This window comes from Youhaiella tibetensis (assembly GCF_008000755.1).
GTDB classification, from domain to species: Bacteria; Pseudomonadota; Alphaproteobacteria; order Rhizobiales; family Devosiaceae; genus Paradevosia; species Paradevosia tibetensis.
Window position 1 is genome coordinate 2,079,444 of the sequence record NZ_CP041690.1, and the last position, 57,028, is coordinate 2,136,471.

At 65.0% G+C, this 57,028-nt stretch carries 50 protein-coding genes, 1 tRNA gene and 1 pseudogene (2 of these 52 only partly in view); 21 read left to right on the forward strand and 31 right to left on the reverse strand.

What is annotated here, in order from left to right; genetic code table 11:
- The 4 genes in view from FNA67_RS10120 to FNA67_RS10135 are tightly spaced (at most 12 nt apart) and all read right to left on the reverse strand, a layout consistent with a single transcriptional unit that may run on beyond the window.
- Positions 1-1,279, reverse strand: partial view of a beta-galactosidase gene (locus tag FNA67_RS10120; RefSeq protein ID WP_147655948.1) — the 5' portion only. The gene continues 680 nt to the left of window position 1, outside the view; only the first 1,279 of its 1,959 coding nucleotides appear in the window; it begins with the start codon at positions 1,277-1,279; its stop codon lies off the left edge, out of view.
- Positions 1,280-1,291: 12 nt separating this feature from the next.
- On the reverse strand, positions 1,292-2,170 hold the full coding sequence (locus FNA67_RS10125; RefSeq protein ID WP_147655949.1) for an SMP-30/gluconolactonase/LRE family protein: 879 nt from the start codon (positions 2,168-2,170) through the stop codon (positions 1,292-1,294).
- On the reverse strand, positions 2,167-2,781 hold the full coding sequence (locus tag FNA67_RS10130; RefSeq protein WP_147655950.1) for a 2-dehydro-3-deoxy-6-phosphogalactonate aldolase: 615 nt from the start codon (positions 2,779-2,781) through the stop codon (positions 2,167-2,169). Before FNA67_RS10130 ends, FNA67_RS10125 begins: the two co-directional genes overlap by 4 nt.
- Entirely contained in the window at positions 2,778-3,689 is a 912-nt protein-coding gene (locus tag FNA67_RS10135) for a 2-dehydro-3-deoxygalactonokinase (RefSeq protein WP_049705005.1), read from the reverse strand. Before FNA67_RS10135 ends, FNA67_RS10130 begins: the two co-directional genes overlap by 4 nt.
- Positions 3,690-3,903: 214 nt before the next feature.
- Here FNA67_RS10135 and FNA67_RS10140 point away from each other — a divergent pair, with 214 nt between their 5' ends.
- Positions 3,904-5,715, forward strand: a complete 1,812-nt coding sequence (locus FNA67_RS10140; protein ID WP_049705006.1) for an IlvD/Edd family dehydratase — start codon at positions 3,904-3,906, stop codon at positions 5,713-5,715.
- A 68-nt stretch (positions 5,716-5,783) separates the two neighbouring features.
- On the opposite strand, the gene lexA is transcribed toward FNA67_RS10140, so the two are convergent.
- On the reverse strand, positions 5,784-6,503 hold the full coding sequence (gene lexA / locus FNA67_RS10145; protein ID WP_049705007.1) for a transcriptional repressor LexA: 720 nt from the start codon (positions 6,501-6,503) through the stop codon (positions 5,784-5,786).
- Between the two features lie 250 nt (positions 6,504-6,753).
- On the opposite strand from lexA, the gene FNA67_RS10150 reads away from it, so the two are divergent.
- The 4 genes from FNA67_RS10150 to FNA67_RS10165 all read left to right on the forward strand — a co-directional run bounded on the left by FNA67_RS10150 (position 6,754) and on the right by FNA67_RS10165 (position 11,668).
- Complete coding sequence (locus FNA67_RS10150; protein ID WP_147655951.1) at positions 6,754-7,014, forward strand: YtcA family lipoprotein; 261 nt, start codon at positions 6,754-6,756, stop codon at positions 7,012-7,014.
- Positions 7,011-8,075 carry a multidrug transporter subunit MdtN gene (gene mdtN / locus FNA67_RS10155; protein WP_147655952.1) on the forward strand — a complete coding sequence of 355 codons (1,065 nt, stop codon included), beginning with the start codon at positions 7,011-7,013 and terminating at the stop codon, positions 8,073-8,075. Before FNA67_RS10150 ends, mdtN begins: the two co-directional genes overlap by 4 nt.
- Entirely contained in the window at positions 8,053-10,074 is a 2,022-nt protein-coding gene (locus tag FNA67_RS10160; RefSeq protein ID WP_147655953.1) for an FUSC family protein, read from the forward strand. Before mdtN ends, FNA67_RS10160 begins: the two co-directional genes overlap by 23 nt.
- 67 nt (positions 10,075-10,141) lie before the next feature.
- The gene (locus FNA67_RS10165) at positions 10,142-11,668 is read left to right on the forward strand and encodes a TolC family protein (protein WP_170267284.1); all 1,527 of its coding nucleotides are present in this window, start codon (positions 10,142-10,144) and stop codon (positions 11,666-11,668) included.
- 9 nt (positions 11,669-11,677) lie between these two features.
- On the opposite strand, the gene FNA67_RS10170 is transcribed toward FNA67_RS10165, so the two are convergent.
- The 8 genes from FNA67_RS10170 to FNA67_RS10205 all read right to left on the reverse strand — a co-directional run bounded on the left by FNA67_RS10170 (position 11,678) and on the right by FNA67_RS10205 (position 20,346).
- Entirely contained in the window at positions 11,678-12,631 is a 954-nt protein-coding gene (locus FNA67_RS10170; protein WP_147655955.1) for an alpha/beta hydrolase, read from the reverse strand.
- A gap of 53 nt (positions 12,632-12,684) precedes the next feature.
- The gene (locus FNA67_RS10175) at positions 12,685-13,887 is read right to left on the reverse strand and encodes a molybdopterin molybdotransferase MoeA (protein ID WP_147655956.1); all 1,203 of its coding nucleotides are present in this window, start codon (positions 13,885-13,887) and stop codon (positions 12,685-12,687) included.
- The gene (gene moaC / locus FNA67_RS10180; protein ID WP_147655957.1) at positions 13,884-14,360 is read right to left on the reverse strand and encodes a cyclic pyranopterin monophosphate synthase MoaC; all 477 of its coding nucleotides are present in this window, start codon (positions 14,358-14,360) and stop codon (positions 13,884-13,886) included. Before moaC ends, FNA67_RS10175 begins: the two co-directional genes overlap by 4 nt.
- A 1-nt stretch (position 14,361) precedes the next feature.
- The gene (gene trpC / locus FNA67_RS10185; RefSeq protein WP_174851698.1) at positions 14,362-15,168 is read right to left on the reverse strand and encodes an indole-3-glycerol phosphate synthase TrpC; all 807 of its coding nucleotides are present in this window, start codon (positions 15,166-15,168) and stop codon (positions 14,362-14,364) included.
- Positions 15,165-16,208, reverse strand: coding sequence for an anthranilate phosphoribosyltransferase (gene trpD / locus FNA67_RS10190; RefSeq protein ID WP_280176985.1), 1,044 nt, complete (start codon positions 16,206-16,208; stop codon positions 15,165-15,167). The genes trpC and trpD overlap by 4 nt, the downstream gene beginning before the upstream one ends.
- Entirely contained in the window at positions 16,205-16,801 is a 597-nt protein-coding gene (locus FNA67_RS10195) for an anthranilate synthase component II (RefSeq protein ID WP_147655959.1), read from the reverse strand. Before FNA67_RS10195 ends, trpD begins: the two co-directional genes overlap by 4 nt.
- A 154-nt stretch (positions 16,802-16,955) precedes the next feature.
- On the reverse strand, positions 16,956-18,464 hold the full coding sequence (trpE, locus tag FNA67_RS10200) for an anthranilate synthase component I (RefSeq protein WP_147655960.1): 1,509 nt from the start codon (positions 18,462-18,464) through the stop codon (positions 16,956-16,958).
- Between the two features lies 1 nt (position 18,465).
- Entirely contained in the window at positions 18,466-20,346 is a 1,881-nt protein-coding gene (locus FNA67_RS10205) for a peptidylprolyl isomerase (protein ID WP_147655961.1), read from the reverse strand.
- Between the two features lie 147 nt (positions 20,347-20,493).
- On the opposite strand from FNA67_RS10205, the gene tpiA reads away from it, so the two are divergent.
- The 5 genes from tpiA to FNA67_RS10230 all read left to right on the forward strand — a co-directional run bounded on the left by tpiA (position 20,494) and on the right by FNA67_RS10230 (position 25,629).
- Complete coding sequence (gene tpiA / locus FNA67_RS10210; RefSeq protein ID WP_147655962.1) at positions 20,494-21,249, forward strand: triose-phosphate isomerase; 756 nt, start codon at positions 20,494-20,496, stop codon at positions 21,247-21,249.
- 103 nt (positions 21,250-21,352) lie between these two features.
- A complete protein-coding gene (gene secG / locus FNA67_RS10215) occupies positions 21,353-21,949 on the forward strand; it encodes a preprotein translocase subunit SecG (protein ID WP_049705019.1) in 597 nt (198 codons plus the stop codon).
- A 124-nt stretch (positions 21,950-22,073) separates the two neighbouring features.
- Positions 22,074-23,702 (forward strand): CTP synthase, encoded by a 1,629-nt coding sequence (locus FNA67_RS10220; protein ID WP_049705020.1) that lies wholly within the window; start codon positions 22,074-22,076, stop codon positions 23,700-23,702.
- A 14-nt stretch (positions 23,703-23,716) separates the two neighbouring features.
- Complete coding sequence (locus FNA67_RS10225) at positions 23,717-23,896, forward strand: DUF4169 family protein (protein ID WP_147655963.1); 180 nt, start codon at positions 23,717-23,719, stop codon at positions 23,894-23,896.
- A 269-nt stretch (positions 23,897-24,165) separates the two neighbouring features.
- Positions 24,166-25,629: a sensor histidine kinase gene (locus FNA67_RS10230; protein WP_147655964.1), complete on the forward strand. Its 1,464-nt coding sequence runs from the start codon at positions 24,166-24,168 to the stop codon at positions 25,627-25,629.
- A 15-nt stretch (positions 25,630-25,644) separates the two neighbouring features.
- On the opposite strand, the gene recG is transcribed toward FNA67_RS10230, so the two are convergent.
- Positions 25,645-27,753, reverse strand: a complete 2,109-nt coding sequence (gene recG, locus FNA67_RS10235; protein ID WP_244616599.1) for an ATP-dependent DNA helicase RecG — start codon at positions 27,751-27,753, stop codon at positions 25,645-25,647.
- A gap of 190 nt (positions 27,754-27,943) precedes the next feature.
- On the opposite strand from recG, the gene FNA67_RS10240 reads away from it, so the two are divergent.
- The 3 genes from FNA67_RS10240 to FNA67_RS10250 all read left to right on the forward strand — a co-directional run bounded on the left by FNA67_RS10240 (position 27,944) and on the right by FNA67_RS10250 (position 32,617).
- On the forward strand, positions 27,944-28,237 hold the full coding sequence (locus tag FNA67_RS10240) for an FAD assembly factor SdhE (protein WP_147655966.1): 294 nt from the start codon (positions 27,944-27,946) through the stop codon (positions 28,235-28,237).
- Positions 28,234-31,731: a transcription-repair coupling factor gene (mfd, locus tag FNA67_RS10245; protein WP_147655967.1), complete on the forward strand. Its 3,498-nt coding sequence runs from the start codon at positions 28,234-28,236 to the stop codon at positions 31,729-31,731. The genes FNA67_RS10240 and mfd overlap by 4 nt, the downstream gene beginning before the upstream one ends.
- 103 nt (positions 31,732-31,834) lie before the next feature.
- Positions 31,835-32,617, forward strand: a complete 783-nt coding sequence (locus FNA67_RS10250) for an invasion associated locus B family protein (protein ID WP_049705026.1) — start codon at positions 31,835-31,837, stop codon at positions 32,615-32,617.
- A 131-nt stretch (positions 32,618-32,748) separates the two neighbouring features.
- On the opposite strand, the gene FNA67_RS10255 is transcribed toward FNA67_RS10250, so the two are convergent.
- The 3 genes from FNA67_RS10255 to FNA67_RS10265 are packed head-to-tail and all read right to left on the reverse strand — an operon-like array spanning position 32,749 to position 34,845.
- Positions 32,749-33,915 (reverse strand): FAD-dependent monooxygenase, encoded by a 1,167-nt coding sequence (locus tag FNA67_RS10255; protein WP_147655968.1) that lies wholly within the window; start codon positions 33,913-33,915, stop codon positions 32,749-32,751.
- Positions 33,912-34,385, reverse strand: a complete 474-nt coding sequence (locus FNA67_RS10260) for a DUF6691 family protein (protein WP_147655969.1) — start codon at positions 34,383-34,385, stop codon at positions 33,912-33,914. The genes FNA67_RS10255 and FNA67_RS10260 overlap by 4 nt, the downstream gene beginning before the upstream one ends.
- A 1-nt stretch (position 34,386) precedes the next feature.
- Entirely contained in the window at positions 34,387-34,845 is a 459-nt protein-coding gene (locus FNA67_RS10265; RefSeq protein WP_147655970.1) for a YeeE/YedE family protein, read from the reverse strand.
- Positions 34,846-35,048: 203 nt separating this feature from the next.
- Here FNA67_RS10265 and FNA67_RS10270 point away from each other — a divergent pair.
- Together FNA67_RS10270 and FNA67_RS10275 are read left to right on the forward strand one after the other, a co-directional pair.
- Positions 35,049-35,765, forward strand: a pseudogene (locus tag FNA67_RS10270) (TerC family protein); the annotation flags it as partial.
- 229 nt (positions 35,766-35,994) lie between these two features.
- Positions 35,995-36,966 carry a quinone oxidoreductase family protein gene (locus FNA67_RS10275; protein WP_049707961.1) on the forward strand — a complete coding sequence of 324 codons (972 nt, stop codon included), beginning with the start codon at positions 35,995-35,997 and terminating at the stop codon, positions 36,964-36,966.
- Between the two features lie 137 nt (positions 36,967-37,103).
- On the opposite strand, the gene FNA67_RS10280 is transcribed toward FNA67_RS10275, so the two are convergent.
- Both FNA67_RS10280 and FNA67_RS10285 read right to left on the reverse strand, forming a co-directional pair.
- Positions 37,104-38,234, reverse strand: a complete 1,131-nt coding sequence (locus FNA67_RS10280; RefSeq protein WP_147655972.1) for a hypothetical protein — start codon at positions 38,232-38,234, stop codon at positions 37,104-37,106.
- A 76-nt stretch (positions 38,235-38,310) separates the two neighbouring features.
- Positions 38,311-38,400, reverse strand: a tRNA-Ser gene (locus FNA67_RS10285).
- A gap of 111 nt (positions 38,401-38,511) precedes the next feature.
- Between FNA67_RS10285 and FNA67_RS10290 the strand changes: the two genes are divergently transcribed.
- The 6 genes from FNA67_RS10290 (at position 38,512) to FNA67_RS10315 (ending at position 43,182) form a co-directional block, all read left to right on the forward strand.
- A complete protein-coding gene (locus FNA67_RS10290) occupies positions 38,512-39,180 on the forward strand; it encodes a 5-oxoprolinase subunit B family protein (RefSeq protein ID WP_170267285.1) in 669 nt (222 codons plus the stop codon).
- Positions 39,177-40,076, forward strand: a complete 900-nt coding sequence (locus FNA67_RS10295; protein ID WP_147655974.1) for a 5-oxoprolinase subunit C family protein — start codon at positions 39,177-39,179, stop codon at positions 40,074-40,076. The genes FNA67_RS10290 and FNA67_RS10295 overlap by 4 nt, the downstream gene beginning before the upstream one ends.
- Positions 40,073-40,822, forward strand: a complete 750-nt coding sequence (locus FNA67_RS10300; RefSeq protein WP_147655975.1) for a LamB/YcsF family protein — start codon at positions 40,073-40,075, stop codon at positions 40,820-40,822. The genes FNA67_RS10295 and FNA67_RS10300 overlap by 4 nt, the downstream gene beginning before the upstream one ends.
- 66 nt (positions 40,823-40,888) lie before the next feature.
- Complete coding sequence (gene folD / locus FNA67_RS10305; RefSeq protein WP_147655976.1) at positions 40,889-41,791, forward strand: bifunctional methylenetetrahydrofolate dehydrogenase/methenyltetrahydrofolate cyclohydrolase FolD; 903 nt, start codon at positions 40,889-40,891, stop codon at positions 41,789-41,791.
- 164 nt (positions 41,792-41,955) lie between these two features.
- Positions 41,956-42,468 (forward strand): hypothetical protein, encoded by a 513-nt coding sequence (locus FNA67_RS10310; protein WP_147655977.1) that lies wholly within the window; start codon positions 41,956-41,958, stop codon positions 42,466-42,468.
- 90 nt (positions 42,469-42,558) lie between these two features.
- The gene (locus FNA67_RS10315; protein WP_145976724.1) at positions 42,559-43,182 is read left to right on the forward strand and encodes a hypothetical protein; all 624 of its coding nucleotides are present in this window, start codon (positions 42,559-42,561) and stop codon (positions 43,180-43,182) included.
- On the opposite strand, the gene FNA67_RS10320 is transcribed toward FNA67_RS10315, so the two are convergent.
- The 12 genes from FNA67_RS10320 to FNA67_RS10370 all read right to left on the reverse strand — a co-directional run.
- On the reverse strand, positions 43,179-43,538 hold the full coding sequence (locus tag FNA67_RS10320) for a hypothetical protein (protein ID WP_049705036.1): 360 nt from the start codon (positions 43,536-43,538) through the stop codon (positions 43,179-43,181). The genes FNA67_RS10315 and FNA67_RS10320 overlap by 4 nt on opposite strands.
- A gap of 2 nt (positions 43,539-43,540) precedes the next feature.
- Positions 43,541-47,296, reverse strand: coding sequence for a methionine synthase (gene metH / locus FNA67_RS10325; protein WP_147655978.1), 3,756 nt, complete (start codon positions 47,294-47,296; stop codon positions 43,541-43,543).
- Between the two features lie 116 nt (positions 47,297-47,412).
- Complete coding sequence (locus FNA67_RS10330; RefSeq protein ID WP_147655979.1) at positions 47,413-48,039, reverse strand: glutathione S-transferase family protein; 627 nt, start codon at positions 48,037-48,039, stop codon at positions 47,413-47,415.
- Positions 48,040-48,134: 95 nt separating this feature from the next.
- Complete coding sequence (locus tag FNA67_RS10335) at positions 48,135-48,881, reverse strand: ATP-binding cassette domain-containing protein (protein ID WP_147655980.1); 747 nt, start codon at positions 48,879-48,881, stop codon at positions 48,135-48,137.
- A gap of 11 nt (positions 48,882-48,892) precedes the next feature.
- Positions 48,893-50,092: an alanine racemase gene (locus tag FNA67_RS10340; protein WP_147655981.1), complete on the reverse strand. Its 1,200-nt coding sequence runs from the start codon at positions 50,090-50,092 to the stop codon at positions 48,893-48,895.
- A 14-nt stretch (positions 50,093-50,106) separates the two neighbouring features.
- On the reverse strand, positions 50,107-51,108 hold the full coding sequence (locus FNA67_RS10345) for an ABC transporter permease (protein WP_147655982.1): 1,002 nt from the start codon (positions 51,106-51,108) through the stop codon (positions 50,107-50,109).
- 48 nt (positions 51,109-51,156) lie between these two features.
- Positions 51,157-52,218 (reverse strand): substrate-binding domain-containing protein, encoded by a 1,062-nt coding sequence (locus tag FNA67_RS10350; protein WP_147655983.1) that lies wholly within the window; start codon positions 52,216-52,218, stop codon positions 51,157-51,159.
- A 31-nt stretch (positions 52,219-52,249) separates the two neighbouring features.
- Positions 52,250-53,509 carry a M20 family metallopeptidase gene (locus FNA67_RS10355; protein ID WP_147655984.1) on the reverse strand — a complete coding sequence of 420 codons (1,260 nt, stop codon included), beginning with the start codon at positions 53,507-53,509 and terminating at the stop codon, positions 52,250-52,252.
- The gene (locus FNA67_RS10360) at positions 53,506-54,672 is read right to left on the reverse strand and encodes an ROK family transcriptional regulator (protein ID WP_244616600.1); all 1,167 of its coding nucleotides are present in this window, start codon (positions 54,670-54,672) and stop codon (positions 53,506-53,508) included. Before FNA67_RS10360 ends, FNA67_RS10355 begins: the two co-directional genes overlap by 4 nt.
- Positions 54,673-54,879: 207 nt before the next feature.
- On the reverse strand, positions 54,880-55,017 hold the full coding sequence (locus FNA67_RS21925) for a hypothetical protein (RefSeq protein WP_170267286.1): 138 nt from the start codon (positions 55,015-55,017) through the stop codon (positions 54,880-54,882).
- Between the two features lie 81 nt (positions 55,018-55,098).
- Positions 55,099-56,925, reverse strand: a complete 1,827-nt coding sequence (locus tag FNA67_RS10365) for a glycosyltransferase family 2 protein (RefSeq protein ID WP_147655985.1) — start codon at positions 56,923-56,925, stop codon at positions 55,099-55,101.
- Positions 56,897-57,028, reverse strand: partial view of a cellulose biosynthesis cyclic di-GMP-binding regulatory protein BcsB gene (locus FNA67_RS10370; protein ID WP_147655986.1) — the 3' portion only. The gene runs 1,575 nt beyond the window's last position; only the last 132 of its 1,707 coding nucleotides appear in the window; its start codon lies off the right edge, out of view; the stop codon is at positions 56,897-56,899. Before FNA67_RS10370 ends, FNA67_RS10365 begins: the two co-directional genes overlap by 29 nt.

Below are 57,028 nucleotides of genomic sequence, written 5' to 3' on the forward strand. Positions count from 1 at the left end.
AAAAGCCCTTGGCCTGCGGCTGGACTGACCAGGCCCATTCGCTCTCATAGTCGTAGACGATGGCGACACGCGCCTTGCGCGCCTCGCCGCCGATGCCGGTGCTCTTGAGTTCCTGAGCGACCTGCAGCGCTTCGTTGTAGGCCGGCGCCGGTTCGCTGTCGGGCCGGAGCAGGCCGGCATGCATCTGCTCCTGGGCGGAATGATATTGGCGCCAGCGGAAATAGGACACCACCTCAGCCCCATGCGCGAAGGCCTCCCAGGCCCACAGGCGCGCCATGCCGGGCAGGGGGTCGGGATTGTAGCTCGCCCAGTTCACCGGCCCGGGTTGCTGCTCCATGATCCACCAGCGCCCGCGCCCGACGGAGCGATAGATATCGTGCTGGAGCCCCTGGGCATCAGGTTCGCCCTGGCGCAGGAACTGTGCCTTGACCTCAGGGCTCTCGTCGCTGACGTCCAGATGCCCGATCGGGTAGGAGTCCCAACTCGCCACATCGATGGTCTTGGCCAACTCATAGTGGTCGAAATCGGTGAACCGACCCATGAAATTGTGGATCACGGGAAGGTCCGGCCGGGCAGCCTTGAGCAGGTCATACTGGACCTTGTTGAAGGCGGCGACCTGGTCGGAAGAATAGCGCCGGAAGTCGAGCGACGCGTTCGGGTTGGGCTCGGTGACGGTCAGCAGGGGCAGGTCGATCTGGTCGAAGTCGTTGTATTCCATCGACCAGAAGATATTACCCCAGGCTTCGTTCAGCGCCTCGACGGTGCCGTAGCGCTGCCGAAGCCAGGTGCGGAAACCCTGTCGCGCCGCTTCCGAATAGGAAAGCGTGGTGCTGTGGCACCCGTATTCGTTGTCCGTCTGCCAGCCGCCCAGCGCCGGGTGCTGGCCGACATGGTCGATCAGCAGTTGGGTGATGCGCGCGCATTCCTGCCGGTAGCCCTCGTGGGAGAAGCAGTAGTGGCGGCGCGAGCCGAAATTGCGTGGACGTCCGTTCTCGTCGACCGCAACCATATCGGGATGCTTGTCCATCATCCAGCGCGGCGGGGTAGCAGTTGGCGTGCCGACGATGACCTTGAGTCCGTGCCGGCCCAGCACATCCATTGAGCGCACCATCCAGGAAAAATCGAGTTCTCCCGGCCGCGGCTCGAGCTTGGACCAGGCGAACTCGCCGATGCGGACGAAGCCGATGCCGACTTCCGCCATGCGGGCGGCGTCACTCTCCCACCGCTCTTCAGGCCAATGTTCGGGGTAGTAGCAGACGCCGAGGGTGGGAGCGGTCATCGCACAGAGCTTTCAGAGCTTGATCAGGGGTTCAGGCAGGCCGGGAACATCGACGTCGAGCGCAAAGATGCCGCCGGCATGGACATCTGCCGCCAGTTCTTCGGCCGACATATGTTCTCGGGCCGTAGTGATGTAGAGGGTCTTGAGGTCCGGACCGCCAAAGGCGGGGCACGTGACGCGGCTGGTGGGAACCTCGACGATCCGGTCGATCGATCCGTCGGGCGCGTGGCGGACCACGCAATGCCCTTCCCAGCGTGCGTTCCAGAGGTAGCCTTCCGAATCCACGACGGAGCCATCGGGGAAGCCGCGATCGACCTCGGCAAACAGCGACCATTCGCCGATCGGCCCACCGGTCGCCGGATCGATGGAGCGCTTAAGAATGCGCTTTGTCGGCGTATCGGTGAAATAGGCGGTGCGCCCATCGGGGGAGAAGCAGATCGAGTTCGGGATCGTGATGCGATCGAAAAGCAGTTCGACCTGGCCGTCGCGATACTGATAGACCGCGCCCATCTCCGGACCGTCGTCGCCCTTGCGGCTCATCGTCCCGATCCAGAAGCCGCCGGCGGGGTGGACGCGGCTGTCATTGGGACGGTTGCCGACCTTGTCGGCCTCAAGCGAAGCGATGAAGCGCTTGGTGCCAAGATCGAGATCGAGCTCGACAAGGGCTCCCGCCGTTGCGACCGCGAGACGGTTCGCATCAATCATCGCGGCGGCCGTGGCGCGGTCATCGAACGTGAAGCGCTCGAGGATTTCTCCGCTCGCATCGGCGCTCAGAAGCGTGTTGTTGAGGATGTCGAACCAGTAGAGCCGGTCGTTGAACCGGTTCCAGAACGGCCCCTCGCCAAGCTCGCACCGGCAATCGATGAAGAGTTCGGCCTTGTCCTTGCTCATTGCGCCTTGCTCCGGTCATAGGCAGCAACGGCTTCGCGCGCCTTCTCGCCCACTTCGGCGGCGGCGCGGCCGGGTTTGTAGAGGAAGGTGCCCAGGCCGAAGCCGGTGCAACCCACGGCAAAGAACTCGCCGAAATTGTCGGGGTTCGCCCCTCCGACTGCGTAGACAGGCATGGTCGACGGCAGCACCGCCTTGATTGCCTTTATGCCCTTGGCCCCGAGCACTTCGGCCGGGAAGAACTTGAGCCCGGTGGCGCCAGCGCGAATGGCCTTGAAGGCTTCGGTCGGGGTGAAGACGCCGGGATAGGATTTGAGCGTGAGCCGGACGGTTTCCTCGATCACCTTGCGGTTGGCGTCGGGGGAAACGATGAACGTACCTCCGACCTCGGCAACTGCCTGGACATCACGCCGGGAAAGCACGGTGCCGGCCCCGATCATGGCATCATGCTGGAACGCATCGACGGCCAGCTCGATGCTGCGCACGGCGTCGGGCGAATTGAGGGGCACCTCGATCATAGTGATCCCGGCTTCGATCAGCGCCCGGCAGACATCCACGCTCTCGTTGGGCGTGATGCCGCGCAGAATGGCGATGATTTCCCTGCGTTCAGTCATGCTAGAGCCTTTCTGGCAGTCTTTAGTCCGGCAATGGTGGCGTCGGTGGCATCAACGACCCGGCCGGCGATGCCGATCCGGGAAAGTGCCCTGGCATAGAGGGCGCAGAGACCCGTGCTGCCGATAAGCGGCACTTCAGCTCCGGCGATCCAGTCTCGCTGGCCTCCGATTTCCGCTCCGATGAGAAGGCCCGAAAGGAAGCCTGCGCACCAGTCGGGCCCGCGCCCGGAAAGCAGGGAGCCCGCCCGGACCTTGAAGAGCGTCGCTGTGAGGCGCTCGGGGGCATCAAGACCCATCGAAAGACCCGCATCGAAACCCTCGTCGCGCCCGGGACCGTCAAGCTCCCCCTGCAGGGAGTGGCGCAGCACCGAATGCGTCTTTAGTACTTCGAAGAGTTCGCCGGTCATCACGGTCGTGAAACGCTCGACGCGGGTGCCGCTGAGCGTGGCCCATTTCGAATGCGTCCCCGGCATGATGACCAGGCCGGAAAATCCAGGAACGAGCGCCGAGAGTCCGAGCAGCTGGGTTTCTTCCCCGCGCATCACGTCCTCGGCGCCGGGTGCCTTGAGGCAGACTCCGGGAAGGATGCGTGGTTGGAGGGCACTGTCGGACATTTCAGGGCGGACGGCGCTGAAGATCAGGCCAGCCAGGTCGGCCGGAGCGTCGAGGTAAGGAGCCTCGATCCAGCCCTGGCGGGCGCCAGCCATTCCGCAGATCACGACATCGCCGCTGCTCGGATCGACGCCTTCGAGAAGCCCTGCCAGCACGCCCGGATAATCCTCGCGGCCCAGCTTGCCCATGCCCCGGTCCGAACTGCGCGAAAACGTGACGTTGCCGTCACTGGCAATACCCCAGGCCCGCAGGTTGGAGGTTCCCCAATCCACCGCGATCCACTCGGCCACGTCCATACCCAAGTCAATTCCTCCCTGGCGCCGTGCCAGGGTTGCAGGCGCGCGGGCCGTACCTAACCCGATCACTGCGGCGACTTCCAGCCCAGTGTTTGAAACCGTACAAAACTTTCCATTTGCCGGAGTGTTTTCCCGCACACTTTCCCGGACGATGTTCTATAACGAGCCTCGCATTGATATACGTGCCGCAAGGCGCGGGCGGAGGAACTTTACGATGACGGGGAACAACGGCGCGAACGGTGCCGGCAACAAGCTGCGTTCGCGCGCCTGGTTTGACAATCCGGACAACCCGGACATGACCGCGCTCTACCTGGAGCGCTATCTCAATTTCGGCATCTCGCGCGAAGAGCTGCAATCGGGCAAACCCATCATCGGCATTGCCCAGACCGGTTCGGACCTGTCGCCCTGCAACCGCCACCACATCGTTCTGGCCGAGCGCGTGCGCGAGGGCATCCGCGAAGCGGGCGGCATCGCCATCGAATTTCCGGTGCATCCAATCCAGGAAACCGGCAAGCGACCGACCGCAGGGCTCGACCGCAACCTCGCCTATCTCGGCCTCGTCGAAGTGCTCTACGGCTATCCGCTCGATGGCGTCGTGCTGACGATCGGCTGCGACAAGACCACGCCGGCCATGCTCATGGGCGCGGCAACGGTCAACATTCCGGCGATCGCTCTTTCGGTCGGCCCCATGCTCAACGGCTACTTCCGTGGGGAGCGAACGGGCTCGGGCACCATCGTCTGGAAGGCCCGCCAGATGATGGCGAAGGGCGAGATCGACTATAAGCAGTTCATCGACCTGGTGGCTTCGTCGGCGCCCTCGACCGGCTATTGCAACACCATGGGCACCGCGACCACGATGAATTCGCTGGCCGAGGCCTTGGGCATGCAGCTGCCGGGTTCCGCCGCCATCCCCGCACCGTATCGCGACCGCCAGGAAATGGCCTATCGCACCGGCAAGCGCATCGTCGAGATGGTGCACGAAGACCTCAAGCCCTCCGATATCCTGACGCGCGACAACTTCCACAACGCGATCGTGGTCAACTCGGCCATTGGTGGGTCGACCAACGCGCCGATCCACATCAACGCCATCGCGCGTCACATCGGTGTCGAACTCGATATCTCCGATTGGCAGAAGGAAGGCCATCAGGTGCCGCTGCTGGTGAACCTGCAGCCGGCCGGTGAATATCTTGGCGAAGACTACTATCATGCCGGCGGCGTGCCGGCAGTGGTCAACGAGTTGATGGGGCAGGGCCTCATCGCGGAAAACGCACCGACCGTGAACGGCAAGAGCATCGGCGAGAACTGCCGCGACACGCCGATCCAGGATGACAAGGTCATCCGCAAGTTCGACAATCCGCTCAAGGCGGAGGCTGGCTTCCTGGTTCTCGGTGGCAATCTCTTCGACAACGCCATCATGAAGACCAGCGTCATCAGCCAGGAATTCCGCGATCGTTACCTGAACAACCCAGCCAGCCCCAATGCTTTCGAGGGCAGGGCTGTAGTCTTCGACGGTCCGGAGGACTACCACCACCGCATCGACGATCCGGCACTGGCAATCGATGAGTTCACGCTGCTCTTCATGCGCGGCGCCGGCCCCATCGGCTATCCGGGTGCTGCCGAAGTCGTCAACATGCGGCCGCCTGCGTACCTCATCAAGCAGGGCGTGACTTCGCTTCCCTGCATTGGCGACGGGCGCCAGTCAGGTACTTCGGGCTCGCCCTCGATCCTCAACGCTTCTCCGGAAGCGGCTGCGGGCGGCAACCTCGCCATCCTGCGCACCGGGGACCGCGTGCGGATCGATCTCAACACCGGCGCTGCCAATATCCTCATCTCCGACGAGGAAATCGCTCAGCGTCGCCAGGAACTGGCAGCCAATGGCGGCTACCAGTATCCCAAGAACCAGACGCCCTGGCAGGAGATTCAGCGCGGCATCGTCGACCAGCTCGGCAGCGGCGCCGTTCTCCGTCCCGCCGTCAACTACCAGCGCCTGGCCCAGACCGCCGGGCTGCCCCGCGACAACCACTGACGCCGGCACAAAACAGCGCCGCCGCCGGATCTCCCCGGCGGCGGCGTTTCAATTTCGGAGCGGAACGCTCAGTACTTGCGCAGCAGGCCGACCAGCCGACCCTGTACCTTCACTCGGTCGGGGCCGAAGATGCGGGTTTCGTAAGCCGGGTTGGCGGCCTCGAGAGCGACCGAATTACCCTTGCGGCGCAGGCGCTTGAGAGTAGCCTCTTCATCATCGACGAGAGCCACGACGATCTCGCCGGTTCCGGCTGAGTCCTGCTTCTTGATCAGTACGGTGTCGCCGTCGAAGATGCCGGCCTCGATCATGGAATCGCCGCGCACTTCGAGCGCATAGTGCTCACCCGGCCCGAGCATCTCGGGCGGCACGGCAATGGTGTGGCTATGGGTCTGGATGGCCTCGATCGGGGTGCCGGCTGCGATACGTCCCATCACCGGCACTGCAACAGGCCGGCCACTTTCGGCGACCGACACCAGTTCCGTCCGAGGCGGGGGCGCTGAAACCTTGCCAAGGTTGCCCTCGATGACATTGGGCTCGAACCGCGCCTTGCGCCCGCCAAGCGACGGGTTCATCGAATCCGGAAGCTTGATGACTTCGAGCGCTCGCGCCCGGTTGGGCAGGCGGCGAATGAAACCACGCTCCTCAAGCGCCGTGATCAGGCGATGGATACCGGACTTGGACGCCAGGTCGAGCGCATCCTTCATCTCGTCGAACGAGGGCGGGATGCCGGTTTCCTTCATCCGTTCGTGGATGAACATGAGCAGTTCGTGTTGCTTGCGCGTCAGCATCGGCGGCCCCAACAGAATCAGAACAAAGACTGAACTTGTTATATGTGTTCCAGTTATGTTCTGCAACAAAACGGTGAAGAAGCCGTTATCGCACCCCTTCATGTGCCGCCGAAACGCTTGACGGGACCGGGAATTTGGGTCGATCTCTGGCCGGAAGCCGCCCCTGACGGGCGATTTCGAGTGTGCGGAGCGTCAAGTGCAACCAGTATCCGTGAGCCGCGTGTTTGCGGCGCGCCTACCACGACTAGGCATGGCGCTACTTTTCGCGAGCATGCTCGGAGCTTGTAGTTCGGAGCCTTCGGCGCCCTCGATCGCAATATTTGGCTCGTTCTTTCCAGCCTGGATCATCTGCGCGGTTCTTGGTGTGGTCTTCGCCGTCATCGCGCGGCAATTGCTGATCATTCTCGATATCGACGGGTATCTTCCACTGCCATTGCTGGTCTATCTGTGTATGGCGATTGGTGGGGGTACCGGCTTCTGGTTCCTCTGGTTCGGCGGAATTCCGCAATGAACGGCGGGCATGTCATCAAGAGGCTGATTGGCCTCGTCATTGCCGTGGTCAGTTTCGTAGCGGCGGTCGTGGGCATCTATTTCTCGCTCAACGAGATCAACAGCTCGCCGCGAACCGACGTCGCCGAGATCTCGGCACCCACAATCCACGTTTCGCCCACGGTTCCCGGTCGCATCGTTTCGATCGCCGTCCAGAACAATGCGAGCGTCAAAAAGGGCGACGTGCTCTTCCAGATCGATCCGCAGCCCTATCAGCTTCGCCTCGACCAGGCGCAGGCCGAGCTGCGTGCCGCCCAGTCCGAGGTCGAGCAGGGCGGGCGCAATATTGCTACGGCCCAAAGCAACGCCGATGTCGCCGCCAAACAGATCGAACGCGCGCGCTTCAATGCCGAACTCGCCCGGCAGACCCTGGAGCGCCTAGAGCCGCTCCTGCCAAAGGGATACGTGACGGCCCAGCAGGTGGACCAGGCGCGAACCGCCTATAGCGACGCACAGGTCAGTCTTGACCAGGCGCTCCAGCAGTCGCAGGGCGCGACACAGGTCATCGGCACGCTCGATACCCGCAAGGCCCAGGTCGACGTGGCCGAGGCGACGGTGGCCCTTGCGCAGCGCGATCTCGACAACACGACCGTGCGCGCGCCGTTCGACGGGAAGGTGACGGGGCTCGAGATGGCATCCGGCGAGTATGTGATAACGGCCCAGTCCATCTTCACGCTGATCGACACTTCCGGTTGGGAGGCGGTGGCCTTCTTCCGCGAAACCGAACTCGACGCCATCCGTCTCGGCAGCCGGGCCGATGTCTTCGTGATGGCGGACCGATCGCGGCGCATCCAGGGAGAGGTCGAAAGCATCGGTTGGGGTGTGCGGTCGGAGGAATCGGCCAATATCCTCGGGCTGCCGATCGTTTCCAGTTCCCTCAACTGGGTGAAGGTGGCCAAGCGTTTCCCGGTCTACGTCAAGCTCCACGATCCGCCGGCGGACCTGATGCGCATCGGCTCGACCGCCATCGTCATCGTCGGCCAGCCCCCGAGCGAAACCGATGCTGTATCGACCGCCCACTAGACCGAGCTTCGCCAGGATCGTCTGGGACGAACTGCAGCCCTATCCGGGGCGGCTCGACCTTTCGATACGGATGGCGGTGCTTTGCGTGCTGGTTACGGTGGTGGCCATGGCCAACCACGTGCCCGAGGCCGCGCTCTCGTGCTACCTCATCTTTTTCGCATCAAAGGACAACTCGGGGTCAGGCATCCTGATCGGTCTCGGCCTGATCGTGGCGGCTTCCGTCGGCATATTGCTGGGGGTGTTGTTCCTGATGATCTCGGCGGATTCGCCGTTCCTCAGGCTCGCGTTCATTGCGGCCTTCACCTTCGGCGGCATGTACTTCTCCCAGGCCAGCCGGCTTGGGTCGATGGCGGGCACCGTGGGCTTCGTCTTTGCCTTCGTGATGACGCTTTACGACATCATCCCCGTAGCCGAACTCCTCACCCGGGCGCTCACCTGGATGTGGGTAGTCGTCTTCTTCCCGATGTTCTTTCTGGTGTTGCTGAACGTGGTCGCCCCGAGGAGCCCGGCTCGCCTGTTGCGAGCCACCCTCGCAGACCGGCTCGACGCGGCCGCGGCTTTGCTTCGAAACACTCCCAACGCGGTTCCTACCGCCCACGCCCTCCTTGGCGATGGCAACGCAAAGGCCTCCACCTACCAGCGCATGGCGCGGCTGCTGTCGCTGACCAGCAAGGAGGAGAGCTACCGGGAGGGCGAATTGATCGATCTCTCCTACCGCGCCCTGGCCGTGGCTTTGGCGCGAAGCCAGGAAGGCGCGGCCCCCGATCCCGTGCTCGCGGACGAGCTCGGTCGCTACGCGGTCGTTGTACGCGACCGCGAGTTGCTCACGATCGTTCCGCGAGCAGGAGCCGCGACGTCGGGCATGGAGGCGATCGTCGGGCGGCTGGCAGCAACCCTCTGGCAGGGCTACGCGCCGCCGCCCCCCTCCAAGGCGCCCGCGGAGCCGCTGCTGGCGCCGGACGCGTTCCACAACCCGCGCTACACCCAGTTCGCCCTGAAGACCCTGCTGGCGGTGATGATCTGCTACATCACCTATACCGCGCTGGACTGGTTCGAGATCCATACGGCGATGATCACGTGCTTTTATGTGGCGCTCGGGACGACCGGCGAAACCATCCACAAGCTCACCCTGCGCATCCTCGGGTGTCTCATCGGCGCTGCCATGGGCGTGGGAGCGATGATCGTCTTCGTTCCGCACATGACCGATATCGGCCACCTGATGGTGCTGGTCGGCTGTGGCAGCCTGATTGCCGCCTGGATCGCAAACGGGTCCGAACGCATTTCCTACATGGGCTGGCAGGCGGCGCTCGCATTCTTTCTCTGCACGCTGGGCGGGTTTGGACCGAGCGTCGATTTCGGCGTCGCCACGAACCGCATCATCGGCATTCTCTTCGGCAACGTGGTGGTGAGCCTGGTGTTCTCAACCATCTGGCCGGTGAGCGTGGGGGGCAACGTGAGAGGCGCCCTTGCCAAGGCCAGCACTGCGTTGACCGGTCTGTTGCGCGGCGAGAAGGATTTAGGCCAGCAGGCCGCCGACTTCCACACAGCGGTCAAGACGGCCGAAAGCGGCACCGAGCTTTTGATGTTCGAGGCCGAGCGGGTCAAGAAGACAGAGATCGCACCGGACGAAGCTGAGGCGTTGCTCAGCGATATCAGTGCATTGTCGGCGCCGGTTTTTCTGCTTTCACGCGATGGAGCTGCTCCGCGCGGTATGCCCAGGTATGTGAAAGCTGCAACGGTTCGGTTCGAAAACGCCGTTGCGCAGTGGTTGGATACCCGGGCTTCGGATATAAAGAACGGGCGTTGGGCATCCGAGCCTCCGATATGGGGCGACGCCCTAAGGGACGTGGAAGTCGCGTTCAACCGCGCCAGGAGGCAGGCGGGAGAACAGGGCAGGCGGCTTCCGGCAGCCGTCCGCGCGCAGATGGTTTCGCGACTGCGTCTCTACCGGCAGATCGACGCCCGGATCGCGCGAATGGCAGATGTAAAGGCGGCGTAACATGGGTCTTGTTGGGCGTGGGGCCCGGCGCGCGGGTTGGGGCAACCTGCTTTCCGGCGGTAGTTTGATGGCTGCGGGTCTTCGTGGAGCCCTTGCGGCGGCGCTGGGGGCGACGCTGCTGGCGGGCTGCACGTCATCGGCTATGAAATTTGCTCCGGCCAGCGCCCAGACCCCATTCCAGACACCCGGTCACCAGACCCAGACTGCTGGCGGCGCGCCCGATTTCGGCCTGGCCCAGGACGCCGCCATGCCGATTGCCATCGCGACGCCGCAACTCGACGCCAAGCACACCTACACGTTGCCCGAACTCATCGACATCGCCCAGTTGAGCAATCCGGTGACTCGCGCGAGCTGGGAACGCGCGCGCCAGGCGGCCATAGCCGTCGGCGTGACAGAGGCGGCCTACCTGCCGGTTCTCTCCGCCAATGTCCTTGCCGGCGTCCAGCAGACCTCGACCACCGCGCCCGGCATCGACGGGCCGCTCATCACCGTTCCCCCTGGCACACTGACCACGACCGGCGCGCAGGTGCTGCCGTCCCTGGCCGTCCAATGGCTGCTCTTCGACTTTGGCGGGCGCGACGCCGCCAACGCGGCGGCGAAGGACCTTTCCTACGCTGCCAACGTCACCTTCAACGGCGCCCACCAGAAACTGATCTTCGATGTCAGCAGTGCCTTTTTCAGCCTTTCTTCGGCGCGCGTGCAGCTCAGCATCGCGCGCGAGACGCTCGCCAACACCCAGACCGTGCTGTCGGCGGCCGAGGCGCGGCTGAAGACCGGCGTCGCGACGACGATCGAGGTCGCACAGGCTAAGCAGCAGGTGGCGCAGGCCCAGTTTGGCCTCACCCAGTCGCAGGGCCATGAGCGTAGCGCCTACCTGGCGCTGCTGCAGGCCATGGGGGTCTCGCCCACCATTACCATTCGGGTCCAGGATGCCAGTGGCCGCCGACTTCCGCGAGCCGTGCCGCAGGATCTCAACCGGTTGATCGAGGCGTCGTTGCAGCGCCGGCCCGATGTGCAGGCCGCCTTCGCCAAGTACCGCGCCGACCAGAGCGGCATTGCCGCAGCCCGTGCCGAGTTCCTCCCCAAGGTGGCCCTGACCGGCAGCGTCAACCGGCTCGCCGCTTCGCTCGATGTAGAGGACAGCCGCTTCGGTCAGCTCGCCCATCTCCAGAGCAACCAGCCCAACGCCAACCTGCTTGTGGGCATCTCCATTCCCATCTTCGATGGTGGCCTGCGTGATGCGCGGCTGCAGGCGGCCATGGCGCAGGCGGCTGCTTCCGAGCAGGATCTTGCCGCGCTTCAGAACGCTGCTGCCCAGCAGATCGTCGTCGGCTATGACCTGCTGCGGACGAGCCTTGCGGGCTATGCCGCGGCAACCGAGCTGACCAACGCGGCACAAACCACTTATGACGCTGCGCTCGACTACTACAAGAACGGCCTCGGGACTCTCGCCGACGTGAGCATCGCCCAGACCGGACTGCTGCAGGCGCGCCTCTCGAAGGCAACCGCACACAGCGATTCCCTCATCGCGGCAGCGACGATCGCATTCGCTACCGGCACGTTGACGAACCGGATGTCGTCCGGCGCCCTCTGAGCGCGAGCTTCAGGGACGTCTTTCTCCTGGAACATAGGCCTCCGCCCAGCGGAAAACCTCCGAGAAGAACCGGGAGCGTGCGGGCTCGCTGGATAGCGTCAGGTCGTGGATGCCGTTCTCGATCCGCACCAGGGTGACGATGCGGCCCAGTTTTATGGACTGGGCGGCGATGTCGGCCACGTTGAGGACGCTGTCCGTCCTGTCGATGGCGGCATGCCAGCGCCGGTTGGGGCCACTGGCAGTCGAGGTGCACACGAGCGCCGGGCAGGCGATATCCAGCCCCCGGTGGAGCTCGGCATGGCCGAGGCGGATTGCTCGAACCCACCCGGCAAGGACCGGGAAGCCGTTGAGAGGCTTGAGGTCGAGATCGTAGTCCCATTTACCCCCGGTCGAGACGTGCAGGCTCCGGCCATAATGATCGCCCAGATCGCTGACGCCCAATCGCGGCGCCATCGCGCCCACCGCATTGACGAACCACGTGCCCAGCGTCCGCTCGAAGCGCGTGCCGTTCAGATCGAACCACGGGCTGTTGAGCACGAGCGCATCGATGGGGTTGGCCTTGCGCCGCTTGTTGGCCCAGAGGCTCGCGATGAGACCGCCCGTCGAATGCGCCATGAGGACCACGACGTCGTGGCCGAACTCGTCGCGCAGGACCGAGATGGCCGCGTCGAGGTCCCCGTCGTATTCGGCCAGGTCGAGGCAGAAGTTCGGCGTCTGGTGCGGCAGGAGGGATCGACCATACTTGCGCAGGTCGAGCGCGTAGAAGCTATATCTTCGCTGCTCCCACTCCCGGGCCAGGTGGGTCTGGAAGAAATAGTCGACAAAGCCATGCACATAGAGGACCGCCCGACGGTGGGCGGGCGGGCCGGGGCGATGAACCAGGGTCGCTACAACCGGACCTTCCGCGTCGGGAGGCAAGGGGATGACGCGCGCGTCCCAATCGGGTCCCAGGATATCGGCCATGTCGCGCTCCACTGATCCGGCGCGGACATGATCGCTGCTGGCGCCACGAAGGTCTAGAGCGGGATGACTTCGACGGTGGCGCCGGCCGGCTGCCCCGGATCGTTCTCCGGCTGAACGATCAGCGCTTGCGCCCGCGCCAGGGACGAGGTGTGACCGCTGTCGGTCTCCGAGATCGGGCGGACCTGCGTCACCCCCGTCCCCGACGTTTCGATGGTGGCACGCTGGAAGTGCCGGCGGGCCGTATTGGCGGGCAGGGGTTCGGCGAGGGGCAGCAAGAGGCGTGCCCCGAGCGGATTGGCATCGCCCAGCCAGCGCCGGAGTGCCGGTAGGAGGAAGACGGTCGCCGTCACCATGGCCGACACCGGGTTGCCGGGCAAACCGAAGACGAGCGTGCTGCCCCGGGTGCCGAACATGAGCGGCTTGCCGGGGCGCATGTTGATGCGCCAGAAGTCGATCTCGACCCCGAGGTCCTTGAGCACGTCCTGAACGATGTCGTGATCGCCTACGCTGGCGCCGCCTGTCGCGACCACGATATCGGCAGCGAGGGCCTGCTCGAGGCTGGTGGCAAGAACCGAGGCATCGTCACGCGCTATCCCGAGGTCGCGAACCTGGCTGGCGAATGGGGCCAGCAAGGGAATAAGGCCGAATGAATTGGAGGCGACGATCTGGTCCGGGGCGAGCGCGGCGCCGGGCAGGACGAGCTCGTCCCCGGTCGCGAGAACGGAAATCGCCGGACGCCTGGCGACGGTCAGCGTTGGGGCGTTGGCGGCCGCGGCGAGTGCCAGCGAATAGGGAGTCAGCCTCGTGCCGATCGCGAGCAGTTCGGCGCCGGAACGGAAGTCGTTGCCGGTCGGACGGATCGAGCGCCCCGCCGTCGGGCGTTCGGAGAACTTGACCGCGCCGTCCGATGCCGTCGCCAGTTCCTGCATGATCACGCAGTCGGCTCCTCGCGGAACCGGAGCGCCGGTAAAGATGCGGACGGCCTGGCCGGGTTGCAGCGTGCCGGCGAACCCGTGTCCGGCCTGGGAAACGCCAACCAATTGCACCGAACGCGTCGCGTCCTCGGCGAAATCGGCGGCGCGAACGGCATAGCCGTCCATGGCGCTGGCGTTGAAAGGGGGCTGACTATGGGCCGCCAGGAGCGGAGCCACGAGCGTGCGTCCGTTGGCTTCTGCCAACGGCACCGTTTCCGGGGTGGGTGCAGGTATGCGCGAAAAGATCTGTTCGAGCGCCTGCTCGACGGGAAGCAGGCTCATCTCTCGCGCCGATAATCGCCGGACTTGCCGCCGCTCTTCTCGACCAGTTGCACGCCGGTGATGGTCATGCCGCGGTCGAGCGCCTTGGCCATGTCATAAAGGGTAAGCGCGGCGACCGAAGCGGCAGTGAGCGCCTCCATTTCGACCCCGGTCTGCCCAGTGGTCTCGGCGGTGGCGGTGATCGCCAGGGCTACGCCTTCTCCCACGATCTCGACCTCGACCTTGGTGAGGGCGATCGGGTGGCAGAGCGGGATCAGCTCGGACGTCTTCTTGGCCGCCATGATGCCCGCGATGCGCGCCACGGCCAGGGCATCGCCCTTCTTGAGCGCGCCACCCAAGATGGCTTCAACCGTTTCCGGCTGTGCCTCTAGGACAGCGCGTGCAACCGCGCGGCGGCGGGTCGAGTCCTTGCCACCGACGTCGACCATGTGGGCCTCGCCGTTTTCGTTGAGATGCGTAAGGCTGGAGGACATGTCAGGCGACCTCCGCGCCCTCTAGCAACATACGCGTTGCCGCCACTACGTCTGTCTGCCGCATAAGGCTTTCGCCCACGAGGAAGGTGGTGATGCCGGCGTCGCGGAGTTCCTCGACATGGGCGTGATCGACGATGCCGCTCTCCGAGACCAGGAGCTTGCCGGCGGGAACGCCGACTGCCAGGTTCATCGAGGTCTGCAGGGTCGTCTCGAAGGTCCGCAGGTTGCGGTTGTTGATGCCGATCATTTCGGCATCGAGGGTCAGGGCCCGGTCGAGCTCGACCTGGTCGTGCACCTCAACCAGCGCATCCATACCCCATTCCTTGGCGGCATCGAGCAGATAGCGCGCCGTGTCGTCCCCGACGGCGGCCATGATCACGAGGATGCAGTCTGCGCCCATCGCCCGGGCCTCGGCTACCTGGTAGGTCTCGAACAGGAAGTCCTTGCGGAGCACGGGCAGCGTAACCGCCGCCCGTGCTTCGATGAGGTAATTCGCCGATCCCTGGAACGAGGGGCGGTCGGTCAGAACGGACAGGCAGGTGGCGCCGCCCTGCTGGTAGGCGCGCGCGATCTCGGCCGGGTTGAAATCGGGCCGGATGAGCCCCTTGGAGGGGCTCGCCTTCTTGACCTCGGCAATCAGCCCGAACTCGCCTGCGGCACGCTTGGCCTTGAGAGCCTTGAGGAACCCGCGGGGCGCGGGTTGGTCATGGGCCATGGCGACCACTTCGTTCCATGGGCGCATGGCCTTGGCGGCGGCGATTTCTTCGCGCTTATAGGCTTCGATCTGCTGAAGGATATCGGTCATCAGGCTTGTCCGTTTGAGACGGCGATGAGTTTATCAAGCGTGGCCTTGGCCGCGCCCGTGTCGATCTGGTGGGCGGCCAGCGCAATGCCGTCCCGTAGGTCCTCGACCCTGTCGGCGACCAGCAATGCGGCACCCGAGTTGAAGAGCACGATATCGCGATAGGGGCCCTGCGCGCCTTCGAGCAGCGCGCGGAGCGCCTCGGCATTCTCCTGCGGATCGCCGCCCTTGAGTTCGGCGAGCGTGGCGGTGCGTAAGCCCACATCCTCGGGCGAAATCATGAAAGTCGTCAGGCTGCCGCCCGCAATCTGCGCCACATGGGTAGGGCCGGTGATGGTGATTTCGTCCAGTCCGTCGCTGCCATGCACGACCCAGGCCTTGATGGCCCGGTTGGCCAGGAGCGCGGCGGCAACCGGTTCGACCCATTCCTCGGCGAAAACGCCGAGCAGATAGCGGCGGACGCCTGCCGGATTGGACTGGGGACCCAGGAGGTTGAACATCGTGCGCGTGCCCAACTCGACCCGGGTAGGCCCGACATGCTTCATGGCCGGATGATGCGCCGGCGCGAACATGAAGCCGAGACCGGTTTCGCGGATGTTGCGCGCGATCTCTTCGGGCGTGGAGTCGATCTTGACCCCCAACGCCTGGATGGCCTCGGCGGAACCGGACTTCGAGGAAAGCGCCCGGTTGCCGTGCTTGGCTACCGGTACGCCCGCCGATGCCACCACGAAAGCGCTGGCGGTCGAGATGTTGAGCGTGCCGGCGCCATCGCCGCCTGTACCCACGATGTCGATGGCGCCCTCGGGCGCCTCGACCGGTATCATCCTTTCGCGCATGATCGAGACTGCGGCCGCGATCTCGACCACGGTCTCGCCCTTGACGCGCATCCCCATCAGGAAGGCCCCGAGCTGGGAAGGCGTAGCCTCCCCGGACATGATGGAATTCATCAGTCCGCGCATTTCCTCTCCCGAAAGGTCACGGCCTGTTGCGATCTTGTTCAGTGCTGCCTTGATTTCCACGACGGATCCCCCTTTTTCGCCGGTCACGCTGCGCTGGCGACATTGAAGTCGCGCGCAATGTTTAGGAAGTTCTGCAGCAGCGCATGACCGTTCTCGGAGGCGATGCTCTCGGGGTGGAACTGGACGCCGTGTATGGGCTTGGTGCGGTGCTGCAGCCCCATGATGAGTCCGTCATCCGTGCGCGCGGTGACCTCGAGTACGCCCGGGAGCGTCTCCGGCTTGACGATCAGGGAGTGGTAGCGGGTGGCTTCGAAGCCAGAGTTGAGGCCTCGGAAGATACCCTTGCCTTCGTGCGAGATCGGGCTGGTCTTGCCGTGCATCAGGTGCGGCGCGCGAATGACGTCGCCCCCCATGGCCTGGCCGATGGCCTGATGGCCCAGGCACACGCCCAGCATGGGGATGGTGCCGCCGAAGCGGTCGATGACCGAAAGACAGATGCCGGCGTCGTCGGGCGTGCCAGGGCCGGGTGACAGCACGATTGCCTCGGGCGCGAGCGCCGCGATCTCTTCGAGCGTGATCTTGTCGTTCCGGCGCACCGTGGAATCGGCGCCCAGATCGCCCAGGAACTGGACGAGGTTGTAGGTGAAGCTGTCGTAGTTATCGATAACGAGGAGTTCCATGGCTTTTCTCCTGTCCGGACTTTAGCGCGCGATAGGCACAAGGGCCATGCAGCACCTGCCCGGAGGTGATTTCGGGTTCAGAGCGACGTCGAAATATCCATGAAGGCCCGCCATCGCGGGCAGGGGTGAGGAATGAGGTGGGCGCGTGCGTTCCTCACTGCCCGATCCTCGCTTCGCCCGCATAGCGTAGCGCCTCTTCGGCGGCGAAGAACAGGGCGCGGGCCTTGTTTTCGCATTCGAGCTGCTCGAGCTCCGGCTTGCTGTCGGCAACGATCCCGGCGCCCGCCTGAACATAGAGCTTGCCGTTGGTCAGGATCGCCGTGCGCAGGACGATGCAGGTGTCCATGTTGCCGTCGGCGCCGAAATAGCCGACGCAGCCGCCATAGATACCACGGCGCTCCTTTTCGAGCTCATCGATGATCTCCATGGCGCGCACCTTGGGCGCTCCCGAGACCGTGCCCGCCGGGAAGCCGGCCGAAAGCGCGTCGATGAAATCGTATTTGGGATCGAGCACTCCCACGACGTTCGAAACGATGTGCATGACGTGCGAGTAGTACTCGAGGAAGAACTTGTCGGTGACCTTGACCGAGCCAATCTGGGAAACGCGGCCGACGTCGTTCCGGCCCAGGTCGAGCAGCATCAGGTGCTCTGCCAGTTCCTTGGGGTCGCTGAGCAGTTCGTCGGCCAGTTCCTTGTCGCGCGTGGGCGTCGCTCCGCGCTTGCGCGTGCCGGCGATCGGGCGGATGGTGACTTCGCCCTTGTCCACCTTGACCAGTATTTCCGGGCTCGATCCGGCGACCGAGAAGCCGTCGAAATCGAGGAAATACATGTAGGGGGAGGGATTGGTGCGGCGCAGGGCGCGGTAGAGCGCAGTCGCCGGCAGTGTGAAGTCGGCCTCGAAGCGCTGCGAGATCACGACCTGGAAGATGTCGCCGGCCCGGATGTACTCCTTGGCCGTCTCGACCATCGCGAAATACTCGTCGCGGCTCGTGTTGCTCGTGACCTCGATGCTCTCGACCTCAGGCAGGTCGCCGACCACCGGCAGCGCGCGAGAGAGGCGCTGCGTGGCGTCGTCAATGCGCAGGTTGGCCGATTCGAACGCCTGTCGCGCCGATACCGAGGCGCGAGGGTAGACCGGGGCGGTGAGGTAGAGCTCATCCTTGAGGGTATCGAAGATGGCCAGGACCGAGGGACGCATCAGGATGGCGTCGGGCAGGCCCATCGTATCCGGATTGTTGTCGGGCAGCACTTCCATCTGCCGGACCATGTCGTAGCCCATGTATCCATGGATGCCGGCGGCCGTATTGGACAGGCCCTCGGGCACGTCGATCTGGGATTCGCGGACCAACTCGCGCAGCACGTCGAGCGGCGGCTTGTCGACCGGGACGAAATTGTCCGGGTTGTGGCCGGCATCTCGGTTGAGCAGGGCCTTGCCCTTCTCCACCTTGAGGATCAGGTCGGGCTGCAGCCCGATGATCGAATACCGCCCCTTGGTCGAACCGTCCTGAACGGATTCGAGCAGGAACGTATTGCGACGTCCGTCGGCCAGCTTGAGATAGGTGCCGATCGGCGTCTCGAGATCGGCGACGACCCGCCGGAACACGATCTGGGCGAAGCCCTCGTCGTACCGGCTCGCAAAGCGCTGATAGAAGTCGTCGCCCATCTTACTGCGTTACGCTCGTGCTCAGGAGCTGGTTGAGGGCTGCCTGGTTGATATGCACGCCGGCCTGGTCGCGCACGCCGCTGACGAACTCGCCGTAAAGGGCGTTGCGCGCGGCGTCCTCGACGGCGGTCTTGATGCGCGGGTCGAGGTCGCCCGAAGCCGGAGTGACCTCGGAAACCTTGAATACCACATAGTCGCCATCGGCATTCTTGACGGTCCCGTGATGATCCGGACCACCATCGAAGATGGCGTTGGCGACCTGCGCGTTGAACACCGGCGTGCCGTCGCCCTGCCGGTCGAGCGGAGCGGAGACTTCGGGGAACTGGTTGAGCGAGGCAGCGATATCGGCGATCGACGTGCCGGCGTCGAGCTGGGCCAGGATCTTGACGGATTCGTCAGCGAGAGCCTGCTCGGTCTTCTCGTTGGTCCAGGCCTCGGCCACGGCATCGTGAACCTCGGCCAGCGTCTGGTCGCGCGCCGGTTCGATCTTGCTCAGGTCGAACCAGGCATTGCGGTTGGCAGCCAGCGAGATGGACGGGGTGAGCTTGTTGGCCTCGGCGGCAAAGATGGTCTGGCCGATCTTGGCGGCATCACCCTCGAGAAGGCCCGAAACCGTCGAAAGCTGGGGAGCGCCGGGCGTGAGGTCGAGATGGACCAGCGGCAGCTTGAAGCGCTCGGCAATCTGGGTGAGCGGCTGGAGCGTGGCGCGCAACTCCTCGACCTGGTCGAGCACATCGCCATATTCGGCCTTGGCCTGGCTCAACGCTAGGTTCTTGGCCACCTGGTCCTTGGCTTCGGCGAGCGAGAGCGTACCGCCCGCGACAATGTCGCTGACCGAGATCGCGCGCTGCTGGCCCTGGATGCCCGGTATCAGCACGAAGTCGCCCGCCTTGGCGAGCCCGAAGGCGGCTTCGGCTAGGGCAGGGTCGGTGACCTGCGGCTTGGACAGGGTGCCGATGACCGTGGGGGTGATCTGCGTTTCCTTGAGGATGTCCTCAAAGCTCTTACCCGCCGCCTTGCCGTCGGTGAAGGCCTTGACTGCCGCGTCGTCGGGCAGCACGGCCTGCACGATCGTGCGCTGCTCGGCCTTGGTCAGGCTATCCTTGGTGCGCTCGTATTCGGCCGCGATTTCCTCGTCGGTCGGCGTCTTGGTAGCAGCGAGCGTCTCGGGCGACAGCACCAGGAGATCGACGGTGCGCGTCTCCTTGGTCCGGAACTCGGACTGGTGGTCCTTGAGATACGCGGTCAGGTCGTCCTCGGTCGGCTCGGCAACCGGGGGAAGGGAGGTCGAGTTCAGCACGAAATAGTCGACCGTGCGCTTGTCGCCCATGTAGTGGTTGATGATCGAAAGGGCGGCGTCGGGAACCTCGGTGTCGCCGAACAGGCCCGTGGCCAGCTGCTGGCGGCGCGCCACCTTGCTCTGCATGGCCAGGTACTCGCTCTCGGTAAAGCCGTTCTGGGCCAGAACCTGCACGAACATCTGGCGGTTGAAGCCGCCGAGCGTGCCGCCGAAGCTCGGGTCGTTGCGGACGAGTTCGGCGAGTTTGTCTTCGGAAACGCCAAGGCCGAACTGGTTGGCCAACTGGTTGACGGCGGCATCGGACGAGAGGCGCGAGAGCGTCATGCCGGGCACGCCGAGCTGGTTGGCCTGATCGGGCGTCGGCACCTGACCGATCTGCTGCGCGACCATCTGGAGCTGCTGCTGGTAGGCGCGCTGGAAGTCGCGGGTCGAGATGTCCTCATCACCCACGCGGGCGACGGTGGTCGAGCCCAGGTTGGTGATGACGTTGCTGATGCCGAAGGCGGCGAAACTCACAATCAGAACGGCAAAGAAGACCTTGGCGATGAAGGTCTTGGAGAAGCTACGCAAACTGTCGAGCATGTGGTGTCGTTCCGGATCGAAGTTCTTTATTGCCAGTTCAGGGCTGGCCTTGGCTTTGGGCGGCGGATAATAGACAGGCAAAACCCGCAGCCGCAAGGCGGGGTAAGACAATAAGACGTAAGGCGCAAGAGGCGAGGAGCAAAGCGCATGGCGAGCGACATCACCCCCCTGATCGCGGGCAACTGGAAAATGAACGGTTTGCAGGCGCAGATGAACGAGTTTCAGGCGCTTGGGGATAAGCTCGCAACGCTCGAGAACCGCAACGCCCTCGTCGCCATCTGCCCGCCCGCAACGCTACTCGCCGCCATGAGCGAGAAGGGCGCGGTGAGCGGCATCGCCACCGGCGGCCAGGACTGCCATGCTTCGCCCAACGGCGCCCACACCGGCGACATCAGCGCGCTGATGCTCAAGGATGCCGGCGCGGCCTATGTCATCGTGGGACACAGCGAGCGGCGCGCCGACCATGCGGAGACAGACGCGCAGGTGCGCGCCAAGGCCCAGGCGGGGATTGCTGCGGGGCTCGTGCCGATCATCTGCGTCGGAGAGACCCGCGCCGAACGCGAAGCGGGCAAGGCCGATGCCATCGTGGCGGGGCAGTTGGAGGGCTCGGTGCCCGACATGGCTTCCGAAGCCGAGATCGTGATCGCCTACGAGCCCGTCTGGGCCATCGGCACCGGTCTCACCCCGACCAATGCCGATATCGCCCAGATGCATGCCGGCATCCGCCGCCTGCTGGTCGAGCGGTTCGGGGCGCGGGGGCAGACGATCAGGATTCTCTATGGCGGCTCGCTCAAGCCGGCCAATGCCAAGGAGATTCTCGCAGTGGAAAACGTCAATGGCGGCCTCGTCGGTGGCGCTTCCCTCTTGGCGAATGACTTCTTCGCCATTATCTCAGCGGCATAACGTTCCGAGCGAGCGTGAAAAACACGTGCGTTCCGTCTGGTATTTGCCGGACGGTCCGTGTATGACCGCGCATCTTTTGCAAAAGTTTCGAGACTGACTCCTCATGGCCACTGTCCTGATTGTTGCCTATTTGCTGATCGTGATCGCGCTGATCGCAGTGATCCTGCTGCAGCGCTCCGAAGGCGGCGCACTCGGGATTGGCGGCGGCTCGAACCAGTTCATGACCGCGCGCGGCTCGGCAAACCTTCTCACCCGCACCACCGCGATCCTGGCGACCCTTTTCTTCGCCATGGCCATCGGCCTGACGATCCTGGCCGAACTCGATCGCGGTTCGCAGAGCATTCTCGACCGGGCCCAGCAGACCACGGACGGCAACACCAGCCAGCCGACCAGCGTGCTCGACGCGCTCAACCAGCTTCAGGGCGATACCTCGGGCACCCCGGCCGCGCCGGCGACGACGACGCCTGCCGCTCCGGCCTCGACCGATACGCCCGACCTGGCCGTGCCGGCTGCGCCTGCCGCCGACGCCACGACCACCCCGGCTGCGCCGGCTGACACCACGACCCCGGCTGCGCCCGAAACGACGGCGCCGGCGACCACGACCGAGACGACCACCCCCGCCGCTTCGAGCGACGCGGCTCCGGCGGCGACCCCGGCGGAACCCGCCAGCACCGGCGGCGGCCAGACGACAACGAACTAAACCGCCGAAATGGCGTGACGGAAAAAGGGGATGGAGACATCCCCTTCTTCTTTTTGTGTGGGCTCCGAAAGTCGCAGCTTAGGGGCTCTTCGAATCGATGCGAAAAAGTGTAAGGTGAAAGCCCATGGCTCGGTACGTTTTCATCACCGGAGGCGTGGTCTCCTCGTTGGGTAAAGGTCTGGCATCCGCGGCACTGGGCGCGGTGTTGCAGGCCCGTGGCTACAAGGTCCGCTTGCGCAAGCTGGACCCCTATCTCAACGTCGATCCGGGCACGATGTCGCCGACCCAGCACGGCGAGGTGTTCGTCACCGACGACGGCGCCGAGACGGACCTAGACCTGGGACACTACGAGCGCTTCACCGGGCGTGCCGCCAACAAGCAGGACAACATCACCACCGGCCGCATCTACTCGGACATCATCGCCAAGGAGCGGCGGGGCGACTACCTGGGCGCCACCGTGCAGGTGATCCCGCACGTGACCGACGCCATCAAGAATTTCGTCATCGAAGGCAACGAAGACTATGACTTCGTGCTCGTCGAGATCGGCGGCACTGTGGGCGATATCGAAGGCCTGCCGTTCTTCGAAGCCATCCGCCAGCTCGGCAACGACCTGCCGCGCCATCACGCGGTCTATGTCCACCTCACGCTGATGCCGTTCATCCCGAGCGCGGGCGAACTCAAGACCAAGCCGACCCAGCACTCGGTCAAGGAACTGCGCTCGATCGGCATCGCGCCCGACGTGCTGCTGGTGCGCTGCGACCGCCCGATACCGCAGAGCGAGCGCCGCAAGCTTTCGCTGTTCTGCAACGTGCGCGAGAGCGCCGTGATCCAGGGCCTGGACGTGGCATCGATCTACGACGTGCCGCTGGCCTACCACAAGGAAGGCCTCGACAACGAAGTGCTCGCCGCCTTCGGCATCACCGATGCGCCCGCGCCGGACCTGTCGGCCTGGACCGAAGTCTCGCACCGCCTCCATAACCCGGAGGGCGAAGTCAACATCGCCATCGTCGGCAAGTATACCGGCCTCAAGGATGCCTATAAGTCGCTCTCGGAAGCCCTGACCCACGGTGGCATCGCCAACCGTACCAAGGTCAACATCCAGTGGATCGACAGCGAGGTCTTCGAGCGCGAGGACCCGGCGCCCTATCTCGAGCATGTCCACGGCATCCTGGTGCCGGGAGGGTTTGGCGAGCGCGGCTCGGCCGGCAAGATCCAGGCTGCGCGCTTCGCGCGGCTCAAGGACGTGCCGTATTTCGGCATCTGCTTCGGCATGCAGATGGCCTGCATCGAGGCGGCCCGCAACACGGCCGGCATCAAGAACGCGTCTTCCACCGAATTCGGCCCGACCAAGGAACCGGTCGTCGGCATGATGACCGAATGGATCAAGGGCAACGACACCGAGACGCGGGGCGCCGAGGGCGACCTGGGCGGCACGATGCGCCTGGGCGCCTATCCGGCCCAGCTCGTGCGCGGCAGCCGCGTGGCCGATATCTACGGCTCGACCCACATCTCCGAGCGTCACCGCCATCGCTATGAAGTGAACATGGACTACCGCAAGGTGCTCGAGAAGAACGGCCTGCTGTTCTCCGGCGTCTCGCCCGATGGCAAGCTGCCCGAGATCGTGGAGCGCACCGATCACCCGTGGTTCATCGGCGTGCAGTTCCACCCCGAGCTCAAGAGCAAGCCGTTCGAGCCGCACCCGCTCTTCGCCAGCTTCATCGCCGCCGCCATCGAGCAGAGCCGGCTGGTCTAAGGAGCAGGGCTTCCATGGCGGACATCGTCAGCTTCAAGCTTGCCCGCAAGCGCAAGGAGCGAGAGGCCAAGGAAGCCCAGGCCGCGGAGAACCGGATAAGGTTCGGCCGCACCAAGGCCGAGAAGCAGAAGACCGATGCCGAGAAGGCCCTGGCCGAACGGCGGATCGACGGACATAAGCTGGAGGAGGAGTAATATCTTCCTTCGGCTCTTTGATTAAACCAGCATATCAAGATACCGACGCAGCGACCTGTTTCAACAAAGGAATATGGCGTTCATCGGTTTCAAATTTCATCAAAATTTGAATGAAATTCGGTGTTGTTGTAGCCGAACGCGCACGTTTGCGGGGCCCAGGCGGCGATCCCGGCCAAGTTTCGCTGCGCCGTCTCGCCGAGGCGGTCCGGGACGCAATTGACTTGTGAAGAGCGTCTCGCCAAAGTTGGTGCATCAAGAAGGGGGGCTGAATGTCCGACCGTGTTCCGGGTGCTCCTGATCCGGGCGAAATAGCCACCCGGGTGCGCAATTTCGATTGGGCCAGCACCAGCCTCGGCCCGATGGCATCCTGGCCATCGCAACTAAGGGCCGCAATAGACATCGCACTCGCCTCCCAGGCCCAGATCGTCCTGTTCTGCGGGCCTGAATTCCTTGCCGTCTACAACGACGCCTACGCACCCACCATCGGGACCAAGCACCCGGCGGCCCTGGGCCGCCCGGCGAGCGAGCACTGGTCCGAGCTGTGGGACGACCTCGAGCCGCTGCTGAGGCGCGTAGCCGACAGCGGCGAAACCGTATTCGCCCGCGACCGCGCCTTCTATATCGAGCGCGGGGCAGGACCGGAAACGGTGTTCTTCGACATCTCCTATTCGCCCGTCCGCGATGACAAGGGCGAGGTGGTCGCCATCTTCTGCGTTGTCAGCGAAACGACCGATCGAGTCGGCTATGAAGCCAAGCTGAACCGGCTGGCCTCCATCGTTTCCTCCTCGCAGGACGCGATCCTGGGCATCGACCTCGACCTGACGGTGACCGACTGGAACGATGGCGCCGAAAAGCTCTACGGGTTCGCGCGTGACGAGATCGTCGGGAAGTCGGTAACGGCCCTTATCCCGCCCGACCGATTGGACGAAGAAGCCCGCATCATCGAGCAGATCAAGGCGGGCGGACATGTCGAGCCGCACGAGACCGTCCGCATGAACAAGGACGGGCGACCTGTTGACGTCTCGCTCTCGGTCTCCCCCATTCACGACGCCCGCGGCAGGGTCGTCGGCGCTTCCAAGATCGCTCGCGACATCAGCGACCGAAAGGCCGCCGAGCAGGCGCAGAAGGTCCTAGTCGGCGAACTCAACCACCGGGTGAAGAACCTCCTCGCCACCGTCCTTGCGATTGCCCGGCAGACGTTCCGCAATGTCGAGGATCTCGACGCGTCGCGATCGAGCTTCGAGGCCCGGCTGCTCAACCTGGCCAAGGCCCATGACCTGCTGACCACCAGCGGCTGGGAGAAAGCCAGCCTGCAGCAGGTGGTCGAGAACGCGCTAGCGCCGTTCTCCTCCAGTCGCATCGACGTGGCGGGCCCCCCGCTCAAGCTCCAGCCCAAGGCAGCGGTCGCCGTGGCGCTGATCCTGCACGAGCTGGCGACCAATGCCTCCAAGTACGGGGCGCTGTCGACGCCCGACGGACGCGTCAGCGTCACCTGGACCGTCGAGGACGAAGGCGAGGCAAGGTTCCGGCTCTCCTGGCGCGAAGCGGGTGGACCGCCGGTCGTGGCTCCGGCGCGAAAGGGCTTCGGGTCTCGCCTCATCGAGAGCATGGTCTTCCAGCTCGACGGAACCTTCGAGCTGACCTACGAGCCGGACGGCGTTTCCTGCCGGATCGACGCGCCGCTCTCATCGGATTGGCGCGACACGGACCTGGATCTCGTCGATCAGAAGTAGCAGCGAGCGGCGGCGTCAGCCGGCGCGGATGAGCTGGATCGCGGTGTCTTTCCGGAAGAGATAGAGCAGGGTGCGCAGGGCTTCGCCGTCCTGGCCGGTGAGGCCGGGATTGCCCGCCAGCGCCGCCTTGGCGTCGTCATGGGCCCAATCGAGCAGATGCCGGTGGGCATCCGGGACGGCGAGGCGGTAGCCGGGCATGCCCGACTGACGGGTGCCCAGGATATCGCCCTGTCCGCGCAGTTCGAGGTCGCGCTCGGCGATGACGAAGCCGTCCTCGGTGCTCTTGATGGTGTCGAGGCGCGCCCGTGCCGTCTCCGAGAGCGGATCCTTGTAGAGCAGCAGGCAGGCGGAGCGGTTGGAACCGCGTCCGACGCGCCCGCGCAACTGGTGGAGCTGGGCAAGACCGAAGCGCTCGGCATGTTCGATGATCATGATCGAGGCATTGGGAACGTCGACGCCGACCTCGATGACTGTCGTCGCCACGAGAATTTTGGTCTCGTTGCGCGCGAACCGGGTCATGATCTCCTGCTTGGCCGCCGCGCCCAGCTTGCCGTGGATGAGCGCGACCTGATCGCCAAACACCTTCTTGAGCTCGGCGAAGCGGTCTTCAGCGGAGACCACGCTCAGGTGCTCGGATTCCTCGACCAGCGGGCAGACCCAGAACGCCTGCGCGCCCTCGGCGATCCGCGCCTGGAGGCGCGAAACGACCCGGCCATATTCGGAGATGGGAAGGACGGCGGTATCGATCGGCTGACGGCCGGCGGGCTTTTCGCGCAGGATCGAAACGGCCATGTCGCCAAAATGGGTGAGGACGAGGGTGCGTGGAATGGGCGTGGCGGTCATCACCAGCAGATCGGTGTGCCTGCCCTTTTCCGAGAGGGCCAAGCGCTGATGGACGCCGAACCGGTGCTGTTCATCCACCACGGTGAGGCCGAGATCGGCGAATTCGACGCCGGACTGGAAGAGGGCATGCGTACCCACCGCAATGCTGGTGGCGCCACTGGCGAGCCCCGCCAGGGCCGCACGGCGCTCGGCGGCGGGCATCTTGCCGGTGAGGAGCACGATGCCCAGTCCCGCGGCATCGGCCAGGGGCTTGAGCGTTCGGAAGTGCTGGGCGGCAAGCAACTCGGTGGGGGCCATCAACGTCGATTGCGCGCCCGATTCCGCCAGCGCCGCCATGGCCATTAGTGCGACCACCGTCTTGCCGGCGCCGACATCGCCCTGGAGCAGGCGCGACATGCGGTTGGAAGAGGCCAGGTCCTCCCTGATATCGGCAACGGCCTGCCTTTGGCCATCCGTCATCGAAAAGGGCAGGGCGGCCTCGATCCGTGACGTGATCTCGCCGGTAAAGGCGCGCGAGACGCCGCGCGCCGCCACGAGCTGGCTGCGCACGAGCTGCAGCGTCAACTGGCCGGCGAGGTATTCGTCATAGGCCAGCCGCTGGCGGGCAGGGCCCATGAGGTCCCCATCCTCGGGTTCCTGGGGCATGTGCACCTTGCCCATGGCCTCGCGGAAGCTCGGCCACTTGAAACGGTCGCGCGTCGCCTGCGGGATCCAGTCATCGAGCTCGGGGACGGTTTCCACGACCTGACGAACGACCTTGGTCAGCGCCTTGGAGGAAAGCCCCTGGGTGAGCGGATAGACCGGCTCGACCAGCGGCAGGGTCGCGAACTTGTCGGGCTCGACGATGTAGTCGGGGTGGGTGATCTGCTTTTCGCCGTTAAAGAAGCCGATCTGGCCCGAGACGTAGCGCTCCTCGCCGACCGGCAGGGCCTTCTCGATCCAGCCGCCCTCCGAACGAAAGAAGATGAGCTGGATGTCCCCGGTCTCGTCATGGGCGAGGACCCGGTGGGGAATGCCCTTGCGGCCACGCGGGGGCACGATGTGGCGGTCGACATGGAGTTTCAGCGTGACCGTGCCGCCCATCCAGGTATTGGCGACACCCACCATCTTGCGCCGGTCGACGACGCCGGACGGCATGTGCATGAGCACGTCGAGCGCGATGGCTTCCTGCCCGTCCGGGGCGCCGAAGAAGCGCGTGAGCAGGGCGGACAGGTGCGGGCCCACGCCCTTGAGGGAGTGAAGCGAACGGAACAGCGGATCGAGGGTCGAAGGTCTGGGCACGATTCTTCCTGGAGTCCGGCAAGGAGTAGAAGGTTTTGAGGTGGGGGAAAAGCGGACCGGGGTGCGCTTCCCTCCCCCTTGTGGGGAGGGAGACCTGCCGGCAAGATCGAAGGTCTCCCTCATCCAAATGTGTGACAACGGCCGTCTTTGCGCGTAAGAAGGCCTCCCACATCACTGAGTTGACCCGATCATGGCCCTTCAAAACAGCGCCGGTGAAGACACTGCTATGCGCCGCCGCCGCATGCGCTATCGCGCCTGGCACCGTGGAACCCGCGAGATGGACCTCATCCTTGGGCCCTATGCCGATGCCCATATCGAAGGCCTCCCCGAAGCGGAGCTCGACCGGCTCGAAAAGCTCATGAACGAGGAGGATACGGACCTGCTCAAGTGGATCATGGGCCAGGAGCCGGTGCCCGGCGACGTCGATGCCGAACTGCTCGCGGTGCTGGCCCGGTTCAACGACGCGAGGCTGGCGGGCATATGAGCCAGGTTCCGGTCCGCACCATCTCCAATGTCCCCGATGGCATGCAGGCGGTTGTCCTGGCGCGCCTGGTCGAGGAGCGCCTTAAGGCCGACCCCGAGGCGGCCGCCGCGGCAGTGTTCGTGGCGCGCGACGGGCGGCGCCTGCAGCGCATGGCCGAGACACTGGCGCAATTGCTGCCCGGCCACGCGATCCTCACCGTCCCCGCCTGGGACTGCCTGCCCTATGACCGTGTCTCGCCCAACACGGTGACGATCGCCGAGCGCATGAAGACCCTGGCGGCGCTGACAGACGGCTCGGCCAGGGGCGCAGTGGTGCTGACGGCCGTCAACGCGCTCGTCCAGCGGCTCATCCCGCGCGAGGTGACAGCAGGCATGTCCTTCTCGGCCGCGGCCGGCAAGGTCGTGGCCAGCGACAAGCTCATCGCCTGGGCGGCCAATAACGGCTACCTGCGCGTGCCCACGGTGCGCGAAGCCGGCGAATACGCCGTGCGCGGCGGCATCGTCGATCTCTTTCCGGCCGGCCAGGAAACCCCGCTGCGATTCGATTTCTTCGGCTCCCAGCTCGAAACCATCCGCACTTTCGACCCCGACAGCCAGCGCACGACCGGCAACATCAAGACGATCTCGCTGGCGCCGATGAGCGAGGCGGTGCTCGCCGAGGACACCATCCGGCGCTTCAGGCGCAATTACACGGCGACCTTCGGCGGCAATACCGCCGACGATCCGCTCTACGCCGCCGTCAGCGCCGGACAGCGCTTCCCGGGCGTCGAGCACTGGCTGCCGTTCTTCTATGAGGACATGAGCCGGCTGGCCGACTACACGGGCGACGCCCCGTTCGTCTTCGACGACCAGGCAAAGGAAGCCTTCGCCGAACGCCAGCAGCAGATCGCCGATTACTACGACGCCCGCCAGGAAGCGCGCCAGGCCCCCGCCGGCGCCACCTCGGGCGCACCCTATAAGCCCATCGAGCCGGGCCTGCTCTACGAGATGGAGGCGCCGGCCTATGCGCAGGCGGGCACCACCGTCGTCCAGCTCTCCCCGTTCTCGGCCCCGGGCGGCAGCAAGCGGGACGACGCCGGGGGACGCCTGGCCCACAATTTCGCCGCCGAGCGGCAGGCCGCCGACACCAATCTCTTCGAGGCGGTCGTCGACCTTCTCAAGAAGAACAGCCGGGCAGGGCGCCGCACCATCATCGCCTGCTGGTCGACGGGCACGCGCGACCGCATGGCCCAGGTGCTGCACGACCACGGGCTCAAGAACCCGCGCATGGCCGAAAACTGGCGCGACGCGGAGACCACCTCGGCCAATACCACCGCGCTGGTGGTGCTGGGCCTCGACACGGGCTTCGAGACCGACGACCTGCTGGTGCTTTCCGAGCAGGATATCCTGGGCGAGCGCATCCTGCGCCCGCAGCGCCGCAAGAAGGCCAGCGACGCGCTGACCGAGGCGGCAAGCCTGGCGGCCGGGGACCTGGTAGTCCATGTGGATCACGGCATCGGCCGGTTCGTGGGCCTCAAGGTCATCGAGGCGGGCGGGGCGCCCCACGAGTGCGTGGAGATCGAATACGCCAAGGGCGACAAGCTCTACCTGCCGGTCGAGAACATCGAACTGCTCTCGCGCTACGGCTCGGAAGAGACGGGGGCGGAGCTCGACCGGCTGGGCGGCGTCGCCTGGCAGGCCAAGAAGGGCCGGCTCAAGAAGCGCATCCGCGAGATGGCCGAGCAGCTCATCAAGATCGCGGCGGCGCGCCAGCTTACAAGATCCGACCCGATTGCGCTCCCCACCGGCGCCTACGAGGATTTTGCCGCGCGCTTCCCCTACGAGGAGACCGAGGACCAGCTCGTGGCCATCGAGGCCGTGCTGGACGACCTGACCTCCGGACGCGTCATGGACCGGCTGGTCTGCGGCGACGTCGGCTTCGGCAAGACCGAAGTGGCGCTTCGCGCCGCATTCGCCGTGGCCATGTCGGGCAAGCAGGTCGCCGTGGTCGTGCCGACGACGCTGCTGGCGCGCCAGCACCTGCGCACCTTCAAGGAGCGCTTCGCCGGCCTGCCGGTGAACGTCGCCGGCGCCTCGCGCCTGATCCCCTCCGCCGAACTCAAGGCGACCAAGGAGGGGCTCGAGAGCGGGCACGTCGATATCGTCGTCGGCACGCACGCGCTGCTCTCCAAATCCATCAAGTTCAAGGACCTGGGACTGCTCATCATCGATGAGGAGCAGCATTTCGGCGTCGGCCACAAGGAGCGCCTCAAGGAGCTCAAGGCCAACGTGCATGTGCTGACGCTGACGGCAACGCCGATCCCGCGCACGCTGCAGCTTGCCCTCACCGGGGTACGCGACCTCTCGCTGCTGGCGACGCCACCGGTGGATCGCCTGGCGGTGCGCACCTTCGTCTCGCCCTTCGATCCGCTCTCGATCCGCGAAGCGCTCCTGCGCGAAAAGTATCGTGGCGGACAGGCCTTCTATGTGGTGCCCCGCATCAAGGACCAGCCCGACATCGCCGAGTTCCTGACCCAGCAGGTGCCCGAAGTCTCGTTCGTGGTCGCCAACGGCCAGATGGCGCCGGGCGAGCTCGACGACATCATGAACGCCTTCTACGACGGCAAGTTCGACGTGCTGGTGGCAACGACCATCGTCGAATCGGGGCTGGATATCCCCAATGCCAATACGCTCGTCGTACATCGCGCCGACAATTTCGGCCTGGCCCAGCTCTACCAGATCCGCGGGCGTATCGGCCGCTCCAAGGCGCGCGCCTATGCGCTCTTCACCATCCCGCCCGACCGCAAGCTGACCGATACGGCCGAACGCCGGCTGGGCGTGCTGCAGTCGCTCGAAAGCCTGGGGGCCGGCTTCCAGCTCGCCAGCCACGACCTCGATATCCGCGGCGCGGGCAACCTGCTGGGCGAGGAGCAGTCGGGCCATATCCGCGAGGTCGGCTACGAGCTCTACCAATCCATGCTCGAAGAAGCCGTGGCCTCCCTGCGCTCGGGCGAAGAGGTCTACGAGGAAAAGGGCGAGTGGAGCCCGCAGATCTCCATCGGCATGCCGGTGATGATCCCCGAGTATTATGTGCCGGACCTGCAGCTGCGCATGCAGCTCTACCGGCGCCTGGGCGACCTCACCGATGCACGCGAGATCGACGCGGCCGGCGCCGAGCTCATCGACCGCTTCGGGCCGCTGCCCGAGGAAGTCGAAGCGCTGCTCAAGATCATCCTGGTCAAGTCGCTCTGCCGCGCCGCCAACGTCGAGAAGGTCGATGCCGGCCCCAAGGGCGCGATCATCACGTTCCGCAACAGCGAGTTCGCCGACCCGGTGGGACTGGTCAAGCTCGTCGCCGATCCGGGCCAGCAGGCTCGCGTGCGCCCCGATCAGAAAATTGTGTTCGCGCGCAACTGGCCGTCCGCCGACGCGCGCCTGAAGGGAACGGCGGCCATTCTGTCCCGGCTGGCCAAGCTTGCCGAGGCGGGCCGTGCTTCCGTCACAGTTTCCGGATAATGCTTTGGTTAATCGCTCCGGTCATGTTATTGCCCGAATTGCCCTTGATGGGCACCAATCAGAAGGTGGCCCAAACCACCACGAGAATTGCCAGGGAAACCCCATGAAGTTGAAAAATGCTCTCATCGCCGGTTTGGCGGCTACGGCGCTGATGTTGCCGTCCTTTGCCGCCCTGGCCCAGGATACCACTCCCGCTCCTGCCGCCGAGCAGCCCGCAGCGCCCGCCCAGGGGCAGCAGCCCGCCGCACCCGCCGATAGCCAGGTCAACGCCCAGAATGAACAGGCCGCCGCCGATCCCAATCGCGCGCCTACCCAGAACTGGCTCAAGGTTTGCGATCCGATCGATGGTGGCAAGAAGGCCTGCATCATGCGCCAGGTGGTCCTGGCCAATGGTCAGTTCCTTGGCTCTTTCCTCCTGCGTGACGACCCGGGCCAGGAAAGCCGCCTGCTCGCCGTCGCCGCGGTTCCGCTCGGCGTGCTCCTCCCGTTCGGCCTCACCTGGCAGATCGACGGCGGCAAGCCGATCCGCGTGCCCTTCATGCTGTGCGATCCGCAGTCCTGCGCCACCCAGCTCGTGATCAACGAAGCTTACGTGAACAGCCTCAAGAAGGGCGGCAAGCTCAAGCTCACCGCCAAGAACCGCCAGAACCAGGACCTGACCATCGAGATCAACCTGGCAGGCTTCACCGCCGTCTATGATGGCGACGCCGCCCTGACGTTCGACGAGTTCCGCAAGGAACAGACCGGCGCTTCCGCTCTTGAGCAGCAGCTCCAGGACCGTGCCGAGCAGCTCCGCAAGGAACTCGACTCCGGCCAGACCCCGACCGAACCGGGCGTCTCGACCCAGGCGACGCCGCCGGCCGCCGACCAGAAGCCCGCCCAGTAAGGGCTGGATCACCTTCGCAAGGTTTTGGGGCGCTCCCTTCGGGGGCGCCCTTTTTGTTTTGGGGTGTGGATCGGTGGTGGGGAGAGATCGAGGGAGAGCCTGGCCAGCCGTCTCAGGCAGCGAGCCGCCCCTTACCGGTTGCCCATGCCCATTCCGAAAGCCTGTTTGCGCAGGACGGGGAGGGATTTGAGGGCCCAGAGGCCTCCTGCGCGCAAGGCTTGTGCCGGGATCATTTCGGCCAGCAGCGAGCGGAAAAGGGCATCGACGATGCCGGTGGTACGGGCGAGGTCGGGGGCGCGCCGACGCGCGTAATCCAGGCTGAGCTTTTGAGTCCAGCCGGGAGCGGTGAGATCTGTTTCCGCCAATCCTGCCGCCAGGTCCGCCACGTCGCGCAGCCCCAGGTTGAGACCCTGCGCGCCGATGGGCGGAAAGGCGTGGGCCGCTTCGCCCACCAGCACGATGCCGTTCTTGCCGGCCTCGGTGACGGTGATAGTCGAAAGCGGAAAGATATGGGCCGGAGTGGCGAGCGCGATCGAGCCGAAGAGGCGCATGGATTTTTCGCGGAAGGTTTCGACCAGCGCATCGGGCCCGGCTGCCCGGGCGGCATCGAGAACCGAGCGTTGGTCGATCCAGACCAGGTTCGCCCTGTTGCCGCCCGCCGGAACGAGGGTGAACGGGCCCTGGGGGTAGTGGAACTCGATCGAGCAATTGCCGATCGGGCGACCTAGTTCGAGGTCACAAACCAGCGCGGCTTGCGTAAAGCCGTTTTCGCGCGCCCGGAAATCGCCTTCCTCGCGCACCAACGACTTCTTGCCGTCGGCCCCGACGACGAGATCGGCCTGGACCTCGGTGCCATCAGAGAGGGTGAGGAGCGTACCGGCATCGTTGCGCACGAGCCCGGTCAGGGTGAGCGGGCGGGTTTCGAGATCGGGTAGCGCCGCCGCTGCGGTGGCGAAGGCCTCATTGAGCTTGACGTTGGAAAAGTTCCAGCCGAATGCGGGGAGCCCCGCTTCGGCGCTGTCGAAGAGCGTCTCGGGCGCGCGGATCAGCCGCCCGGTGGCATCGATGATGCGCACCTGCTGGAGCGGATGGCCGATCCCGGACGGCTCGCCAATGAGCTCGGCGTCCTGAAGATAGCGGACCGCCGGCATCATCAATGCCGAAGTGCGCCGGTCGGGCGGACCCTGGGGCGCCAGGTGAATGGTCTTCAGACCCGCCCTGGCCACCGCAACGGCGGCGGCGAGCCCGGTAAGGCCCCCGCCAACTACAACTGCCTGCGCTCGTTCGATATCGCTCATCTCGCCATGGCCAATCGTTTGTCATGTCCCGAAGGGATCACATAGGCTCCGGCATAGGAGCCGACAAACATGGCCACAAGGAAAATCCACAAATTGTCCGGCATGAACGTGATGAGGGCGATGGCCGGGCCCGGGCAGATGCCCGACATGCCCCAGCCGATGCCGAATAGCGCCGAGCCCGCAACGAGCGGCATGTCGATCCGGTTGTATTCGGGCTGGTGAAACTCGGCATCGAACACCGGGGCCCGACGGCGCTTGCCGATCTGCACCGCGATGAACATGACCACGATGGCCGGCACGATGACGAAGGCCAGGCTCGGATCCCAGCCGCCGGCGGGTATGGCGGTGAAATCGAGGAACCTGAGGACCTTATAGGGATCGACCATCTGCGAGATATAGAGGCCGGCCCCGAAGAGAAGACCGCTGACGGCGGCCGTGGCGAGATATCCCGGCTTGAGGCTGGCTTTCATCTCAGACGATCCCCGTGACGGTGACAGTGACGATGGCGACCGCGAAGAAGACCCCGACGGCCACGAACGAGCGGCGCGAAAGACGGGCGACGCCGCACACGCCATGTCCGGATGTGCAGCCGTTGCCGAGCTTGGTCCCGAGGCCGGTAAGAAGGCCAGCGATGGCGATCCAGACGACGGCCGGAACCGGGCTGCCTGCCGGAGGCGCCGCCAGCTGGGCCGGCTGGCCACCGGGGCCACCCACGCCCAGACCCGGGACGAGGTAGGACGCGGCCCAGGCGCCGATGACCAGCGCAACGAGGAATACGAGCCGCCAGACGACCGTTCGGGCGGGCGGCAACAATTGGCCGAAGACCCCGGAAATTCCGGCGATCCGGCCATTGCCGAGCCAGAGAATTGCGGCTGCGAGGCCGATCAGCGATCCGCCGATGGCGGCGGTCAGGGGCGTGAAGGATTCCATGCGCGATTTTCCCCGTGGGAGTGTGCCGGACATTACCACTGCGCCGGGCTGGCCAGCCAGACGGGCGGGGGAGACGGCATGCTCAAGAGAACGGCGCGGGAGGAAAAATACGACCCTTGTCGCTTTTCGTCGGGGTCGCGTCTTCCAACGAGGGAGTCGCAAACCTAAATATAGCCATTCGCACCAACGGGATGGAGCCCTTGATGATTGAGCTGCTAACCGATCCGAACGCCTGGATCGCCCTTGCAACCCTAACCGTCATGGAGATCGTCCTCGGCATAGACAACATAGTCTTCATCTCGGTGCTGGTGTCGCGCCTGCCCAAGGAGCAGGCCGACCGCGCCCGAAAGCTGGGCCTTGCCCTCGCGCTGATCTTCCGCATCATGCTGCTCCTGGTGATCTCCTGGATCATCAGCCTGACCCAGCCGGTCATCACCGCCTTCGGCCTGGCGCTTTCCTGGAAGGACATCATCCTTCTCGTGGGCGGCCTCTTCCTCATCTACAAGGCCACGCACGAGATGCATGCCGAGATCGAGGAGCCGCACGAGCCCACGATGGCCAAGGCCGCGAGCGCGACCTTCTCGGCCATCATCGCCCAGATCATCGTCATCGACATGGTGTTCTCGATCGACTCGATCGTGACCGCCGTCGGCATGGCCGAGCATGTCGAGGTCATGATCGCCGCCGTGATCATCGCCGTCGGCGTGATGTTCGTCGCCTCGGGCCCCGTGGCCCGGTTCGTGGCCGAGCACCCGACCACCAAGATGCTGGCGCTCGCCTTCCTGCTGCTGATCGGCGCCTCGCTGGTCGCGGACGGCCTCGGCTTCCACATCCCCAAGGGTTATATCTACTCGGCCATGGCCTTCTCGGTCCTGGTCGAGGCGGTCAACATCTTCGCCCGCCAGCGCAAGGCTTCCAGGGTCCGCCTGGAAGCGGCCGCGACCATTCCGGGGATGGCTGGTCTCGAGGGCGAGATTGCCAGCCTTCCTGCCGACACCGACCCGATGATCGATGCGCCGGTGCGCGAGGCAGGGCACCCGAAGCCCAAGTCGGCTCCCAAGTCGACGCCCGCATCGCGCGCGCAATCGCGGCCGAAATCGGCCCCGCGCAAGCCCAAGACCACCCGCTGACCGCAAGGAGCGAGAAATGATGACCAAGGCCATAGTGGTCCGGACCAATGGCGGCCCCGAAGTGCTCAAGCTCGAGGACTGGGAGGTCGGCGAGCCCGGCCCGGGCCAGATCCGCATTCGCCAGCATGCGATCGGGCTCAATTTCGTGGATACCTACCAGCGCTCCGGCCTCTACAAGCGCGACATGCCCTTCGTGGCCGGCAATGAGGCGGCCGGCGAAGTGACCGCTGTCGGCGCTGACGTGACCGAGTTCAAGGTAGGCGACCGCGTCGCCTACCAGGGCGAACCGGGCGCCTACGCCGAGGAACGCCTGATTTTCGCCAACCGCGTGGCGCCGCTCCCCGATGGCATCGACTACGAGACCGCCGCGGCCGTCGGCCTAAAGGGCGCCACGGCGTACTATCTCCTCTTCATGACCCATGCGCTCAAGAAGGACGAGACGATCCTCTTCCAGGCCGCCGCCGGCGGCATGGGGCTCATCGCCTGCCAGTGGGCACACGCGCTCGGCGCGCGGGTGATCGGCACGGCCGGCTCGGACGAAAAAGTGGCGCTCGCCAAGGCCAATGGCTGCGACGAGGTCATCAACTACCGCACCGAGGACTTCGTCGATCGCGTCCGACAGCTCACAGGCGGGCAGGGCGTGGATGTCGTCTATGACGGGGTGGGCAAGGATACGTTCGAAGGCGGGCTCGACTGCCTCAAGCCGCGCGGGCTGATGGTGAGCTTCGGCAATGCCTCCGGTCCCGTCTCGATCCCCAACCTGGGGATCCTGGCGACCAAGGGCTCGCTCTACGTGACGCGCCCGACCGGCGGCACCTATTGGCGCAAGACCGAGGACTATCGCGCCGGCCTCGCGGCCGTCTACCAGGCGGTGCTCGACGGCATGATCAAGGTGGCGGTCCACCACCGCTTCGCCCTGGCCGACGCCGCCGAGGCGCACCGCGCCCTCGAAGGGCGCCAGACCACCGGCTCGGTGGTGCTGCTGCCCTAAGCTACTGGTGCATGGCGCTCGAGAGCGCCGGCACTCCTGCGGCTTGAATAGGAAAGTCTGCGATCTGGCGGGTGGGGCCCGGAAATCGCCCGGGTCGACAAGGCCCGGGCGTGCGGAACGTGTCAGCTAAGGGCTGCCTAGTGCCTCACACCCTCGGGTGGGGTCTCCAAGACCTCCGAGGAGAGGGTGGTTAGCTCTTTTTCAAATCTGCGGCAGTCAGCCAAAAGGGTTTCGAGGGCTTCTGCCTGGTCGGCGAGATTTCGCTTCAAGATCATGAGCGCGTCAGTGCCGGAAGGGTCGGTATCGAGCCTCTTGCCGATGATCGCCACTTGGAGGCGTTCGGAAATATCAACGATGGTCGACCACGGAAGTTGGCGTTCGACCACGGGGGTGACAATGGCGAGAACGGTGCCCTTCAAGAGTTGGAGCGCTGCGGCGCGAGCTATCGACGTTGGCTGGTCCTTGAACCTCGACATGATCCTCTCCAGCGTCTCTTCAGGGCTAAGCTTGAGATTGGCGAGTTTGAATTCATGTAGGTACTGCACCCGCAGATCCACGATATCGGCGAGCATTTCGATGTTCACTGCAACGTTGGTCCCCGCCTCCCTGACACGCTGCTGGATATGACGAAGAGCTTCCTGCGTCGCAATGACCTTTTGCAGCGTGTCGACATCGGGAGGAGAGCCAGGATCGCGACCCGCGGCCCAATCGTCGAGCCAAGCGTAAACCGCGGGAAGTTCACGTAGAGCGGAAGTAGCCACCTCAGCCGCTTCCACGGCCAGGCGCATCGAAGCAGATTCCAGCGCCATATCCTTACGGATCAAAATTTGCCCCACGATATCGGCAACTTCAGATCGGCGTTTGACGAAAGCAGAAAGCAGTGCGGCGACTTCGGTGGCCATGGCCGGTGTGTCGGGTGCGCGCTCCGGGTTGCCGTCGTGAAAATCCTCGAGAAATGTCTGTCTAATATCGGCAGCGTCGGTTTTGGCGGAACGCTCCAGTGCCGAAATCCGCTCCTCGAACCTTTTCAGAGCTTCCCTAATGCGAGAATCGAGGGCACCGCCGTCGAACTCATCGTCATCGTCATCGCTCATTTGTCCGTTCCCCTTGGGAAACTGCGCCCCGGAACCTGACACAACCATGGCAAAAAGCAATGTGCCGGTCGCAGTCCAGACCTTCATCGCCCAGACCCTCGCTTGCTTCGACAGCCCGTCCGCTGCGGATCGCTTTCCTTCTTCATTGAGTGGCACGTGCCAGAACCGGCTCACGAACACTCGTTGGCTAACCTGACGGTTAGCCAATTCCAGTCGCAAACCATTGATCTATATGGTGGTATTTTAAAGGTGGCGGGTGGGGAGGGATTCGAACCCCCGGAACGCTTGCACGTTCGCCGGTTTTCAAGACCGGAGCAATCAACCACTCTGCCACCCACCCGGCACGACGCGTTTAGCCGAGGTGGAGGCGCCTGTCCATATCCGTGCTGGACGGCGTTCCGAACCGGTGCGACTCGTGTTCATGTTCAAATGGAGCCACGAGGGACCGGCCATGAGCGAACCACTGATGCTGCCGACCATTGTGCCGCTTGGCGACAGGGCGCTTCTGGTGCGGTTTGGAACGAACCTCGGCGAGCGCGCCAACCGTGCCGCCGTCGCCTTTGCGCGCCGGCTCGACGATGCGGCGCCCGAAGGGATCGAGGAAATCGACCCCAACCTCGTCTCGGTGCTGCTGCGCTACGACCCCGACAGGACCGACCCCGCCCGGCTGGCGGGCGAGTTGCGGCTCATGTTGTCGCTCGCCGAGGAAGAGCCGGAGACACCCGGGCGCACCCATGCCATCGCGGTGCATTTTGGCGGCGAGGATGGCCCCGACCTCGATACGGCGGCCGAAGCGCTCGGCATGAGCCCGAGCCAGTTCGTTGCCGCGCACAACGCCGCTCCGCTCAGAGTGCTGACCACCGGTTTCGCGCCGGGCTTCGTCTACTGCGGATTCCACCCCAAGACCCTCAACCTGCCGCGCCGCACGGATGTGCGTGGCCGCGTGCCCGCCGGCACGGTGCTGTTCGCGGCGGGGCAGACGGCGATCACGGCGACGCCTATTCCCACCGGCTGGCACGTGATCGGGCGCACCGACTTCATCAACTTCGTACCGGACCAGAGCCCACCCACGATATTGGCCGAAGGCGACCTGATCGCCTTTTCGGAGGCAGGGCGATGAGCGGTGGGATCACGGTGCTGCGCGCCGGACCGCTGGCGACCATCCAGGATGCCGGCCGCTTCGGCATGCTCCGCTACGGCATTGCCGCGTCCGGTCCCATGGTCCGGAGCGCGTTCGCGGTAGCCGGTACCCTGCTTGGCGGCAGGGCGGGAGCGGCCATCGAGTTCACGCGGACCGGGCTCGACTTCCGGGCCGAAGGCGAAGTCGAGGCGGCGTTCAGTGGCGGCGCCTTCAACCTTTCGGTCAACGGCGAAGCCAGGGACTGGAACAGCGCGCTGCAGCTGGCCGCGGGAGACCTGGTGCGCGTGGCGCCCGGGGTCTGGGGCAATTACGGCTATGTCCGCTTCGGGCGCGAGATCGCCGTGCCGCTGCTGCTTGGATCGCGGGCAACCAACAGCACGGTCGGGCTCGGCGGCTTCGGTGGGCGCGCGCTGGTGACGGGCGACCGCGTGCCGTTCGGGGATGCGCCAGAGCAGGGTGGGGCCGAAGGCGGTGGGTCCGCCGCGCCCTCCGATGCGCCGGTGCGCGTCGTCTGGGGCCTGCACGCCGATCTCTTTCCCGGCGCGATGCGCCAGCTCTTCGTGGACAAGCCCTTCGAGATTTCGACGCGCCTCGACCGCATGGGCGTGCGGCTGGCGCGCGGCGAAACCTTCCCGCAGGCCGGTATTCTCTCGCTCGTTTCCGACGCGGTGGTGCCTGGCGATATCCAGATTCTCGGCGACGGCACGCCCATCGTGCTGATGCGCGACCACCAGCCTACCGGCGGCTATCCACGCATCGCCACGGTCATTTCCGCCGACCTCGACCGGTTCGCGCAGATGCGACCCGGGAGCCTGGTGCGGTTCGAGCCGGTAACGCTCACGCACGCGCTGGCCGCCGGGAGGGCAGCCAGATGACGGTGATCGACCTCAACGCCGATCTCGGCGAGGGCATGGGGACGGACGAGGACCTGCTCCAGATCGTATCGAGCGCCTCTATCGCCTGCGGCGGCCATGCCGGCGACGCGCCGACGATCCGCCGCATTCTGCGTGCCTGCAAGCACCTGGGTGTCCGTCCCGGCGCCCATCCCGGCTATGCCGACAAGGTGCATTTCGGCCGCTTTCGCGTGGTGATGCCGCTCGAGCAGTTGCTGGGCCAGATCCGTTCCCAGCTCTTCCTCATCCGCTGGATCGCCGAGGAGGTCGGGGTCGATCTCCAATACGTCAAGCTCCACGGCGCCCTCGCCAACCAGACGGCCGAGGAACTGGCCTTCGCGGTGGGCATCTTCGCCACCATCCAGGCCATGGATCCGAGCCTTGCGATCCTTGCCCTCGATAACAGCCAGCAGGTGCGGGCCGCCCGCGCGGTTGGTATCCCGGTGATCCTCGAGGCTTATGCCGACCGCGCCTATACCCCTGAGGGCCTGCTGGTGCCGCGCAGCCAGGAGGGGGCGGTGATCCATGATGTCGATGCGGTGATCGAACGCTGCGTCCGGCTGGCACGGGACGGAGAAATCGTGGCGATCGACGGCACCGTCTTGCGCTCGGCGGCGCGCTCGATCTGCCTCCACGGGGACACGCCGGGCGCCGTCGACCTGGCGCGCGAAGTGCGCGATGCGCTCGAGGGCGAAGGTATGACGATAGCGCCGGTCGGCCCTGCCTGACGGAGCGGTTGCACTCCTGACCGATCTGCTCCATTAGGAGGCGCAACAGAACCGGGGAGCGATGCGATGACGGCAAAACTCATTGACGGAAAAGCCTTTGCAGAAGGTTTGCGCGCGCGCGTGGCGGGGCACGTCGAGCGGCTGAAAACCGAGCACGGCATCACGCCAGGTCTGGCCGTCGTCATCGTCGGGCACGACCCCGCCAGCCAGGTCTATGTGACCAACAAGGCAAAGCAGACTGTCGAAGTCGGCATGGCTTCGTTCAAGTACGAATTGCCCGAGGATACGTCCGAGGCTGACGTACTGGCACTGGTCCATGAACTCAATGCACGGCCGGACGTGCACGGCATCCTGGTGCAGAACCCGCTGCCGCCCCAGATCGACCCGCTCAAGGTGATCGAAGCCATCTCGCCGGCCAAGGACGTGGATTGCTTCACCCCCGACAGCGTCGGCCGCGCCGTGATCGGGCTGCCCGGCCCGCGCTCGTGCACGCCCCTGGGCTGTCTGATGCTGCTGCGCGACACCCTGGGGTCCCTCTCCGGGCTCAACGCGGTGATCATCGGGCGCTCCAACCTTGTGGGCAAGCCCATGGCGCAATTGCTGCTGCATGAGAACTGCACGGTCACAATCGCCCATTCGCGCACGAAAGACCTGCCGTCCGTGGTTCGCCAGGCCGACATCGTGATCGCGGCGGTCGGACGCCCGAACATGGTCAAGGCGGACTGGCTCAAGCCGGGCGCCACGGTGATCGACGTAGGCATCAATCGCGTACCGGCCCCCGACAAGGGCGAAGGCAAGACGCGGCTGGTGGGCGATGTCGATTTCGCGGCGGCCAAGGACGTTGCCGGCGCCATCACGCCCGTGCCGGGCGGGGTCGGGCCGATGACGATTGCATGCCTTCTGGCGAACACCGTAACGACCGCGTCACTTATCAATCGTCTGTTACCCCCCAGGGACCTCACCGCTTAATTCAGTGCTTGGGAACCATTGGTTTGGTAAGAACGGAGCCGGAGGGCTCCTTTTGCGAGATTTTGAGATTGGTTTGGAAATTTGCTGCGGCCCTCGGCGCCGCGATGACAGTCGGCCTCGGTGGCCCCGCTATTGCAGGTGATACCGTCGGTTCGATCAACCCATTGGACGATAACGCTGTTTTCGTCTTCGGCGGTCGGTATTATGAAGAGACTTTCTTCACCGGTGCGCGCCCCTGGGGCGTGAACTACGAGAACAATTACGTTCTCGGTGGCGGCTATCAGCATTTCTGGCTCACCCATCCGACCGGCCTGCGAATCGGTGGCGAGGTCGGCGCGGCCATCCGTGGCGGCGACAGTTTTTCGGCCGAGGCCTGGGCGGGCGTCGTTGCCCGCTATGACGGCCTCGTGATTGGCGATACTGTACGCATCTCGCCCGCCGTGACTTTCGGCCTGACCGCCGAGACGGCGCCGGTGGGTATCGAGGCGCTCAATCGTGGGGACGGCGACTCGACGTTGTTGTTCTATATTGGTCCCGAGATCAACGTGTCGCTGGTCGACCATCCCGACACCGAGGTCTTCTGGCGAATTCACCACCGGTCCGGCGCCTGGGGTACACTGGGCAACATGGCCGATGGTGCCAACGCGACCTCTTTCGGGGTACGCTGGAAGTTCTAGTGCGTCTGTCCGCCCCCGGAAGGGGCGGGCGTGTGGTTCGTCCGTAAGGGCTCGGGCGGCGTGTCCACTCAACAACCGGAGTGGTGGTGCATGGGTTTTAGAGGTTGGGCGACGAGGGCATTCGTCGCGCTGTTGGGTGTGATGTCCCTGACCGGCGCCGGTCTGGGCCAATCGGTGCGCGACACCGACCCGACGAGCCTGCAGACAGTCTTCGTCTTCGGCGGGCGCTACTACAGCGAGTACATCGAGAACGGTCTGAACCCGTTCAAGCCAGCCTACGAGAACAACTATTTCGTCGGCGCCGGCTATCAGCGCTTCCTGCCGGGCGACTGGCACCAGTGGCGGCTCGGCCTCGAAGTCGGGCTGGCGGCGCGGTTCGGCGACACGACATCGGCCGAGATGTGGGCCGGTGGCGTCGCCCGGTTCGACGGCATCGTGCTGGGCAATGTGCGAATCTCGCCCGCGATCACCCTCGGCATTTCGGCCGAGAGCGGACCGGTGGGCGTCGAAACGGTCCATGCCCAGGAAGTGCCGGGCGGCGGCGATCCGGCGCTGCTCTTCTACATGGGCCCCGAGATCAACCTCTCCTGGGCCGACAATCCCGACCTCGAGGTGTTCTGGCGCATACAGCACCGTTCGGGCGCCTGGAATACGCTGGGCAACATGCGCGATGGCGCCAACGCCACCGCCGTCGGCATGCGCTGGAAGTTCTAGGCCAGGTGAAAACTGCGCGCCACCGTGTGGTCGCGCAGCCCGAAGGCCGGTTGCCGGCCCGGTATGAGCCGGTCGGCGATTGCCTGGGGTGAAGCGTGCCCGCGGGCATCGACCACTACCGTCTCGAAGGGCGGCACCAGGCCCAGCCGGGCCTTTTCCAGCAACTCGAAGAGCGCCACCCGGACATCGCCGCTCGCGGCGCAGGCAGGACACTCGGTACCCGGCGCGTGGGCATGCTCGCTCGACGTCACGCGCACGACCGCAATGCCCGCTTCCTCAGGCAAAGGCGCATCCGCCCCGGTGACGATGGTCACCGGGATGGAACGGACCGACCTTGCGAACGGGGCGGCGCTCATGGCTACTCGGACTTCGGTGTGTAGTTGAGGATGGGGCCGAGCCAGCGCTCGACCTCGCGGATCTCCATGCCCTTGCGAGCGGCGTAGTCCTCGACCTGGTCGCGTTCGACCTTGGCCACGCCGAAATAGTAGCTTTCCGGATGCGAGAAATAGAGCCCGGAAACGGACGATCCCGGCCACATGGCATAGCTCTCGGTCAGGCTCACGCCGATGCGCTGCTTGGCGTTGAGCAGATGGAAGAGGGTGGTCTTCTCGGTATGGTCGGGCTGGGCCGGATAGCCCGGAGCCGGGCGAATGCCGTCATAGGGCTCCTGGAGCAATTCCTCGATGGCGAAGTTCTCTTCGGGTGCGTAGCCCCAGAACTCCCTGCGCACCCGCTTGTGCATCTCCTCGGCAAAGGCCTCGGCGAAGCGATCGGCCAGGGCCTTGACCAGGATGGACGAGTAGTCGTCGTTGCTGCGCTCGAAGCGCTCGGCGATGGCGTTTTCTTCCAGGCCAGCCGTCACCACGAACCCGCCGATGTAATCGGGCTTGCCGCTCTCGAGCGGGGCAACGAAATCGGAGAGGGCCATGTTGGGGCGGCCGTCACGCTTGGTGAGCTGCTGGCGCAGCGTGTAGAACGTCGCCAGTTCCTGGGTCCGGGTGTCGTCGGTGAAGACGCGGATATCGTCGCCCACCGCATTGGCCGGCCAGAAGCCGATGACGGCCTTCGGCCGGAACCAGTTCTTCTGCAGCACGGTCTTGAGCATGGCCTGCGCGTCGTCCCAAAGCTGACGCGCAGCCGCGCCCTGGTTCTCGTCGTCCAGGATCGCCGGGAAGCGACCCTTGAGTTCCCAGGTCTGGAAGAAGGGCGTCCAGTCGATGTATTTGGCGAGCTCGTTGAGATCGTAGGTCTCGAAGACGCGCGTGCCCAGGAACGTTGGCTTTGGGGGCGTGTAGGCGCTCCAATCCGGCCGGAAGGCGTTTTCGCGCGCGCGAGCCAGCGGCAGGCGCTGCTTTTCGGCTTCGCTCTGGGCGTGCTTCTCGGCGACCTTAACGTATTCCTCGCGCACCTGGGCGACGTAGTTGTCACGCTGCTCGGCCGACAGCAGGCTCGAAACCACGCCGACGGCGCGGCTGGCGTCGTTGACGTAGACAGTCTGGCCGCGCTCGTAACGGGGGCTGATCTTGACCGCCGTGTGGACGCGACTGGTGGTGGCGCCCCCGATCAGCAGCGGAATGTCAAAACCTTCGCGCTCCATCTCGGCGGCAACATGGACCATTTCGTCGAGCGAGGGCGTTATGAGACCGGAAAGACCGATGACATCGACGTTCTCGGCACGCGCCGTCTCGAGAATCTTGGCCGTCGGGACCATGACGCCCAGGTCGATGATCTCGTAGTTGTTGCACGAGAGGACCACGCCCACGATGTTCTTGCCGATGTCGTGGACGTCGCCCTTAACGGTGGCCATCAACACCTTGCCGGCCGACTGCCGCCCGCCACCGCCGCCGGCAAGCTTTTCGGCTTCCATATAGGGCAGTAGGTGGGCCACGGCCTGTTTCATCACGCGGGCCGACTTGACGACCTGGGGCAGGAACATCTTGCCCGAACCGAAAAGGTCGCCCACCACGTTCATACCGCTCATAAGCGGACCTTCGATGACGTCGAGCGGCCGCGACGCTTCGAGGCGGGCCTCCTCGGTATCGGCATCAATGAACTCGGTGATGCCGTTGACCAGCGCATGGGCGATGCGCTCCTGCACGGGCTTGAGGCGCCAGGTAAGATCCTTCTGGCTGCCTTCGGACTTGGCGCCGCCGCGGAAGCGTTCGGCCAATTCGAGCAGGCGGTCGGTGGCGTCGTCGCGGCGGTTGAAGATCACGTCCTCGATGGCGTCACGCAGCTCGGCATCGACGGACTCGTAGACGGCGAGCTGCCCGGCATTGACGATGCCCATGTCCATGCCGGCCTGGATGGCATAGTAGAGGAAGACCGCGTGCATGGCCTCGCGCACCGGCTCGTTGCCGCGGAACGAGAAGGAGAGATTCGATACGCCGCCCGAAACGTGGGCGTGCGGCAGCGTCTCCCGGATGGTACGGGTCGCCTCGATGAAGGCCTGGCCATAGCCGTTATGCTCGGCGATACCGGTGGCTACGGCGAAGATATTGGGATCGAAAACAATGTCTTCGGGCGGGAAGCCGACTTCCTCGGTGAGGAGTTTGTAGGCTCGCGAACAGATCTCGACCTTGCGTTCGTAGGTATCGGCCTGGCCCTGCTCGTCGAACGCCATGACGACGACGGCGGCCCCGTAGGAGCGCACCAGCCGCGCATGATGGAGGAAAGCCTCGACGCCTTCCTTCATGGAGATCGAGTTGACCAGCGCCTTGCCCTGGACGCACTTGAGCCCGGCCTCGATGACCGAGAACTTGGAGGAGTCGATCATCAGCGGCACGCGCGCGATGTCCGGCTCGGCGGCGAGCAGGTTGAGGAACTCAACCATCACCTTTTCGGAATCGATAAGGCCTTCGTCCATGTTGATGTCGATGACCTGGGCGCCGTTGGCGACCTGATCGCGCGCCACTTCAAGGGCGGCCGTGTAATCACCCGCAGTGATCAGCTTGCGGAAGCGGGCCGACCCGGTGACGTTGGTGCGCTCGCCCACGTTGACGAAGGGAATGTCCTTGGTGAGCGTGAAGGGCTCAAGGCCCGAGAGGCGCAGCTGCGGCTCGATCTGCGGAATGGCCCGGGGTTTGTACTTGGCCACCACCTCGGCGAAGGCGCGGATATGGTCCGGCGTCGTGCCGCAGCAGCCACCGACGATGTTGACCAGCCCGTCGCGCGCGAAAGTCTCGATCTGGCTGGCCATGAACTCGGGACCTTCGTCATAGGCGCCGAATTCATTGGGCAGGCCCGCATTGGGGTAGGCGCAGATGAAGGTGTCGGCCACGTCCGAGAGCTCTGCGACGTGCGCGCGCATGGCATTGGCGCCGAGCGCGCAGTTGAGCCCGATGGTGAAGGGGCTTGCGTGCCGCACCGAATACCAGAAGGCGCTAGGGGTCTGCCCCGAGAGCGTGCGGCCGGAGAGATCGGTGATGGTGCCCGAAATCATGATCGGACGCGTCAGGCCACGCTCCGCGAAGATGCGCTGGGCGGCAAAGATGCCGGCCTTGGTGTTGAGCGTATCCGTGATGGTCTCGAACAGCAGCAGGTCGGCGCCGCCGTCGATGAGGCCGTTGATCGCTTCGCCGTAGGACTGGACGATCTCGTCGAACGTGATGCCGCGATGGCCGGGATTGTTGACGTCCGTGGACATGGACGCGGTCTTGTTGGTCGGCCCGAGAGCGCCGGCCACGAACCGGCGGCGGCCATCGCGCTCTTCGGCGAGCTTCGCCGCCTCGCGCGCCAGCCGGGCGCCCTCGACATTAAGTTCGTAGGCGAGCGACTGCATGTCGTAGTCGGCCATCACGATCGACGTGCACGAGAACGTGTTGCTCTCAACGATATCGGCACCGGCCAGGAAATACTGCAGGTGGATGTCGCGGATAGCGTCGGGCAGGGTGAGGTTGAGCAGGTCGTTATTGCCGCGAACGTCCTTGTGCCAATCCTTGAACCGCTCGCCGCGATAGCCGGCCTCATCGAGCTTGAGCCCCTGGATCATGGTGCCCATGGCTCCATCCAGGATCAGGATGCGTTCGGACGCAGCCTGCTTGAGCGCCGCCAGCACTTCCTGGCCGTCGGGCAGATTGGATGAATCGAGTCGGGGAGCGAAATGAACAGTCATGGCAAAACTACCGCTTGGCCCAACTCCTGGGAGGAGGTCGGGGCGCGAACAGGGATATAAAGATTTCTTTATATGATTGCCCCGGATGAGGCAAGCAACCCCTCGCGCCCGTTCCTTCAGGCGAGGCCGGCGAACGGCGCTCGCCAGGCGTCGATCGCCCAGAGGCGGTCGTGCCAGGCCTTTACATTGAGGAACTCGTCCAGAGGAAGCTGCGCGCGCTCGGCAAAGGGCAGGGCGCTTGCCACGCGGAAATCCGCGTAAGTGAGCCGGTCGCCGACAAGCCACTCCCGGTCGCGCAGCGTCTCGTCGAGAATGCCCGCAAAACGCCGGAAGTCGTGCCCGGTCGATTCCAGCAGGCGCGTGTCGGGGTCGCGGCCCATGAACTGGGGCACGATGATGTTCTCGAAGTAGAACGTGCTGCCCGCCAGGGTGAAGTGATGGGCGCTCCAGCTGATCCAGCGCAGCATTTCCTCGTGACGCTCGACCGGCCAGAAGGACCCGCCGGCATTGTTGGAAAGCCGGAAGGCGATGGCATCGGTCTCCCAAAGCGGTTCGCGTCCATCTTCGACCAGGACCGGTGCGAACGAGTTCGGGTTGAGTTCGATGATTTCGGCGCGATCGGTGCCCATCGGATCGACTCTTCTGAACGTCACCGGCGCATCAAGATGGCGCGCGACGGCGACCGCCACGCGGGGATTGAGATTGTGGGTGTAGTAAAGTGTGCCTGCGGAATTTGCGCTCACGTCTTCCTCCGTCCTGCCGTTGTTTCAGGTTTGCGGAGATTGGTCGATCCGCGCGTGCGCAGATCGACAGTGGCGGCAAAAAAAGTCTGCGGCGTCTAGTTGACGCCGGTGATCATGGCAATGATCTCGTTCTTGTCGGTCCTGGCGGTTTCCCGGATGCCGATCTGCTTGCCGCGGCGCAGTACGCAGATGCGGTCGGAAAGCCGGAACACCTGGTCGAGGCTGTGGCTGATGATCAGCACACCGATATTGCGGGCCTTGAGGGACTCGACGATCTTTTCGACCTTGGCGGTCTCGGCGACGCCGAGGGCCGCCGTGGGCTCATCAAGAAGGATGAGCTTGCTGGCCCAGCGCGTGGCGCGCGCAATGGCAACACCCTGCCGCTGGCCGCCCGACAGGTCACGGATCGTGGCATGTGGCGAAGGGATGCGCACGTCCAGTTCGTCGACGAGCTTCTGCGTCTCGTCGATCATGGTGCGGCGGTCGAGAAGGCCCAGCGGTCCCTTGGTCAATTCGCGCCCGAGGAACATGTTCATGTAGACCGACTGCTGATCGGCGAGGGCGAGGTCCTGGTAGACCACCTCGATCCCGTGGCTGCGCGCCATGGTGGCGCTGCTCATCGATACGGTCTGATCCTCGATCGTAATGGTACCGGAGGTGGGAGAGTGCACCCCCGAGATGATCTTGATCAGCGTCGACTTGCCCGCGCCGTTATCGCCGACAAGCGCCACGATCTCGCCGGGATGGACGTCGAGGGAAAAGTCCTCGATGGCGACGACACCACCGAAGGCCTTGCGGATGTTGCTCAGTTGAAGCACGGGGGCGGAAGTCTGTTCTGCCATTTCATCCACTCCTAGACCGGCCAGCTTTCGGGTTCGCCGAACCCGTTCTCGATGCTCTCGACCTTGGGCTCGCCCTTCGAGATGCCCGAGACGCCCACCACGTAGGCGCGGGTGACGAAGGCCTGGCCGCGGAAACCGAACACGGCCGTGTCGCCGACCTTCGGCTTGCGCGGTCCTTCCGCGTCGATCATCGCGTAGTAGTCGATCGCAGAAGGCGGCGGGATTTCAACGCTCAGCAGCGCCGAGGCCGCAGTCGTCGGCTCGTCGGAGACGATGGCCTTGACGTCGTAGTCGGGGAAGATCGGGTCGATGTAGAAGCCGCCGCCGAAGCAATAGGCCTTGCCGCCCGAAAGATGCGACACCTCCGTGAGGTAGAGCACCGCCGGCAACTCGGGCAGGTCTTCCATGACGTGCAGCGCCGTGGTGCCGTGCAGGCCATTACCCGGCTCGCATTGGGTGGCTCCAGCCTCTGCGAGGCCGGCAAGAAGAACCGAGGACGTGGTGCCTGGCGCGTTGACTTCAATGTCGGAGCGGCCGGCCTTGCGCAGGGCGTCGCGCGCCCTGGTCAAGGTTGCCAGGTTCGGCGTCGGCTTGACCTTGCGCGACGCGTGGTCGAACAGCAGCGCGGGGAAGGTGGTGATGCCGGCAAATCGACCACCTTCGACGGCATCGAGAGCCTCGGCCACGGCCACGACGTCGGAGGCGTCGAAGCCACCCTCGTGGCCGCGGTAGAAGGTGTCGCCCTCTGCCTTGATGCGGGCAAGGAGGTTCTGGACGTAGCCGGCCGCCTTGGCTCCGGCGCCGGCCTCGACAGCCTTGGACTGGTTGAAGACGGTCCAGTAGTCGGGCCGGAACCGGGCGGCGGCGGCGTTGGATTCGTGGCGCGGAACCTGGGTCAGGTGCCCGAGGTGGCCGACCTTGAGCCCGGCATTATGGGTCGCACGAGCGCAGGCCATGTCGACCGCCACGGAACGATCGATTCCGCCGCGCATGACGGCTTTGGAGAACGAACTGGCGCGGCCGACCTGCTTGGTCATGGCGAAAATCTTGAGGCCCTGCTTGTCGGCCTCCTGCTTGAGGACGCGTGCATTGGCTTCCACGGCATCGAGGTCGAGCACGTAGGCGTTGGCGGGGATGCGCCCCTCGCGGTGGAGCGCCATGGCCGCTTCCACAAAACCCGGATTGCGGCGGCGAAGAACTTCAAGAAACATGATTGCGACCCCTGTCAGCGGGTTTTTTCGCGCAGCGAGACTGCCACGGCGACGAGGATGATGAGGCCTCGCACGATCATCTGATCGGAGACCGACAGGCCCATCAGGATGAGGCCGTTGTTGAGCATGCCCATCATGAGCGAGCCAACGAGCGCACCCACGACCGAACCCTTGCCGCCGTTGAGCGCCGTGCCGCCCACGATGACGGCAGCGATGACCGTCATCAGGTCGGTTTCGCCCAGCGTGTACTTTGCCGCCTGGAGGCGACCGGCATAGAGCAGGCCCGCAAGGGCGGCGAGGCCGCCGCTGACCATGAGCACGGTGAGGCGCACGCGCGGCACCTTGATGCCCGAGACGAGCGCGGCGCGGGGATTGTCGCCGGTGGCGAGGACATGCGCGCCGAACCTGGTCTGACGGAAGATGATGTGGCCGGCGATGACGGCGATGACCGTCCACCAGATGAGCGATGGGATGCCGAGGAGTGAACCCGACCCGAAGAAGCCCGTGAAGGTGGAATCGGTGACCGGGATGGAGCGCAGGTTCGTCAGCGAGCGCGCGACACCGGCGAAAAGCCCCATCGTGGCAAGGGTGACGAGAAACGAGGGCAGGCGGAGATAGGCGACAAGCACGCCGTTGATGAAGCCGATGAGAAGGCCCGCGCCGAGACCGGCGAGGATGCCGGCAAACATGCCCAGGCTCCCCATGGTCACCGCCGCCACGAGCGCCGAGACTGCGACGGTCGAACCGATGGAAAGATCGATTTCGCCGGCCGACAGCACGAAGACGAGGCCAATGGCCATGATGGTGGCCGGGGCCGTCTGCAGGACGATGTTGGAAAGGTTCCGCGTCGTCAGGAAGCCGCTATCGCGCAGGACGATGGCGAAGAACAGGAAGATGGCCAGAAAGCCGACATAGACGACGTATTGCTGGATATCGATCCGCCCGAGCGCGGCCCTGAAGCCGCCGGCCGGTGTCAGCCCGGCGGTCGCGGCGCCGGTAGTCCTGGGTGCTGTCATTGACACATCCTCCGTAGAGGGGCGGAGCCGAAGCCCCGCCCGAGCGCCTTACTTCGCGGCGTCGAGAACCGACTGCGGCGCTTCGCGGTTGAGCGAGTCCATCCAGCCCTGGGCGACATTGTCCTTGGTGACGGTCAACGCCGGAGCGACGACGAATGCCGGGGTGGCTTCGCCGAGGAGCGACTTGAGGCCGACCGCCGCCATGGCGCGTCCGAGTTCGTACGCCTTGTCGGCGACGAGGCCCACCACGTTGCCATCCTTGACCATGTCGAGCGCGACCGGCTCGGAGAGGTCGAGGGTGACGATCTTGGTGTGGGTGTTGCCGGCAGCGCGCAGCGCGGCAAGCACGCCGTCGGCCGGTTCGGCCCAGGTGACGTAGATGCCATCGAGATCCGGGTTCTGCAGCAGCATGGCGCTTGCCAGCTCTTCGGCGCGGGCCGGGTCGGAGATGCCCTGCTCGGCGACGATCTTGATGTCCGGATAATCCTTCTCGATGGTGGTCTTGAAGGCGTTGTCGCGCTGGTTGGTCACATAGTAGCTGGCGTCATGGAAGATCCAGCCGACCTTGCCCTTGCCGCCGATCGACTTGGCGAGGACGTCCGCAGCCTGCTTGCCCATCTGGAAGAGGTCGTCGGTGACGATGGAGGCGTAGTCGGTGCCCTGCGTGTAGCCGGCCGGAACGTTCGAGAGGAACACCAGCTTGACCCCGCTCGATGCCGCTTCCTTGAAGGCTTCGGCAGACGTCACCGGATCGAGCGGCAACGACAGGATGACGTTGGGCTGGGCCGCGAGAGCCGTCTCGATGTCGGAACGCTGCTTGGCGGCGTCGAACCCGGCGTCGGTCTGGACGACGACGTCAACGCCTGCCTTGGCGAATTCGTCCTTAGCACCGGCCGAGACGGCATTGGTGAAATCGGACGAGGTGTGCCAGAGGAGCGCGGCCTTGTAGCCCTTGTCCTTGAGGGCGGCGAGATCGGCGTCGCTCAACTGGATATCGGCCGAAGGCGTAGCGCTTTCCCCGTTCGGGCCAACGGTCTGCGCGAGGGCGCCATGACCGGCAAAGAGCGAACCGGCGAGCAGCGCCGTCGCGAGAAGTTTGGTGAAGTGCATGGTTGGTCTCCCTTATGACTTTCCCTGTTGCTTAGTCTTCCACCACCCCGCAGTAGCGGGCGATGAAATGAGCGAAGGCCACGATCCCTGAATAGTATTCCTCGAGGCTGACGCGCTCTTCGAAGGTGTGGCAATTGCGGATGTCGCCAGGCGCGCAGTAGACGGCCGGGACATTGAGTCCGTTGATGAAGAAGGGCGCCTCCGACCAGAACGGAGCCCCTTCGAGCGTGCCGCGACCGGCCATGGTGTCGCCCACGATGCGCGAGAGCATCTGTACGGGCTCGGCTGACGGATCGGTCTGCGAGGGCGAGCCGCCGACTGCATGGTCACGGCCCGCGGGGTAGGCGATCCGAACCTTGATCTCGGGGTCATCAATGGCACCGCGAACGACCTGCTCGATGGCCAAGGCCGCCTCGTCGAGGGATTCCCCCGGCAGCAACTTGCGGATGAGCGAGAGCTTGCACTCTTCAGGCACGGCGATGAAGCCACCGCCCTCGAGCCCGGTGATCAGCAGGAATGCCCGGCCAACGAGCGGATGCTCCGCCCTTGCGGCGATCTCGTCGGAATGGGCCCAGAGCGCCGACATGACCTTGTGGCTGGCCTTGAGGGCATCCTTGCCCAGTTCCGGCACGCCGAAATAGGCCGATTTCCCGGTGATGGTGATATCGGCAATGAAGAAGCCCATCTGCGCCGGGTAGACCGCCAGCCGGGTCGGTTCGACATAGATGGTGAAGTCGGGCAGGGCGACAGTGCCCGCGCGAATGCGGGCCACGTAGTCCTTGACGCCGGCCGAAACCCCGGTGCCCGGTTGCCCGCTTTCCTCGTCACCGACGAAAGCAAAGGCCACGTCGCCCTTGAGGCGGACGCCGGCCGCGTCGAGAAGCGAGAGCGCGGCCAGGCTCGAGCAGATGCCGGCCTTGAGGTCACCCGATCCGCGCCCCCAGACCTCGCCATCGATCAGCGGAGCGGCAAAGGGATCCTCGCGGTCGGTGCCCTTCCAGTGCTCGGCCCAGCCATCGACGTGGACGGTATCGCTATGCCCGATGAAGAGCAGCCTCTTGCCGCCTCCCGCGCCCTTGCGTTCGCCCCAGATATTGGGACGCCCGGGCAGGAAATCGGCCTTCGAGAGCGCGCCGATACCACGCCTCTCCATTTGCTCCTGGAGATAGGCGACGAAGTTGGCCTCGTTCCCCGTGATGCTCTGGCGCCCGATGGCGCCCCGAAACAGGGCGAGGGCGTCGTTCCGGTCGAGCGCGGCAGTCAGGCGGTTGCTGAATTGGGCCTCGGTCACTGCAGGACTCCACTGATGGAAACGGCGTTGGCAGGGGGAAGCGAAATCTTGCCGTTCGGCGCATCGGCGCCGAAGAGCGTGTTGTGGAGGTGGCTCAGCCCGATGGCGGCCGCTCCGATAAGCGTGGCGTGGGTCCCCAGCTGGCTGGCCTCGACCTGGACGGGAGAGGGGAAGCAGAGGGGCAGGAAGGTCTTGACCCGCTCGATGAGCTCGGGCCGGCCGCCGATCGAGCCGCCGAGGATCACCTTCTCGGGGTTGGCCATGGCGCAGATGGCGCCAATGCCGAACGCCAGGTAGTTGGCGGTATCGTTGAGAACGGTCAGCGCGGAGGCATCGCCTGCATTGGCCAGCTCGAAAATCTCGGGCACCGAGGCCTCGGCCTGCGCCAGCTCCCGGTACCGGCGCATGATGCCGACGGAAGCGACGACCCGCTCGTAGGCCCCTGCACGCAGCGATTCCGTATCGAAGGGATCGGCGCCGAAGGGCAGGAAGCCCAGTTCGCCCGCGGCATTGCCCGCACCCCGGATCAGTTGCCCGCCCAGGATGAGGCCGCCGCCGACACCGGTGCCGAGCGCGACATAGGCGAGGTTTTCGATACCCTGCCCACCGCCCAGCCAGTTCTCGCCGAGAACGGCGAGATTGACATCATTCTCGAGCATGACCTCTGCCCCGAGCGCCGAGGACAGCGCGGCGGCCACGTCGATGGAATCGAAATCGCGGATGTTGGGGGCGAGGAGGACACGGCCCGTGCCGCGCTCCGGCACGCCGGGGGCGCCGATCACGGCGACCTGCACGCGCTCGAACGGCACGTCCCTGGTGGCCGCCACTTTGCGCGACAGCGCGGCGATCTGTTCGACCACGAAATGTCCGCCACGCGGATCGGTCGGAGCGACGTCCTGGGCGATGATCTGGCAGGTGAGGTCGCAGACGGCGACCCGAACCTTGGTGCCGCCGAGGTCGACGGCCACGATGTAGGCGGCGGTCGGGACGAGTTCGTAGGTTACGGCCGACCGCCCCACATGCCCCTGGGTCCGTCCGGTCTCGCGCACCCAGCCCTCTTCCTCGAGCTGGCGGACAATTTCGGAGATGGTCTGCTTGGAGAGGCCGGTCTGCTTGGCAATCGAGGCGCGGGAGATAGGGCCATCATGAACGATGGTCTCCATTACGGCACGAAGGGAAAACTGTCGCGAAATCCGCGCCGTAGGTGCCACGCTGCTCTCTCTCATTAATTCGTTCCCTCACCGAACTATTGCAAACGGATAAGGGAGCCGTCAAGGGGAGGTCGCGTCAGGTCGTGGGAAAACCAGGTTGCGGCGTAAGCTGAAACCTGCGTCAGAACATCAATAGTCGTTGATAACGTACTGAAAGCGCTATGGAAGCATCGCCGAGACGATCACGCCCTGGTTGGCGCGCACCGAGGCGACTTCGGCCTTGCCGGTCAAGAGGGCGTGCACCGCGAAGGGCGGCAGCATGAACAGAAACAGGAAAGCCCAGAGCGGGTAGCGCATGATCTCCAACTCCCCGCGACAGCGGACCGATGAAGGCTAGCAATCCCGACCGAACGTCAGGCTACCCGATTAGGTTGCATTTTATCGATCCCGGCTTTCGCGGCCTGCCGACGGGGCCGCTGCGATACTGAGCACCGATTCCAGCGTCAGATAGGAGCGCAGCAGCCGGAAGCCGACATATTCGGGCAGGCCGATCAACGCTCCGACGCGCCCGTTGGCGAGCGCGGCAAACGCGCCCATGAGGGCCGGCGCACCGAGGAGCACCGCCAGCACCGCCTGACCGGTCAGGGTTCCGGTCGGATCGAAGGCGAGCAAGAGGTGCAGGGCACCGAAGATCGCCAGCGGAACAGTCATGGCGCGGCGCGCTGAATTGAGCAGCATGAACGGCAGCACCACCTTGCCGCGCACCGAAAGATCCCAGCTATCGAGGTAGGTCCGGTTGCGCGCACTCACGTGGTAGACGGAGCGGAACCAGCGCATGCGCTGTTCGCGCAGATGCTTGTAGGTCCTGGGAACCTCGGAGACGTAGACGACCGAGGGATCGGAGACGACGCGATTGCCCAACTCGCCGATGCGCAAGGAAACGTCGGTATCCTCCCCGTTCATGCCCTGGACGAAGCCGCCTACGTCGCGAACCAGGGCCGTGCGGTAGGCAGCGAACATCCCCGGAACGCCGATCGTGCCGTCGAAGGCGCCATAGGCTACCTGGTAATAGCCATGCTTGAGCAGCACTTCGAGGGTGCGGGCGCGATCGAACGGTCCATCGCCCGGCGCAATGGGCATGCCCCCAACCACCCCGACATCGGCACGTGAAAAGTGGCGCATGGCGCGCGCAATGGTTTCACGCTGAACCTGGGTATCCGCATCGATGCGGATGACGAACTCTGTCGCCGTTTCGGCAATGCCGCGGTTGAGCGCCAGGGCCTTGCCCGGTGTCGGCACGTCGATGACGCGCCCCCTCAAGTGTCTGGCGTCCGAAAGCGCGGCCGAGGCAACGGCGATTGTCTCGTCGCTCGAGGCATTGTTGAGCACGATCACCTCCACCTTGCCGTCGTAGACGGCAGCAGAGGAGTCGATGGCGCCGATGGTCCGCGCAATGACGTGGGCCTCGTTGTGGGCTGGCACGATGACCGTGACCGGCGGAGCGAAGGCGCTCCTGCGGCGCAGGATCGCCTGAAGCGTGCCATCGACGTAGAGAACGAAGAAAAGCGTCGGCAGGAACAGGAAGACGCCCGGGCCGGTGCCGCCGAGCAGCGCGACGTTTCGCAGATCCAGCACCAGCGGCAGGTCCATGCGATCCACACCGACCGCAATTGCGATCGAAAGGGCGACCGCAATCGTGAGGCGCACCAGCGAGGCAAGCTTGTAGCGGCGGTTGAACGGCGCATCCGCCCGCGCCGGCATGCTGCCGTGGTCGAGCAGCTTGGCCGAAAACACGAAGAAGCCGATGAGCCCGGAGAGAATCTCGATGACGTGCAACGAGTAGACGAAGCCAGCCAGCCGATAGCCGACGATGTTGATGGCATCGAGTGCCCCGACGACGAGCACGTAGTAGAGCAGGAGCTCGAGAAAGAAGCGGATCTTGCCGCGTAGGGACGAGCCGAACATCGTCGAGAACGCCACGTAGAACGAGACGATGAAGATGCGCAGGGGCACCGAATGGGTGCCGATATAGGGTGAGAAAACGAAGTCCCGGTTCGGAAAGGCTTGCGCCAGCACCGGTACACGGTTGATGGCGAACAGCAGGATCACGCTCATGACCGAGAAGATCACGAGCACGAGGGGCGCGCTCCAGAGGGGAAGGGAGCGCGTGAGCCTTGCCGGAGCGCTATCGACGGACCAGTATTGGTGTCCGCCCGCCGCGCTCGGCTGGGTGCCCTCAGTGACGCTGGACGAGGATAGCGACATCGCCTCGCTTCATCCCCCCGAGCAGCGAGGCCATTTCGGTCTTGCTCAGGTCGTGCACGGAAATCGGGTCGTTCGCGCCGGCCGTTGACGACATGATCAGGAG

Excerpts from the sequence above, each read along its gene's own strand:
- FNA67_RS10125 (WP_147655949.1), bottom strand. The coding sequence starts at position 2,170 with ATGAGCAAGGACAAGGCCGAACTCTTCATCGATTGCCGGTGCGAGCTT.
- FNA67_RS10130 (WP_147655950.1), bottom strand. The coding sequence starts at position 2,781 with ATGACTGAACGCAGGGAAATCATCGCCATTCTGCGCGGCATCACGCCC.
- FNA67_RS10135 (WP_049705005.1), bottom strand. The coding sequence starts at position 3,689 with ATGGACGTGGCCGAGTGGATCGCGGTGGATTGGGGAACCTCCAACCTG.
- FNA67_RS10140 (WP_049705006.1), top strand. The coding sequence starts at position 3,904 with ATGACGGGGAACAACGGCGCGAACGGTGCCGGCAACAAGCTGCGTTCG.
- lexA (WP_049705007.1), bottom strand. The coding sequence starts at position 6,503 with ATGCTGACGCGCAAGCAACACGAACTGCTCATGTTCATCCACGAACGG.
- FNA67_RS10150 (WP_147655951.1), top strand. The coding sequence starts at position 6,754 with ATGGCGCTACTTTTCGCGAGCATGCTCGGAGCTTGTAGTTCGGAGCCT.
- mdtN (WP_147655952.1), top strand. The coding sequence starts at position 7,011 with ATGAACGGCGGGCATGTCATCAAGAGGCTGATTGGCCTCGTCATTGCC.
- FNA67_RS10160 (WP_147655953.1), top strand. The coding sequence starts at position 8,053 with ATGCTGTATCGACCGCCCACTAGACCGAGCTTCGCCAGGATCGTCTGG.
- FNA67_RS10165 (WP_170267284.1), top strand. The coding sequence starts at position 10,142 with ATGGCTGCGGGTCTTCGTGGAGCCCTTGCGGCGGCGCTGGGGGCGACG.
- FNA67_RS10170 (WP_147655955.1), bottom strand. The coding sequence starts at position 12,631 with ATGGCCGATATCCTGGGACCCGATTGGGACGCGCGCGTCATCCCCTTG.
- FNA67_RS10175 (WP_147655956.1), bottom strand. The coding sequence starts at position 13,887 with ATGAGCCTGCTTCCCGTCGAGCAGGCGCTCGAACAGATCTTTTCGCGC.
- moaC (WP_147655957.1), bottom strand. The coding sequence starts at position 14,360 with ATGTCCTCCAGCCTTACGCATCTCAACGAAAACGGCGAGGCCCACATG.
- FNA67_RS10195 (WP_147655959.1), bottom strand. The coding sequence starts at position 16,801 with ATGGAACTCCTCGTTATCGATAACTACGACAGCTTCACCTACAACCTC.
- trpE (WP_147655960.1), bottom strand. The coding sequence starts at position 18,464 with ATGGGCGACGACTTCTATCAGCGCTTTGCGAGCCGGTACGACGAGGGC.
- FNA67_RS10205 (WP_147655961.1), bottom strand. The coding sequence starts at position 20,346 with ATGCTCGACAGTTTGCGTAGCTTCTCCAAGACCTTCATCGCCAAGGTC.
- tpiA (WP_147655962.1), top strand. The coding sequence starts at position 20,494 with ATGGCGAGCGACATCACCCCCCTGATCGCGGGCAACTGGAAAATGAAC.
- secG (WP_049705019.1), top strand. The coding sequence starts at position 21,353 with ATGGCCACTGTCCTGATTGTTGCCTATTTGCTGATCGTGATCGCGCTG.
- FNA67_RS10220 (WP_049705020.1), top strand. The coding sequence starts at position 22,074 with ATGGCTCGGTACGTTTTCATCACCGGAGGCGTGGTCTCCTCGTTGGGT.
- FNA67_RS10225 (WP_147655963.1), top strand. The coding sequence starts at position 23,717 with ATGGCGGACATCGTCAGCTTCAAGCTTGCCCGCAAGCGCAAGGAGCGA.
- FNA67_RS10230 (WP_147655964.1), top strand. The coding sequence starts at position 24,166 with ATGTCCGACCGTGTTCCGGGTGCTCCTGATCCGGGCGAAATAGCCACC.
- FNA67_RS10240 (WP_147655966.1), top strand. The coding sequence starts at position 27,944 with ATGGCCCTTCAAAACAGCGCCGGTGAAGACACTGCTATGCGCCGCCGC.
- mfd (WP_147655967.1), top strand. The coding sequence starts at position 28,234 with ATGAGCCAGGTTCCGGTCCGCACCATCTCCAATGTCCCCGATGGCATG.
- FNA67_RS10250 (WP_049705026.1), top strand. The coding sequence starts at position 31,835 with ATGAAGTTGAAAAATGCTCTCATCGCCGGTTTGGCGGCTACGGCGCTG.
- FNA67_RS10255 (WP_147655968.1), bottom strand. The coding sequence starts at position 33,915 with ATGAGCGATATCGAACGAGCGCAGGCAGTTGTAGTTGGCGGGGGCCTT.
- FNA67_RS10260 (WP_147655969.1), bottom strand. The coding sequence starts at position 34,385 with ATGAAAGCCAGCCTCAAGCCGGGATATCTCGCCACGGCCGCCGTCAGC.
- FNA67_RS10265 (WP_147655970.1), bottom strand. The coding sequence starts at position 34,845 with ATGGAATCCTTCACGCCCCTGACCGCCGCCATCGGCGGATCGCTGATC.
- FNA67_RS10275 (WP_049707961.1), top strand. The coding sequence starts at position 35,995 with ATGACCAAGGCCATAGTGGTCCGGACCAATGGCGGCCCCGAAGTGCTC.
- FNA67_RS10290 (WP_170267285.1), top strand. The coding sequence starts at position 38,512 with ATGAGCGAACCACTGATGCTGCCGACCATTGTGCCGCTTGGCGACAGG.
- FNA67_RS10295 (WP_147655974.1), top strand. The coding sequence starts at position 39,177 with ATGAGCGGTGGGATCACGGTGCTGCGCGCCGGACCGCTGGCGACCATC.
- FNA67_RS10300 (WP_147655975.1), top strand. The coding sequence starts at position 40,073 with ATGACGGTGATCGACCTCAACGCCGATCTCGGCGAGGGCATGGGGACG.
- folD (WP_147655976.1), top strand. The coding sequence starts at position 40,889 with ATGACGGCAAAACTCATTGACGGAAAAGCCTTTGCAGAAGGTTTGCGC.
- FNA67_RS10315 (WP_145976724.1), top strand. The coding sequence starts at position 42,559 with ATGGGTTTTAGAGGTTGGGCGACGAGGGCATTCGTCGCGCTGTTGGGT.
- FNA67_RS10320 (WP_049705036.1), bottom strand. The coding sequence starts at position 43,538 with ATGAGCGCCGCCCCGTTCGCAAGGTCGGTCCGTTCCATCCCGGTGACC.
- metH (WP_147655978.1), bottom strand. The coding sequence starts at position 47,296 with ATGACTGTTCATTTCGCTCCCCGACTCGATTCATCCAATCTGCCCGAC.
- FNA67_RS10335 (WP_147655980.1), bottom strand. The coding sequence starts at position 48,881 with ATGGCAGAACAGACTTCCGCCCCCGTGCTTCAACTGAGCAACATCCGC.
- FNA67_RS10340 (WP_147655981.1), bottom strand. The coding sequence starts at position 50,092 with ATGTTTCTTGAAGTTCTTCGCCGCCGCAATCCGGGTTTTGTGGAAGCG.
- FNA67_RS10345 (WP_147655982.1), bottom strand. The coding sequence starts at position 51,108 with ATGACAGCACCCAGGACTACCGGCGCCGCGACCGCCGGGCTGACACCG.
- FNA67_RS10350 (WP_147655983.1), bottom strand. The coding sequence starts at position 52,218 with ATGCACTTCACCAAACTTCTCGCGACGGCGCTGCTCGCCGGTTCGCTC.
- FNA67_RS10360 (WP_244616600.1), bottom strand. The coding sequence starts at position 54,672 with ATGGAGACCATCGTTCATGATGGCCCTATCTCCCGCGCCTCGATTGCC.
- FNA67_RS21925 (WP_170267286.1), bottom strand. The coding sequence starts at position 55,017 with ATGCGCTACCCGCTCTGGGCTTTCCTGTTTCTGTTCATGCTGCCGCCC.
- FNA67_RS10365 (WP_147655985.1), bottom strand. The coding sequence starts at position 56,925 with ATGTCGCTATCCTCGTCCAGCGTCACTGAGGGCACCCAGCCGAGCGCG.